We start from the raw sequence: 57671 nt of genomic DNA, 5'->3' as shown, positions 1-57671 counted from the left end.
GAAATTAATGATTATATTTTGAGTCTTAAAAAAAATAAAGACATTAACAAATCTGAGATTATTAAGAATATAAAAGATTATGAGAGAAATAGACCTTTTATTTATTACTTAAATACATATAAACCATATTTGAAGTTTAAGAAAATTATAAAACACTATTTTAAATATAATAAAAAATGATAAAGCCTTTAGTAAGCATAATAATCCCGACATATAATAGGCAATTAACAATTAGAAGAGCAATTGATAGTGTATTATCTCAGTCTTATAGTAATATAGAAATTATTGTTGTAGATGACTGCTCTAATGATAACACCTATTTAATTCTGGAAAACTTTAAAAGTGATGATAGAGTTCAATATATTCGCTTAGATAAAAATGTTGGAGGTGGAGGGGCAAGAAATTTAGGGATAAAAGCTTCAAAGGGTGAATATATTGCTTTTCAGGATAGTGATGATGTTTGGTTAGAAGATAAACTAGAAAAACAAATGAATGCTTTTTTTGAGAATAAAGAATTAGATGTAGTATTCTGTAAAATAAAACGAATTTCATCTAACTCAATAAGCGTTTTTCCATCAAAAGATATTTCTAGAGCTAAAAATTTACACATAGAATTACTTAAAGCAAACTATATAGGAACACCTTCCGCAATCATAAAAAAAAGTTGCTTGTTGTCTATTGGTGGTTTTGATGAATCACTACCAAGGCTACAAGATTGGGATTTATTCATTAGGCTTTCATTTTCATATAATTACTTTATGATAAATGAAGTTTTATGTGATGCATATTTACAAGATAATAGCATAACTAAAAATACTAAGGCATTGATTAAAACTATTAATATTTTTAATATAAAATTTAAGGATCAAATTGGCTCTCTGGCGAGAAAGGATAAGTCAAGTGTTTATGAGAAGTATGGTAGTATGTTGATAAACGAAGATGAGAAAAGTTTGTCTATTAAGTTTTTTAAAAAAGCTATATTACAATATCCTTTTAGGTTAATGCTAATTATTAAGTTTATAATTATAATATTATTTGGTTTGAAAAATTATAAAAAAATTAAAAGGTGAGGAGTTTTAAAAGAGACATTCAACTATATAAAATTGGAAAAAAAACCTCTACTCTTAGGGTTTTTCTTGATATTAATATCTGGATAGTTTTAGTATACAGATTTTCAAATTTTTTTTACAATAAAAACCTTTTTTTTATTTCAAAAATATTTTGGTTGTTTAATCGAATAATTTTTTCCATAGATATTGATCCAGGAGCTTCATTAGGACCTGGTTTAAAATTAGTTCACCCTATAGGTATAGTTATTGGGAGAGATGTATTTTCTGAAGGGGATTTATTTGTCTATCAAAATGTAACAATTGGTGGTAGTGATAATAAGTTGAGGTATTATAATGGGAAAAAAATTGAGCAACCATATTTTCACAAAAATGTAAAGATCTATTCATCCTCTGTCGTTATAGGGCCAATAGTTGTAGGTAACAACTCAGTAATCGCCGCTAATTCAACAATTTTTAAGGATATTTCTGCTAATACTATGGCTTATTCTGTTAATATGTTTAAAGCAATAAAAGAAATTGAGAAATAATCTAGTCATAAAATATAATGATACATTATTATTCTTTTTATTGGGAATATTTTGTTTTGGAGGAGCAATAGGTAGGATATATATGGGGCTGTCTATTTTTGATTTGCTGTTAGGTATAACCTTTCTTAGAAGTTTTTTTAAAAATAAGTTGTCTAATTCAGCACTTTTTTTTTTAATTATTTTATGTTTAGGTATTATATCTACACTTATTGGGATTATATTTACAGAGGTTCGTTATTCTTACTTTTTAACAGAATTTAGGTTCTATTTTTATATACCTATGTATTGCCAAGTGATAAAAAACTCTAAGTTTAATAATGAATTAATAAATAAATATTTTAGGGTTTTATTAATATTGTATTTAATTATATATGTTTTTTTATTAGAACCTGGAGGGTTTGTTTTTCAAGTTTTTAATAGTATAAGGTCAGACTTAGCATTAGATTTTGTCGGTAGAATTTTGGGACCTCAAGTAATTTTTTTATCAATTGTATTCTTTATCACACTAAACTCTAGCAAGAAAATAAACACTTTAAATACTTTTCTATATTCCATATTGATAATTATAATTTATGTAAAAACAGGAGAAAGAACTGTTTTTTTAACAAATATACTTCCGATAGCCTGGATTATTTATGAAAAAAGAAACATTTGGATGCTTTCTGTCATACCAATTCTTACTACTGTTATACCTCTTTATATAAATGAAACACAAATTAAAAGGTTTAAACGTATTTTAAACCCATTAGATGACCCAGCTTTTATATATAGGGTTGAAAACGTTAGGGTTATGATTTTCGAGAATATGAGTCAGTCCATTCATAGTTTTTTTTTGGGTATGGGGTTTGGTAGTGTTTATAGGGCTAAAGTTTTTACGCATCCTGTTGAGAGTTATTTTTTAGACAATTCATTTGTAATGCTTGTATATAAGTTAGGAATTCCTGTAGCTCTATTTTTTTTAATATATCTCTATTCAAGATGTTGGAAATTAAATTTAATTCAAAAGGTATATTTAATAATATTTATTACAATTCCAGCGGTTACTAGTTATCACTTAATTTTACAACCAGCGTATATTTTAAGTTATTTCTTTGCAATTAAAATTTTAAATAAAAAAAAGAATCATAATGAAAGTTATCCATTTGTATCCTAATTTTGATAATATAGGAGGGGCTCAATCAATGATAATTGAATTATACTTAGGTATGAAACAAAGAAACATAGAGGTTAAAATTGCAGGTTTAACAAGTTATAGTCTTATAAATGATCGTTATAAATTAAAAATTGAAAAATCAGATTATATTAAATTGGATTTTTCTTTTTTCTTGAAAAAAAATGATTCAGTTTTGATTTCTCACCATAGAAAACTTACTAGTTTTTTTGTTATGTTGAGTAAGTTTCTCTTTTTTCGTTTATCCATAGTACATGTGTCTCACAATGAGTTTTTTAACTTTAAATTTTTAACTTTTTTCCCAAAAAAAATAATTGCAGTATCAGAAAAAGTGAAATCTAATTTAATGTCTGTGTTTAATGTAGATAAATCTAGAATAAGTGTAATTTATAATGGACTTGAGTCTAAGAAAGGCGATTGTTCAAAAAGAGATTTTATAAAAAATGATATTATAAAATTATTATATCCAGCTAGGATTACTTCTGTAAAACAACAATTAGAATTAGTAAAGGAAATTAAAAAATCAAAGATTCAAAATATTAAAATAGTTTTTTGTGGAGATGGTGTAAATTATAATGATTTAGTTCAATTGGTTGGAAAAGATACTAGATTTGTAGTGAAAGGACTTGTTGAAAATATGGATGAAGAGTATCTTAATTGTGATTTTGTTTTGCTTTTTTCAAAAAAAGAGGGACTTCCAGTTTCCTTAATAGAAGCATGTAATTTTTCTAAACCTATTATTTGTAATGATGTAGGAGGGAATCTAGAAATTGTTGAAGATAATGTTAACGGTTTTGTGGTTAATTCATATTCATCATTGATTAAGCGCATAGAGGAATTAAAGAAAATAACAAAAGTTGACTATGAATTTTTATCTGAAAATAGCAAAGTAGTTTTTGAGAAAAAGTTTAAGAAAGCAATAATGTTAAACAAATATACTCAGTATGTCAAATAAAAAAATAGGTCTCTATTTAGTTTTACTAACGTGTTTTTTACTCCCATTTGATAAAGTTTTTGGAAGTATTGCTATTGGGTTAACATTTTTATTTTCTATTTTTAGAATAGTAAGAGAAAAAAGATATAACGAAATTTTAAGTGTAACTTTCTTTTCATGCGTTACACTATATCTTGTATATATAGTTGGTATGTTTTACACAACTAATGTTAAATACGGTTTTTCGTTTTTGTCATCAAAGGTTTCATTTCTTTTATTTCCTATTATTTTTTTGGGAATAAAAACCTCAAAAAGGGAAATAATTCAAATATTTATTGTTTTTGTTTTTTCTTATAGTTGTAGATGTATCTATTTTTTAAGCAGTTTTTTACCTAAAATTATTGGAGATGGATTTGAAAAAAAATGGTCTTTTCAAGAAGTTTATGCTAATGGAGGGTTTCATCCAACGTATATGAGTTTATATTCTATAATATCAATTATTATACTTATATATTTTATTAGAAATTCTTTAAAGAAAAAAATAAGTTTATTTTTAATTTTATTTCATGTATGTGTAATTTATTTGTTGGCTTCGCGAATTGCTATCATAACTCTTTTAGTGGTAGTAATCATTTTTTCAATTTTTCTAGCGTTAAAAAGAAGAAAACTTAGGAAACAAATTATTATAACGGGTGTAATTTCTATTTTAATACTGCCACTAGGTGTATTAATTAACAAGGATTTTAAGTACAAGTTTTTACAACTAAAAAGTATTAATAATTTTGAATACAATAAATATGATGCCAGTAGCATTTCAACTAGAATTGCTAAGTGGCAATCAGCAATAGAAATTAGTAAGGAGAATATTTTATTAGGTTCAGGAACTGGAGATTTACCCGATGAATTAATTAAGCAATTTAAAAAAATAGATTGTCTTCAATGTAAAGTTAAGAAATATAATAACCCACATAACCAATATTTAGATTCATTATCACGTAATGGAGTTTTAGGATTATTAGCACTGATATTTTTATTGGGTTACCCTTTAGTAGTCGCAATAAAAAGGAAAAACATATATATGTTACTAATTAGTGTAACATTTTGTATTATGTTAATTCCAGAGTGTATCTTAAATGTAGAAAAAGGAGTTGAAATATTTTGTTTTTTTAATTCCCTTTTTCTATTTAATTTAATTAAAAATGACTGACATATATATACTCAATACCCATATTCATAATTTAAGTATGGAAGAGACATTAGAAATTATAGATTCTACAATCTCTAAAGGGGAACAATTACACCATGTAGTTGTTAATGCAGGAAAGATAGTAGCAATGCAGACAGATTTGCAATTGCGTCAAAGTGTTAATAAAAGTGATTTAATTAATGCAGATGGCCAGGCTGTAGTATGGGCATCTAGAATTTTAAAAAAACCATTAAAAGAACGTGTTTCGGGTATAGACCTTATGGTTAACCTTGTTGCGTTGGCTGCTAAAAAGAAATATAAAGTATTTTTCTTTGGAGCAAAAGAAGGAGTGGTTAAAGAAGTTGTAAATAAATATTCAAATCAGTATTCTTCAGATATAGTGGCTGGTTTTAGAAATGGCTATTTTAAAAAAGAACAAGAGCAGGAGATAGCAAGAGAAATAGCTGATAGTGGAGCAAACATTTTATTTGTCGCAATAAGTTCACCTACCAAAGAAAACTTTTTATACGAAAATAAGGAGCTTTTAAAAAAGGTGAACTTTATTATGGGAGTTGGTGGTAGTTTCGATGTTGTTTCAGGCAAGGTAAAGCGTGCTCCTTTGTGGATGCAAAATTATGGTTTGGAATGGTTTTATAGGTTTGCTCAAGAGCCTAAGCGTATGTGGAAACGTTATTTAGTGGGTAATTCTAAATTTATGTACTTAGTTTTAAAAGAAAGGTTAAAAAGTTAATATCTTTGACTTTTCACATCTATAATACTAAATGTTATCTAACCAACACAGATTTTCTTCCTTATTAGTGCCATTATCATATGGGCTAGATTTACTTATAATAAATCTATTTGCCTATTATATGCCTATTAATTTTGAGAATGCATTAGTGTTTCATTGTTACCTATCTTGTGCTTGGGTTATACTATCACTAAAAAGTAATTTTTATGAAGTTTATAGGTATAGTAAGGCAACTAGAATACTAATATTACTTTTTACACAGTTTGTGTTTTTCTTTTTAATACTCTATGCTTTTATTGGCTTTTTTAAGCAGCCCAATATAAGTAGACTAGAGTTGGGTAAATACTTTTTGTATGTAGGTCTAATAATATCTATAGTTAAGTTTGCTAATTACTATATTTTAATGAGCTATAGAAAGCGAATTAAAGGTAACCTAAGAAATGTTGTTGTTATTGGTAAAAATAAAAAAGCAGATCAACTTGTAAATGTTTTTCAAGAGCGAGTAGAGTATGGATACCAGTTTCTAAAGCAGTTTTCAACAAAGGATGATAATTTTAAATTGGAAAATAGTTTCGATTACATATCAAAGAATAATATTGATGAAATATATTGTTCTGTTACAGAACTTTCAAACAAGCAAATTATTAGTCTTATCAATTTTGCAGATAACAATTTAAAGACACTAAAATTTATACCTGACAATAAAAACATTTTTTCAAAGAAGCTAAAGTTTGAATATTATGATTATATACCTGTCCTTTCTTTACGTGAAATTCCGTTACATGAAGGTATAAACGCATTTGTTAAACGATTGTTTGATGTTGTTTTTTCCTTAGTGGTTATTGTTTTTCTATTATCATGGCTTATACCTTTAATGGCTATTATAATAACTTTAGAGTCTAAAGGACCTGTCTTCTTTAGACAAAAAAGAAACGGTATAGATAATGAAGAGTTTTATTGTTATAAATTTAGATCTATGGCTCCTAACAAGGATGCAGATAATTATATGGCAACTAAAAACGATATGCGTATTACCAAAGTAGGAAAGTTTATACGTAAAACCAGTATAGATGAGTTACCGCAGTTTTACAATGTATTATTTGGTTCTATGTCTGTTGTTGGTCCAAGACCACATATGGTTAAGCATACCAGTGAGTATGCTAATAAAGTAAATAAATATATGGTAAGACATTTTGTTAAGCCTGGTATTACTGGTTTAGCACAGGTAAGAGGCTATAGAGGAGAAATAGAAAAAGATGAAGACATTTTAAATAGAACAAAGTTTGATATTTTTTATATTGAAAACTGGTCTTTATTTTTAGATTTAAAAATAATAGTACAAACCGTACTTAACGCTGTTTCTGGAGAAGAAAAGGCATATTAATATATAGAATGAAAAAAGTACTTATTACTGGAGCAGCGGGGTTTTTAGGATCTCATTTATGTGACAGGTTTATTAAAGAGGGTTTCTACGTAATTGCAATGGATAACTTAATTACGGGCGACTTAAAAAATATTGAGCACCTTTTTCCTTTAGAAAATTTTGAGTTTCAACATCATGATGTGTCTAAGTTTATTCATATTCCTGGTAAATTAGATTACATACTTCATTTTGCATCACCAGCAAGCCCTATAGATTATTTAAAAATTCCAATTGAGACATTAAAAGTTGGTGCTTTAGGTACACATAATTTGCTTGGAGTAGCAAAAGAAAAAAACGCTACTATTTTGGTTGCTTCTACTTCTGAGGTATACGGAGATCCGTTAGTACACCCGCAAAACGAAGAATATTACGGTAATGTGAGTCCGGTTGGACCACGTGGCGTGTATGATGAGGCCAAACGTTTTATGGAGTCTATTACAATGGCGTACCACCGTTTTCATGGACTAGACACGCGTATTGTTAGAATTTTTAATACTTACGGACCAAGAATGCGACTAAACGATGGTCGTGTTGTGCCAGCATTTATGGGTCAGGCTTTACGAGGAGAAGATTTAACGGTCTTTGGCGATGGAAAGCAAACAAGGTCTTTCTGCTATATAGATGATCAAGTAGAAGGCATTTATAGGCTTCTAATGAGCAATTATAGCTATCCTGTTAACATTGGTAATCCGCATGAAACCACTATAGGCGAATTTGCAGAAGAAATTATTAAACTTACCGGTACAGAGCAAAAGGTAATTTACAAGCCTTTACCAACAGATGACCCAATGCAAAGACAACCAGATATTACAAAAGCAAAAGAATTATTAGACTGGGAGCCTAAGGTCTCTAGAGAAGAAGGACTAAAAATTGTTTTTGACTACTTTAAGTCGTTATCCCCTGAAGAATTACAAGATAAAGAACACAGGGATTTTTCTAAATAAAGAGTCAAAAAAACAGAAAATAGAGTAGAGAAAATAGATAAAAGAGATTTTGATCTTGGATCTTGAATCTAATTTCTCGTAACAGTAGTCTATATTCTTTATTCTAACACCGTAGCAATCTATACTCTCACTTCTTTTTTTCTTTTTTTTAAAGGATATTAATTTGCCTTACTGTATTTTTGAGCAAACTTTTACATTATGAATATTCTTATCCTTGGATCTGGTGGTAGAGAACATACTATTGCCTGGAAACTAAATCAAAGTAAAAAGCTAAGCAAACTATTTGTAGCGCCTGGTAATGCTGGTACTGCAGCAATAGCAAAAAATATACCAATTGGTGTTAATGATTTTCAAGCTATAAAAGAAGTTGTTATTACAGAGCAAATACATATGGTTGTAGTTGGTCCAGAAGACCCTTTGGTTAATGGTGTACATGACTTTTTCTTAAACGACATCGATCTAAAAAATATTCCTGTAATTGGTCCGCAAAAAGCAGCTGCAACTTTAGAAGGCAGTAAAGATTTTGCCAAGGAATTTATGATGCGTCATAACATTCCTACTGCAGCATATAAAAGTTTTATAGCAGATACGTTGGCAGAAGGACAAGCGTTTTTAGAAACCTTAAAAGCTCCTTATGTTTTAAAAGCAGATGGTTTAGCAGCAGGTAAAGGTGTTTTAATTTTACAAGATTTAGAGGAAGCTAAAAAAGAACTTGCTTCTATGTTGGTAGATTCTAAATTTGGTGATGCTAGTACAACTGTTGTAATAGAGGAGTTTTTAGACGGTATAGAGCTAAGTGTTTTTGTACTTACAGATGGTAAAAACTTTAAAGTATTGCCAACAGCAAAAGACTACAAACGTATTGGCGAAGGAGATACTGGTTTAAATACAGGTGGTATGGGCGCTATTTCTCCTGTTCCTTTTGCTAGTGATGAGTTTATGAGCAAAATACACAACCAAATTGTAAAACCAACGGTAGAAGGACTTGCTAAAGATAATTTACCATACAAAGGTTTTATTTTTATTGGATTAATTAAGGTTGATAATGAGCCAAAGGTAATTGAATACAATGTGCGTTTGGGAGATCCAGAAACGGAAGTTGTTTTACCGCGTTTGCAAAACGATTTAGTTGAGGTTTTTGAAGCTGTTGGTAACCAAACATTAGATGCTATTGATATTAAAATTGATGAGCGTACGGCAACTACAGTGATGACAGTTTCTGGTGGTTACCCTGAGGCATATGAAAAAGGAAAAGAAATAACGGGCTTAGATGCCGTAGATGGTTCTATTGTATTTCATGCAGGTACTAAGTTAGATGGTAATAAAGTGGTTACTAACGGTGGTCGTGTAATGGCAGTAACATCGTTTGGTGCTAATTTTAAAGAGGCTTTGGCACAATCGTATAAAAACGTAGAAAAGCTTCATTTTGATAAAATAAACTACAGAAAAGATCTAGGTTTTGATTTATAAGAGTTAAAACCTAACACAAATAAAAACCCAACTAGTAACTACATAAGTAGCTAGTTGGGTTTTTTTGTATATGAGTAAATCTAAATTTAGCCGGTACAGCTAAAATAAGATATTTTTAGATCTTAATAAATGAGTGTGCGTTAGTGCTTTTGTCTTCCTCGCCGTTAGCAGCGTGCTCTTTAAGTTGTAACATCCAATATACCATTGCTATTGCACCAATAATCATAAAAATCCAGTTAAGCGTATTTGCAGCCCACCAGTTTTCTAATTCTAATGCTCTTAAAAAATCTAAAGGAGCAAAAAGTACATCAACAAATAAATCCTCTATTGCTTTAAAAAATGTTTTCATCTTATATGTATATTTACCGTGCAAAAATATAAAAACTCTAGATGATTTCAAGCTTTTTTAGCAAAACAAAACCTATAAATTACATAATTGTACTTACTTTATTGTTGGTGTTTTATTGTGTAGCTCGTTTTTTTGGACAAAACGTCTTGTTTACACTGGGTTTAGTAGGTACTAACATTGGCATAGTTGCATTACTTTTTTTTACCATATTTCTTGTAAATTTTATTGTAAAACGTAATAAAATTACCCAAACAAACTCTTTTACGGTACTTTTTTATGTTTTATTGTGTCTTTTTTTTCCTGCTTCATTAATAGATACTAATGGTATTTTTTGCAGTTTTTTTATTGTTTTGGCTACCAGAAAAATTTTAAGTCTTAAGTCTTTAAAGGAAATTAAATATAAAATTTTTGATGCTTCAATGTGGATTATCATTGCCAGTTTGTTTTATGACTGGGCTTTGCTGTACCTAATTTGGGTATTTATAGCTATTTATATTTACGAGCCAAAAAACATAAGAAACTGGTTTTTACCTTTATCAGCTTTTGTTACTGTAGCACTAATAACTTCTGCAGTTTTAGCAATTTTTGGAAGGCTAAATTTTATATTAGACCATTATGTTTTTACACTAAAATTAGATGCAGATATGTTTAAAGAGTGGAGCAAGAGTTCTGCAACCATAGTGTACTTAATAGTAGTAATTATAGTAGGTGTTATTAGCAGTGTAAAGCTTGGTAAAAGTGGCGTTGGTCGTTTGGCAAGTATGCGCCTTGTAGCTATATCATTTACCATAGGTATTTTTATAACTTTGTTTGAAACCAATTTAGGATACTTTCCAATAATGATTACCTTTTTTCCTGCAGCAGTGTTTCTTACCAATTATATAGAAATTTTACGTAAACCTCGTTTTAAAGAGTTAAACCTTTTTGTTGCTATTTTGGTTCCAATAACGGTATTTATATTTAAGGTTTTACTGAAGTAAAATTGGTATATTTGCTTAAAATTTTCCAGTATGTTTAGTGATTTTGCCTTTAAAATATTTAACGAAAGTATAGATAAATACCACGTTCTAGATAACGTGTACCAAGCTTTTAGTAATCCATATCCAAAGGATGAAATTGCACATTTATTGTACCGTAAAAACTGGATAGATACCGTACAGTGGCATTATGAGGATATAATTAGAGATCCTAACATAGACCCAGTAGATGCGTTAGATTTAAAACGTAAAATAGATGCTAGTAATCAAGATAGGACAGATTTGGTTGAGTATATAGATAGTTATTTTTTAAATAAATACCAGTCGGTACAAGTAAAAGACAATGCAACTATAAATACAGAAAGTCCAGCTTGGGCTATAGACAGATTATCTATCCTTGCGCTAAAAGTTTACCATATGCAAGAAGAAGTAACTAGAACAGATGCATCTGAGGATCATAAACAAAAATGTAGCGATAAACTTGCTGTTTTATTAGAACAGAAAAAAGATTTGTCTACTGCAATAGACCAATTGCTTGCAGATATTGAAGCTGGTAATAAGTACATGAAAGTGTATAAGCAAATGAAAATGTATAATGATGACGAGCTAAACCCTGTGCTTCGTGCAAAATAAGCATCAAGAACACATATTAATAATTCGTTTATCTGCTATGGGAGACGTTGCAATGACGGTTCCTGTTGTAAAAGGACTATTGCAACAAAATCCTACTTTAAAAATTACAGTCTTAACTAGAGCCTTTTTTTCGCCAATGTTTGCACAGTTGCCAAACGTACAAGTGTACCAGGCAGACGTAAAAGGTAAGCACAAAGGTGTAAACGGACTTTATAAATTATTTAAAGAGTTAAAGGCAATGAATGTTACTGCTGTGGCAGATATTCATAACGTTTTACGATCTAACATTCTAAAACAGTTTTTTAAATTATCAGGTATTCCTTTTATACAAATTGATAAAGGCAGAGCCGATAAAAAGGCGTTAACAGCAAATAAAAATAAAGTTTTTAAGCAGCTGAAAACTACGCAGGAACGTTACGTTTCCGTTTTTAGCAAATTAGGATATACAATTAAGCTTGATGATTCTTGTGCTTTGGCAAAAGAAAAATTATCTGATACTGCCATTGCGTTACTGCCAAAAGAACCAAAAAAATGGATAGGAATTGCGCCATTTGCAGCTTTTGAGGGTAAAACGTACCCTTTAGAGCTTATGCAACAAGTAATAAGTAGTTTAAATACCACCAATACTTATACAGTTATCCTTTTTGGAGGAGGAGATAAAGAAAAAGAAGTTTTAGATAAATGGGAACAAACCTATAGTAATTGTGTTTCTGTGGTTAAAAAACTAAGCTTTACAGAAGAACTGTCTTTAATCTCAAACTTAGATGTTATGTTGGCTATGGATAGTGGTAACGCACACTTAAGCGCAATGTTTGCCGTGCCAACCATAACACTTTGGGGAGTTACACACCCATTTGCTGGTTTTTACCCATTTGCGCAACAAAGCACAAATGCATTGTTAGCAAATAGAGACAAATACCCACTTATACCAACATCTGTTTACGGTAATAAATTTCCGCCGGGTTATGAAAAAGCAATGGAAACCATACTGCCAGATGATGTTGTAAAAAAGGTTTTAGAGGTTGTTGGGTAATTCGAAATAGCATAAATGTTTCTAAATTTCTATTTTAAAAACTTAAACATCTTAAAAAACGATAATTTAACCTCTACCGCTTAACAGCAATAGTTTTAAAATAACTGCGCAATTGCTGAATGTATTTGTAACGAAGTAATTTTGCATTACCATTTATCATTAAAACACGTACACCCATATAGGAAGACATCAAAAAGCTAGCAACGGCTTCACTATCTACGTGGCGGTCTATATAGCCATCTGTTTTGCCTTTTTGCAAATTGGTAATAAGATTTACTTCCCATACCTTAAACATCTCTTTAAGTAGATTTACAATGGTTTCGTTTTTGTCACTAAACTCCGTCATAAACTTACTTAGTACAAAACCATTGTCTAATACATTATGTTCTGCAGTTTCTAATGCGTTATCAAAACATTTATCTAGTATTACAGCAGGATTTTCTTGTCCCTCAAAAGGAGCAATTAACTCACTATACACCTTAGGGAAAATAATATTCTGTAGAATACTAATAAAAAATTCCTCTTTAGATTTAAAATGATAATAAAAGGCACCTTTTGATAAGGACAACTCTTTTAAAATATCATCCACACTTGTGTCATAATATCCGTTTTTATAAAATATTTCTAGGCCAACAGACTGCATTCTTTGCATTGTAGCCATACGTTTTAAGTTCTTTTCCATTATAGCTTCTTTTTCTAGTAAAAAGACTGGTTAGTTTGTTACAAGATTGTGCTTAATTATAGCAAAACACATTTTATAGGTTGTAAATGGCAAGGGAAACGATAAACTACTTAATTCAATTAAATAAAATATAGTTTACACAACTATATAAACTAGCTAGTTTGTTTTATTATTGTGTAAAAGTGGCAATAAATCTCAAAATTTGATGATTTTGTGTTGTAATTATAGTATTTATCTTACAAAAAATATTTAATTAGAAAATTCTGTGTTATTTTTATAAAAGAAATTAAGGTTTCTGTTTTTTAACGACCAAGCAACCACAATGAGATTACAGAGGAACAAAACTGTTTTATTAGTTTTTTCCCTTTCCGCTAAAATAGAAGCAGAAAGGAAACCTTTGTTTGGTGCTAAAAAGCAAAAGGTTTCTACACAGTTTTTTGACCTATTAATTAAGAACACATTAGAGGTTGCAAATAAAAGTAATGTAGACGTTGTTTGGTTAGATGAAACTCAGCAAAAAGGAAACACTTTTGCAGAGCGTTATGCTAATGCCTATAAAAGTCTTTATGCGCAAGGGTATACCAATGTAATTTCTATTGGTAATGACACACCAAATTTAACAGCTAATCATATACAACAAGCTGTAGATGCAATGGCTACTAAAAAGGTAGTTTTTGGCCCGTCTAAAGATGGTGGTATATATTTGTTTGGGGTTCATAAAAGTATTTTTAATGAAGATGCTTTTAAAAACTTACCTTGGTTAACTTCTAAATTATCTAAAAAAATACATACTTTGGCTATTGCCAAAAATGTGCCTTTTACGGTTTTAGAAACACTTAAAGATTTAGATACTACTGCTTCAGTAATTTGTTATGCATATGAAAACCCCAATTCGGTTTTAGGTAGTTTTATTCTTTTTCATACAAATATAAAATCTAAAAGCACTTTAAAAACAGGTAACAATTTAGTTGCGTTGTTTTATACTTCTTCGGTTTCTCGTAGAGGACCTCCAAGGTTATAAATTATTTAAATCGGCATTTTTATGAGTAACAGACCAATTAAACTACAGTTGGTGGTGCTTGCTTATAAAATAATTTATCAACCTTATTACACTTAATTATGAAAATAGCTATAATAGCTGTGCTGCAGCTGTTTGTCTTTACTGTATTTGCGCAATCAAATACATATTCGTCTAAAATAGTAGACCAAGATAACCAACCTATACCTTTTGCTACGGTAAAAGAAATAGGCAAAGAAAATTACACAACCACAACCATAGATGGCGACTTTACACTACAAACAAGTACTGTAAATTTTACAATAGAGATTTCATCTATTGGGTACACATCAAAAAAAGTAACTATTACTAATGGTAATTTTCCTGCGAGTATTACTTTAATGACATCTGACGAACAATTAAATGAAATTGTGGTAACCGCTTTGGGCATAGAAAGAGAAAAACAATCTTTGGTTTCTGCAGTAACCAGAGTGTCATCAGATAAACTAACAGAAGTTACATTAACCAATGTGGTTAATAGTTTAGCAGGCCAAGTTGCCGGTGTACAAATTACAAATGGTTCTTCTGGCGTAGGTTCTTCATCTAGAATTGTTATACGTGGAGAAAATTCGTTAAGCGGAAGCAATCAGCCATTATTTGTGGTAGACGGTGTGCCAATTAGTAATGAGCAAATTACGAGCGACTTAGTAAACAACGGTGCTTTGCAAGAAGTAGATTTTGGTAACGGTGGTTCTGAAATTTCTCCAGATGATATTGCATCTATCTCTATATTAAAAGGAGCTGGTTCTGCAGCACTTTATGGGGCAAGAGCTGCAAATGGCGTTGTGGTTATAACTACAAAACGTGGTAAAAATAAAAAAGGGTTTGGTGTTACAACAAGCAATTCACTTACGGTAGAAACGTTATTAACGTTACCAGATTACCAAAATGTGTACGGTGGTGGTTCTAACGGTCAATACTCTTTCCAGAACGGGAAAGGCGCAGGTATTAATGATGGTGGCTTAAGTAGCTACGGACCAAGATTAGATCAAGGTTTATTGGTAAATCAGTTTAATAGTCCTTCTGTAGATATTAACGGAAACCCGGTGCGTGCTGGCGATGTTATTGCGCGTACAAATGCAGATGGTAGTTTTACACCTATAACTGCTACTCCTTGGGTGTCTAACCCTAATAATGTGCGTAATTTTTTTGAAACTGGTGTTACTAAGCAAAACAACATCGCCATTAATTCATCAGGTGAAAACGGTAGCAGTAGATTGTCTTACAGTAATTTAAGAAACGAGGGCATTGTGCCAAACACAGATTTAGATCGTGATGGTATTTCGCTTAGTTTACATCAAAAATTAACAGAACAATTAAATGTAAACGCTTTTGTAAATTATATAAATACACGTAGTGGTAACAGGCCAAACCTTGGTTATGGTTATGAGAATCCGTTGTATGGTTTTAACTGGACAGGCAGACAGGCAGATGTTGCTGCTTTAAAAAATTACTGGCAAGCTGGTCAAGATGGTGTACAGCATTATGATATTAATTACTTATGGCTTACAAACCCATATTTAACAGTGTATGAAAACACCAACAGTTTTAATAAAAATAGAGTTTTAGGTAACGTTTCTGCTGTTTATGATATTACAGATAAATTAAATGTTGTGGTGCGTGCAGGTATAGATACGTATGCAGATAAGCGCGAGTTTAGAAGAGCGGTTAGTACAAATGCAAATCCGCAAGGTTCTTTTAGGGAAGATAATATTGGCTATAGAGAACTAAATACAGATGTCTTGCTGTCTTATAAAGATGCTGTAAATGACGATTTAAAATACACTGTTTCTGTAGGTGCAAACCGTTTTGACCAAGAAATAGAGTACAGCTACGCTGAAGCTTCACAACTAGCTTTGCCAGGCATTTATACTTTAGCAAATTCTAGAACTCCGCTTTTAGGAGATAGTAGACTTTTTGAAAAACGAATTAACAGTGTTTATGGTACAGGTAATTTGTCTTATAAAGATGCGTTGTATTTAGATCTAACCTACCGTAACGACTGGAGTAGTACTTTGCCAACAAATAACAATTCATTTGGGTATTATTCTGCCGGATTAAGTTTTGTGGCTAGTAGCCTTTTTCAATTACCAGAGCCAATATCTTACTTAAATTTTAGATTTAGTGCGGCAAGTGTTGGTAATGATACCAATCCGTATCAAAACACGCAAAACTTTTTATTTAATCAGAATTACGGATCTAATTTTAGAGTAACTAACGAGACGGTTCTAAAAAATGCAAATCTTAAACCAGAACGTCTTAATGCGTTTGAAGCAGGTGTAGAAGCCTGGTTTTTTAATGGTAGGTTACAATTAGATGCTGCAGCGTACCAAAATACAAGTGTAGATCAAATTATATCTAGACCAATATCCGAATCTAGTGGTTTTGGTAGTTTTAACGTAAATGGTGGTAAAGTACAAACCACAGGTTTAGAGCTTTTACTTAGTGGTACAGTAATTAAAAATGCCGATTTTCAATGGCAGAGTTCGGTAAACTTTTCTACGTTTAGGAGTAAGGTTAAGGAGTTGCCAGAAGGTGTAGACCAGTTTGTAACTGGCACGGCAAATATATTTTCTGGCGGTGGCGGATCTAATTCTGTTTTTTACATTGCAAAAAAAGATGGTCGTGTTGGTGATATGTACGGTACAGGTTTTGTTGAGGTAGATGGGCAAATTTTGCACGACTCTAATGGGTTTCCTGTTCAAGATCCTAACCTGCGTTTACTAGGCAATTACAATCCAGATTTTACAATGGGTTTTAACAACAAGTTTTCATACAAAGGATTAGATTTAACCTTTTTGTTCGATTGGCGTAAAGGCGGAACAATTGTTTCTAGAACAAAGGCTTTGGGTAGTACATCTGGAGTTTTAAAAGAGACATTAGAGGGTAGAGAATCTGGTATTATTGGTGCTGGTGTTGTAAATACAGGTACAGCAGATAATCCGCAATACACGCCAAATACAACAGTTGTTGCTGCACAGGCATATAATAATGCATTTTTTGATCGTGGTAACGAGGCTAGTGCGCTTTACAGTGCTTCTTATGTAAAGCTAAGGCAGGTAAGTGTGTACTATAATTTTCCTGCTAAAATTGTAGATGCCATAGGTTTTAATAAAATAAAAATAGGTTTGGTAGGTAGCAATTTGTTGTTGTTTACAGAGAATCCGCATTTTGACCCAGAGCTAAATGCACTACAGGAGCAAAGCATAACTTATGGTGTAGAAGATTTTTCATACCCATCTACCAGAAGCTTTGGAGTGAGTTTAAAAACCGAATTTTAAGAAGTAAAAAAGATGAAAAAATACATACAGCTATTTGTAGCAACAACCGTGGCAAGCATTATTTTTACTGCTTGTACTAACGATTTTGAAGAAAAAAACACAAACCCTAATGCGCCAGAAAGTGTAGATCCACAGTTTTTATTAACTAATGTGGTTTCTGTGTCATCAGACCTTAGCGCATATCAACAAGGGTTTAGGCAGGCCAATTATTTGGCGCAATTTGCTGCTAGTATAGAGTTTGAGCGTATAGACCGTTATGAAATGGGCTCTAACAGTGAGTACTGGAGCGCTATTTTTAGGTTACTTTCAGATATTAAATCGATGAAAGCTTCGCCAGCGGCAAACGATGCTTACGTAGCAGTAGGTGATATTATGCAGAGTTACCTGTTTTCTCAGTTAACAGATCTTTGGAATGATGTGCCTTATACAGAAGCAGTTGCAGCTTTAGACGGTAATTTTGCTCCTAAATATGATACTCAAGAAAGTATTTATACAGACCCAGAAACTGGACTATTAGCTGTGCTTAGCAAAGCAGTTACTACACTAGAAAATACAAACAACGTAATTCAGGGTGATATTATGTTTCAGGGAGATTTAAATAAGTGGGTGCGTTTTGCAAACTCGCTACAAGTGCGTTACTTGTTACGTATTAGTAAAAGAACTACAGACTTTACTGCGCTGCAAAGTTTGGCAGATTCTGGTAAGTTAATGCAGTCTAATGCAGACAATGCTGTAGTACCTTACTTGGCATCGGCACCTAACCAGTTTCCTATGTTTAACGCAGCTTTAGGTTTGTATCAAGAGCATACAATGACAAAAACGGTAGAAACTGTTTTAACTGCTTGGGATGACCCTCGTGTTGCAGTGCTTTACAAACCAACCGAAGCAAGTAAAAACTCTGCCACACCAGAATATAACGGATTGCAAAACGGACAGTCTAGTAGCACCATAAATGCTAATGGTATAGACTTAAACAACATATCTTTATTTGGTAGTATATTTAGAGATGTAGCAGATGGTATAGATGCGCAATATATGCAGTATTCAGAAGTACAATTTGCACTTGCAGAAGCTGTTACCAGAGGGTATATTACAGGAGATGCAAATACGTATTACCAAAATGCTGTTACAGCTAGTTTTGAGTATTACAATACACCAATCCCTGATGATTATTTTACTAGGCCAGCAATTTCTTTAGATGGCTCTGCAAATGATTTAGAAAAAATATTAACTCAAAAGTGGTTAAGTTTAATTAATGTAGGCCACGAGGCTTGGTTTAATGTGCGTAGAACTGGAATACCTAACTTGGTTCCTGGTCCAGATAATTTTAATAACAATAAATATCCCGTTCGGTATTTGTATCCAGAGTCAGAACAGGCAACTAATAGTGCAAACTATAAAGAAGCAGTAGACCGTATTGGAGGAGATAATATAAACAGCAAAGGCTGGTGGGAAAAATAGAATGATGAATATGAAACAAAAAATTAAACTAATTGGTATTTTATTAGTGTTTGTAGTATTTTTGGCTTGTAAGGAGCAAGTTAAAGATGTTAAAACAGAAGTAAAACAAGAACCAAAAAAAGAAGCTACTGAAAAGGCAAAGCCAAACGGAATTGTAAACGGAGTAAAACAAGTTTGGATAGATGCAGACTTAGCTGTTGGCAAAAAAAACATAGGAAAACCTGGCTATTCTGATGTAGATGATGGCTATGCAGTTTTACAATTGTTACAAGCCGATAATGTGAAAATTAACGGACTTAGTACTGTTTTTGGTAATAATAGTGTTGACAATGCTTTTGCTATTGGTAACTATATAAGTAAGGAATTTGCAGCGCAAAAAATTGAGGTTTATAAAGGGGCTGCTACCCCAATTAATTTAGATAGCGTGGTAACTAATGATGCTGTAGAGGCAATGGCTGCTGCATTAAAAAAGCAACCACTTACCATTTTAGCAATAGGACCCGCAACTAATGTTGGTTTATTGTTATTAAAGTACCCAGAGTTGCAGTCTCAAATTGTTGAGGTTGTTTTAGTTGCTGGCCGCAGAACTTCTAAAGACTATTTTAAAATAGGGAACAAAGGTGTTTTGGCTAAAGATTTAAATTTTGATTTAGATAATACGGCTTTTCGTGTATTATTAGAGCACAAAGTATCCTTGGTTTTTTGTCCGTATGAAATATCTAGTAAGGTTTGGATAAAACAAGAAGATCTAGAGGCACTAAAAAATACTACTCCAGGTATGAAATGGTTGGCAACAGCATCACAACCTTGGATAGAACAGTGGAAAAATCAAGGAGCAGACGGTTTTAATCCGTTTGATGTTATGGCGAGTCATTACATTATTGCTCCGCAAGACATAATATCAGAGCCTTTACAAGCGCGTTTAGAGATTAATTTAGACGATACTGTAAAAGATAACAATAATGAGGTTTATAAATCTTATTTATTGTGTACAGAAGAGAACGGAGCACCAGTAACTTATTGTTATGATGTAGTACCGGGATATCATCAAAAATTAATGGAAACATTTAAAAAATAGTGTCGTGATTAAATTAAATAACAACATAGAAGACTTAACCACTTATTTAAAAAGTAAAGGCTGGTTAGGTGATAATGAGTCTATTGCTACAGTAGAAAAGCCAGGTGAAGGTAATATGAACTTTACACTCCGTATTACAACAGAAACCAGATCGTTTATTGTAAAACAGAGTCGTGAGTACGTAGAGAAATACCCGCAAGTAGCAGCACCAGCAGAACGTGTGCTTACAGAAGCTAAGTTTTATGAAGTTACTGAAACTGTGCCTAGTTTAAAAGCTATGATGCCAACTTTGGTTGGTTTAGATAAAGAAAACAATGTAATGGTGATGAACGACCTAGGTAATGGGTCCGATTTTACATATTTGTATCAATTAGGAAAAAAAATTTTAGAGGAAGATCTTTTTTCTGTGGTAGATTTTGCAGCTACATTGCACACTAGCATAACTACAGATAAGCAAGACAGTAGAATTTCAAATACTAAAATGAGAGCGCTTAATCATGAGCATATTTTTAATTACCCTTATGCGGTTGATAACGGCATTAATTTAGATGATATATTACCTGGTTTACAAAAGGAAGCGAACCGTTTAAAGGCAGATAATGTACTAATAGCTGAGGTAAAAAAACTAGGAGATTTGTATTTAGAGGATGGTGATATTCTATTACATGGCGATTATTTTCCGGGTAGTTGGCTGGCAACCGTTGGTGGCTTAAAAATTATAGATCCTGAGTTTTGTTTTTTTGGTAAGGCTGAGTTTGAAATTGGTGTTATGCTAGCGCATTTAAAAATGGCAAATCAATCTGCTAATATTATTGAAAAAGCTATAGATAGATACAAATCTTTGGCAGAATTAGACACCAGTTTGTGTTACAAGTTTATGGGAATAGAATTGATACGTAGAATTATTGGTTTAGCGCAATTGCCATTAGAAATTAGTTTAGAAAAAAGAGTAAGCTTATTAAACGAGGCACGAGAATTAATAGTGAATTAAGGCTGTTTTATTTTTCTTGCTCAAAATTACATAAACCAACTATTTAGTTGGTTTATTTTTTTTATAAAATCATCAAACAAGAAAAAATGTCTATAACTGTTGGTTTTTTTGGGTTGATTGAACTAATGTAAAAGAAATAAGACTGTAAATATTCTGGAACAAACCAATCAGTTTAAAAAAAGAAGTACTTTGTAATAGCATTTTATAGTAAATTTGAAGAAAAATAGGCAAAATGAACGCTAAAATTACTACATCAAAATCTATTGGTCTTGTGCTTTCTGGAGGAGGTGTGCGTGGTATGGCGCACATTGGGTTAATAAAGGCAATGAACGAGTTTGGTATACAGGCCAAAGCGGTGTCTGGGAGTAGTGTTGGGGCTTTAGTTGGTGCGTTGTATGCCAATGGCAATTCTATAGACGATATGCTTAAGTTTTTTAAAGAAACCCCTCTTTTTAATTACCACTACTTAACTATTGCTAAGGCTGGTTTTTTAGATACAGAAAAGTATGTGGCTTTGTTTGCAAAGTATTTTCCAGAGAATGCTTTTTCGGCCTTAAAAAAAGAATTACATATTGTAGCTACAAACCTTCAAGATGGTAATGAAGAGTTTTTTTCTGATGGAGAGTTAATTAGACCAATGTTAGCTTCTGCTGCTTTACCTCCTGTTTTTTCGCCCATAGAAATTAATGGTAATTTATATGCAGATGGTGGTATAATGAATAATTTTCCGTTAGAACCATTGCTAAATACGTGCGATTATATTGTTGGGAGCAATGTATCTATTGTAGCAAGGTTAGATAAAAAAGATCTAAAAAATTCCTTGCAACTTACAGGTAGAGTAACCGGTTTAATGATTTATGCTTCTGCAAAGAAAAAACTTAGTGCTTGTAATATGTTATTAGAGTCTAAAGAAGTAGATAAAATAGGTTTGCTAGACCGTAAAGGCATAGAAAAAGCATTTGCTATTGGTTATGATGCAGCCTGTAGAGCTTTAGAGGCACAATTAAAGGAATAAAAAAAGTCGTTCTATAGAGAACGACTTGGTATTTTTTTAGAAGCTGTTTTTAAACATCATCAAAATCTACTTTTAATGTAGGTGTTGTTGCGTGCGCTTGGCACGTTAAAATTAATCCGTCTTCAATTTCGCCATCAGTTAAAATCTGATTTTTAACCATTTCTGCTTTGCCTTCTGTTACACGAGCAATACAACTACTGCAAACACCACCTTGGCAAGAGTATGGTGCATCTATATTTTCTTTTAAAACAGCATCTAATACAATAGTACTTTTATCCATCTCAAACGTAAAATCTTCATCATCTACAGTAACTGTAACAGCTGTTTTTCCACCCTCTTTTACAGGCATTTCATCTTTAATTTCTGTAGTTGTAAAAAGCTCAAAATGTATTTTGTCTTCACTAACTTCATTCTCTTTTAAAGTGTCAGAAACCGTATTAATCATAGCCTCTGGACCGCAAAGATAAAAATCGTCAAAGGCAATATCTTTGTGCTTGTTTTTGGTAATGTAGTTTACTGTAGATCTTTCTATCCTTCCAAAAATAGAGTTTTCATCTTGTTCTTGGCTATAAATAAAGTATACAAAAAACCTATTGTTGTATTCTAGCTGAAGCTTGGCTAAATCTGTATGAAACATTGTTTCTTCAAAAGATTTGTTACCGTATGCTAAAACAAATTTGTTTTCTGGGTTGCTGTCTAAAACAGATCTTGCAATGCTAATAATAGGTGTAATACCACTACCAGCCGCAAAAGCAGCAACATTTTTAACGGCATCTGTAGGTTTAAAAACAAATCTACCTTCTGGAGCCATAACATCTAAAACATCACCTTCTTTAAGTTTAGAATGTGCAAAGTCAGAGAAACCGCCATTATCTACTTTTTTAACACCAATGGTAATACAATCTTTTTTAGGAGAAGAGCTAATAGAATACGCTCTACGCAATTCTTTACCTTTAATTTCTTTTTTAATAGTGATGTATTGACCAGATATAAACTTAAAAGTCTGAATTAAGTCTTTAGGAATAGCAAAAGTAATTGCTACAGAACTAGGTGTTAAAGCCTTTATATGTTGTACCGTTAACGGATGAAAATGATTCATAAAAAAATATTTTCTACAAAAATACACATTGCCCTTTTGATAAAAAACCTAGTTCACTAAAATTTAATACATAGAATTCTTATGCATAAGAAAATTATGTATATATTCGTAATAGTAATTTTAGTGCTAAATATTGCTATATAAATGGGTGATGTTTGTTTTAAGAGCAAAATAAGAGAATAGAAAAAATGGGAAATTCTAAATTATACAAGGGTAGTTTAAATACTATTATTTTAAAGTTGCTTGAAGAAAAAGGCAAGATGTATGGGTATGAGATTACGCAAAAAGTAAAAGAGTTAACCAAAGGAGAACTTAAAATTACTGAAGGTGCTTTATACCCTGCTTTACATAAACTAGAAGCAGAAGGACTATTAGATGTTGAGGTTGCAAAAGTAGATAACCGCTTGCGTAAATATTATAAATTAACAGAAGCCGGAGAAAAAGAAACAATAAACAGATTAGCAGAGCTAGAAGAGTTTATACGTAGTATGCAAAATTTAGTAAACCCTAAATGGAGTATAGAGTAGCGATATGGAATTAACCAAAGAAAACATAAAATTTATAGATACCTATCTTAAAAATTCTGATATTATGTTTACAGATGTCAGAACAGAAATGGTAGACCATGTTGCTACAGCGGTATTAGAAAAAATGGAAGAAGAAAACCTTACGTTTTATGACGCTTTTAAGGCGTATATGGTAATACATAAAAAAGAGTTATTACAATATAATAAGCAGTTTAAAAAAACTACAGATAAAATAGTACTTAAATCGCTTTTTAAAAAGTTTATAGCGCCATTAAATATCTGTGTTATGGTAGCCAGCTTTTTCCTTTTAATACAGTTTTTTCCTCTAGGAGAAAAGAAGTTTCTAAAATTTGTACCATTTGGTTTTTTAATAATTGCTATACTAATATATTACATTGTAGCGCTTAAAAAGCGCAAGCAACGTTTCTCTGGCATAGAGAGGGCTGGACTTATACTCACTTTAAGTTTTCAGTTATATAACGCTTTTCAAAATCCTTTTTTTAATGAAAATTCTGTAATTACAAACGATTACTATTTTACCTTAGTTTTTGTTTTATTGCTGGGGCTATCTACTGCTTTTATTGCGGTAATTCTAGAGCTTTATAAAAAATATACCAATCATTATACTATTACTTAATATGAAACTTGCAGCAAAGGAAATACAGCATATAGATGAGATTCTAACAGAGCGCGGATTAGACTACATTGATTTAAAATATGAAATTTTGGACCATATGGCTAATGGTATTGAAGTGTTAATGGTAAATGAAGATCTTTCATTTGAAGAAGCTTCTTCTAAAGAGCTAAAAAATTGGGAACAGGAGTTTAAGCCTTATTCTCATTTTCTTTTTGGTTATGCACAAGTTGGTCCAAAAATAGTGATAAAAAGATGTGTAAACTTGATAAAGCAAATGTATTTAAAGTCAATTATTGGAGGGATGCTAATTGCATTTGGTTTGCTTTGTTTTTTTAAATTAATACCAACCGGATTAAATGCTGATGGTGTTAATTTTATTGCTGGTTTTGTGTATACCGTGTCTACTTTGGTGGCACTATATTTTTTATATTTAGCTACAAAATTTCAAACAAAAAGTACCTGTCAGTATTTTTTAAAAGTAAACGGAAGAACACACTGGATTGCATTATTTCTTTTTAATCCTTTTTGGGAGTGGTCTGTTAAATTTGATGTCGTTAATAGTAGCTTTCTCGATCTCTTTTGGCCAAGTACAATAATTATTATGAATTTCTTTATGATTAAAACTTTTTTTGATCACAAGAAAACTACTAATTATCAAATTGTTTAAAAATGAAATTAAGTAAAGAACAAATAGAATTTATAGATGATTATCTTATTAAAAATAAGGTGAAATATTGGGATGTTCGTATGGAGCTTATAGACCATATTAGTAATGAGGTAGAAGCTCTAATGAAAGTAGGATCTAGTTTTACCAATGCAATGCAAGCAGTTCACATTAAATTTGGTAATGACTTAACTATAAAAAGGCTTAACAAGGAAAATACCGGTTGGGATACTTTTCCTAGTTTGTATGCAGATTCGTCTGGGTATAAGAAGTTAATTGAAGAAAAAAAACAAGGGTTAACTAAGGGCTTTGCGAAACTTCAACGAAAAGCGTTAAAGCTGTTTTTTACTAGAGTCAAGTCACTAATGCTATACGCTTGCGTGCTTATTACATTTTTATATACCAAAGAGTTTTTTAGTGCTAAGGCTATGCATAAAACTGTGTTGTTGTTATTAATGGTTATGTCATTAACCCCGTGTTTAATTGCATTATTTAATCTTAAAAATACGCTGAAGTCATTAACTATTAATATTTCTTTATTATCTAGTATTTCTGGTGTAAGTTTTATAAATGCTTTGTTATTAGGTCCTAAAATATTTTTAGATGAAGGTGAGCAATTGTCATTTACTTATATTTTTATAGTTTTTGCATTGTTGTTTCCTTTTTTCTACACAGCTATTCAATTGTTTGTTAATCAACTTAAAAAATACAATTCAATTCATAAAAAACTCGCATGAAACTAACTAAAGAACAGATAGAGAAGTTGTATGCATTTACTCGCAAGCATTATGTAGTGCATTATGATTTGCAAACAGAACTGGTAGACCATTTAAGTAATGGTATAGAAGAGCAATGGCAACAAAACCCAAAGTTATCTTTTGACGATGCTTTGCAAGTTGAATTTAAAAAATTTGGTGTTTTTGGCTTTATGGATGTTGTAGAAAAACGCCAAAAAGCCATGAACAAACGTTACAGAAAAATACTTTTTAGGTTTGTTAAAGAGTGGTTTCAGTTGCCAAAGCTGTTAACCACTATTGCAATTTTTATAATGTTTTTTTTAGTGCTTCATTTAAAGCAAGCATCATATGTATTAATGGGGTCAATATTAATTTTGATAGCGGTAGATCTTTACCATCAATTTAAAAGAAGAAAAAAAGAGAAAACACAAAAGCAGAAAAAAGAAAAGGTGTTTATGTTAGAAGCTATGATTGGGGATACCAGAAATGGTTTTTCTGTGTTAACATTTACCAATGTTTTTAATATTGTAAATGCTATGCGCTTTAACTTTAGTGAGTTGCATAGTTATTGGTTAGCACTTATTGCCATTGCTGCTACATTACTATGTTTAACTTTCTACATTACGGCTTATGTAATGCCTAGCAAAGCACAAGAATTGTTAGAAGAAACGTACCCTGAATACAATTTAATTTAAAATAGTGTAACAAATTAGCATTTGTTGCCACTAACAAAATATAATTAATCAACCATAAATTATGTTAAAACACTTTTTAAGCCTTCAATGGAAGTCCTTTTTTAGGTCAGCCTCTTTTAAAACCAACTTGGCACTTAAAATATTTATGGGCTTTTTTGCACTTTATTTTATAGTTGCATTTCTATTTATGGGCGTTGGCTCTTATTATCTTATTGAAAAAGCAGAAATAGGGGATCCTTTAGAGGTGGTAAATAAATACATAATATACCTTTTTGTATTAGATTTACTAATAAGGTATATGATACAGAAAATGCCTGTTACCAACATTAAGCCTTTATTGTATTTACCTTTAAAAAAAGCACAAGTTGTAAATTACTCTTTAGGTAAAACAATTGCTTCTTTTTTTAATTGGGGTTATGCATTTTTCTTTTTGCCATTTTCTATTGTATTGCTAATAGAGGGCTATAATCCGCTTGGCGTTGTAGCTTGGCACTTTGGTATTTTTGCACTTATTTATTGTAGTAACTTTATTAATATTTTAGTTAATAATAAAGACAGTGTTTTTTACCCTGTAATAGCTGCTTTTATTGCTCTAGGAGCTTGTCAATACTTTGGTATTTTTGATATTACAAATTACACAGCAACATTTTTTAACGGGCTATATAGTGCGCCTTGGATGGCTATTTTACCTTGGTTAGCCTTAATAGGTTTATACTTTGCAGCATTTAGCTATTTTAAAAAGAATATGTATTTAGATGCCGGCTTAAAAGGCAAACAAACCGTTGCTAAAACTGAAGACTTATCTTTCTTAAACAGATTTGGAAATACGGGAACATTTTTAAAGAATGATATTAAGTTAATAAAAAGAAATAAACGACCTAAAACAGCTGGTTTAATGAGCTTTTTGTTCTTGTTTTACGGACTATTATTTGGTTCTGGTGCAGTAGAAGTTTATGACGGACCAGTTTGGCAAATATTCGGTGGAATATTTGTTTCAGGCGGATTTTTATTCACATTTGGACAGTTTGTGCCAAGTTGGGATAGTGCGTACTATCAGTTAATGATGAGTCAGAATATAAAGTACAGAGACTACATAACCTCTAAATGGTATTTAATAGTAATTGCTACAGTAATTAGTGCTGTATTGGCATCATTTTACTTGTTTTTTGGTGTTAATGCATACTTAGCGGTATTGGTAGGTGCTATTTACAATATTGGTGTAAACTCGCACTTAGTGCTCTTAGGCGGTGCTTTTATAAAAATGCCAATAGACTTAACGTCTAATAAAAAAGCATTTGGAGACAAGCAGGCTTTTAATATGAAAACAATGTTATTGTCGCTTCCTAAATTAATATTGCCAATGGTAATTTTTGCTGCCGGATATTACTTTGTAAATGCAACAACAGGTTACATACTTGTTGCAGCAGCAGGTGTTTTAGGAATGGCATTTAGGAATATAGTTTTTGATAAGATTGAGAAAATCTACAAAAAAGAGAAGTACAAAACTATACACGCATACAAACAAAAAGCATAAATAAGTAGCTCTGTTAAGAGTATAACCATAAAAAATAAAAAACCATGATAAAAGCACAGAACCTAACAAAAACATACGGCACAGCTACGGTTTTAAATATAGAAAATTTAGAAATTCCTAAAGGACAATGTTTTGGTCTTGTAGGTAATAACGGAGCAGGTAAAACAACATTTTTTAGTTTGTTGTTAGACCTTATTCAGCCTTCTACAGGGCAAATAATAAATAACAATGTACAAGTAAATACTAGTGAAGATTGGAAACCTTTTACTTCTGCATTTATAGATGAATCTTTTTTAATTGGCTACCTAACACCAGAAGAATATTTTTATTTTATTGGTGAGTTACGCGGACAAAATAAAGCAGATGTAGATAAACTAGTAAACAGTTTTGAAGACTTTTTCCATGGAGAAATACTAAATCAAAAAAAATATTTAAGAGATTTATCTAAAGGAAACCAGAAAAAAGCAGGTATTGTAGCCTCTTTTATTGGTAGTCCAGAGTTGGTAATTTTAGATGAACCTTTTGCAAATTTAGACCCAACAACACAAATAAGACTAAAAGGTATAATTAAAAATTTAGCTGCAAACCAAAATACAACGGTGCTGGTTTCTAGTCATGATCTAAGTCACGTTACAGAAGTTTGTGAGCGTATAGTTGTGTTAGATAAAGGTGAGCTTATAAAAGATATTAAAACATCTGCAGCTACATTAAAAGAATTAGAGGCTTTCTTTTCTGGAGCAGAGGCGCCAGATGCTGCAGTTGCTGTTTTTGAAGACGAAGAATAAATAGTTGCCGTAATTAAAAGGCGGCTTCATAAAAATAAAAGACCCATAAATTTGTATAAAAATTGATGGGTCTTTTTGGTTCACTAGCTTATCAAACCAAATAAATAAAAATAAATAGTAAATTTATGCACCCTAAACATAATAATACCGCGGTTTTTCTGTTTTGTTTAGGTAAGAATAGATACAATTTTGAAGCTTCAAACTAAAATTATAGGAACAGTAGCACTAGCAGCATTAGTCTTTAATGCCTGTTCTACTAAAAAGAACGCCTTTGTTAACAGAGAGTGGCACGCATTAAATACTAAATTTAATGTACTCTACAACGGTAATATTGCTTTTGAAAAAGGCAGAGAAGAATTAAATGCCAACTACAAAGATAATTATTGGGATTTATTACCAATAGAGCGTTTAGAAGTTACAGATGAAGTAAAATTAGATTCAGAAAATAACAACCCAAACTTTATTATTGCAGAGGAAAAAGCGACTAAAGCCATACAAAAACACAGTATGGTTATTAAAGATAGGGAGCGTAACCCGCAAACAGACGAGGCTTTTTTACTTTTAGGAAAAGCACGTTATTTTGATCAGCGTTTTATTCCTGCTCAAGAGGCTTTTAACTATGTGCTTAAAAATTACATACAGAGTGATAAGTTTAACGAGGCGCGTATTTGGAGAGAAAAAACCAATGTGCGTTTAGAGAATGAAGAACTTGCCATTAAAAACTTAAAAAAACTTTTTAAGTACGACGATTTGTCGGACCAGGAATACGCAGATGCAAGAGCGGTAATGGCACAAGCATATATTAATTTAAATGCTCCAGATACTGCAATTCAGCAATTAAAAAGAGCGTCAGTCTACACAAAAAAACAAGAAGAAAAAGGAAGGTATTATTTTATAATTGGGCAGTTGTACAATCAGCTTAACAAAAAAGATAGTGCCAATTATGCCTTTGATAAAATTATAGATTTAAACAGAAAATCTCCTCGTGTTTATTTTATTAATGCACACCTGCAAAAAATAATGAACACAACTGTTACTGCAGACAACAAAGAAGAAATGTTTGAGTATTTAACAGACTTAGAAGAAAATAGAGAAAACAGGCCGTTTTTAGATAAAATATACAGACAAAAAGCACAGTTTTTTTTAAATCAAGAACAAGATAGTTTGGCCTTAGTTTATTTTGATAAGTCTCTACGTGCTACCACAAACGATAATAAATTAAACGCACTTAATTATGAGAATTTAGGTGAGTATTATTTTGATAAAAACAAGTACAAGCAAGCAGGTGCCTATTTTGATAGTACACTTACAAATTTGGTAGAAACAAGTAAAAAACACCGTTTAATAAAAAAGAAATTAGACAATTTAGAAGATGTTGTAAAGTATGAAGATATTGTACAATATACAGATAGCGTTGTAACGCTTTACAATTTACCAAAAGAAAAGCAAGTGGCTTATTTTGAAAAATTTATTGAAGAAAAGAAAGCAAAAGAAGAAGCTGCAGCCAAAAAAGAAAAAGAGCGTCAAAACGCAGGTATAGCAGCTTTTGCTAATACCAAAGCAGGAAAGCAAAATAAAGGTAAATTCTATTTTTATAACATTACAAGTCTAGGTTACGGTAAAACCGATTTTAAAACTGCTTGGGGAACTCGTAAGTTAGAGGACAACTGGCGTTGGTCTAATAAAAATGTAGTGTTACAAACAAGTGATACAGATAGTGGTATTGCTGGTGCAGCAACTAATACTATTACCGAAGAGGGGCAAGAGTATAAGGTAAGTTATTATATGGATAAGTTGCCAACAAATATTGCTGTAATAGATAGTTTAAAAAAAGAGCGCAATTTTGCCAATTATCAATTAGGGTTAATTTATAAAGAAAAATTTAAAGAAAACCTTTTGGCAGCCGGCAAATTAGAATCGGTTTTAAAGTCTAACCCAGAGGAGCGTTTAATATTACCATCTAAGTATAATTTATATAAGATATATGAAGAGTCTGGTAGTAATTTAGCAGCAGCAATGAAACAAGATATTATTGCAAACCACCAAGGTTCTAGGTACGCAGAGGTGTTGTTAAACCCTCAGGCAATTTTAGAAGGTGGTGCAGATACGCCAAACGCCAGATATACAAAGTTGTATAAAATGTTTCAAAATCAGCAATATTTAGAGGTTATTACTGGTGCAGAAGAAAATATTAACAGATATACAGGAGACGAAATTGCGCCAAAGTTTGAGATGTTAAAGGCAATGGCAACCGGAAGAATAGAAGGTTTTGAAGCTTTTAAAGAAGCCTTAAATTATGTAGCGTTAAATTACCCAAACAACCCAGAGGGTAAAAGAGCTCAGGAAATGATTAAATATCAGATTCCACAATTAGAGAAATCAGATTTTGTAGATCAGTCAACTAATGCAAAAGGTACTTGGAAAGTGGTTTTCCCTTTTAGTAGAAACAATGATACAGCGGCAAATGAGTTGTATAAACTACTAAATAAATCTGTGGAAGATTTAAAATATAAAAATAAAGTATCTAAAGATATATACAATTTAGAGCAGCAATTTGTGGTGGTACACGGGTTTGCATCAGAAGAATTTGCTTTAGGATATGCAGAATTATTAAAAAATAATAAAGATTACAAGGTTGGTCATCAGAATTTTGTAATTTTATCCAACAACTACAAAGTTGTGCAAGTACACAAAAAATTAAACGAGTATAAAAAAACACTATTAATCCCAAAACCGTAATAAGAGTATGTTTTCAGACAAGAATAAACCTAGAGATGTTGTAGATATGGGCGGCCAGCCTAACAGAATTGGAAAAAACACCAAAATTAAAGGTGATATAGTTTCAGAAGCCGATTTTAGAATTGACGGTAAGTTAGATGGTAACGTAAAAACATCTGGTAAGGTAGTTATTGGCAAAGATGGCTACATTCACGGAAAGGTAGAGTGTGTAAATGCAGACATAGAAGGCGGTTTTAACGGTGAGTTATTAGTATCTGATTTGTTATCATTAAAATCTTCAGCAGTAATAGAAGGTACAGTTTCTGTTTCTAAGCTTGCTGTAGAGCCAGGTGCTACTTTTAATGCATCATGTGTTATGGGAGGTAAAAATGGAGCCTTATCTGGCGCTAAACAAGCTTCAGCTGGTGGAACTTCCAAAGCTTCCTAATAACAATAAGCCAAACCACTTAAAAAATGCCGCAATACTATCTGGTATTGCTTTTCAAATGGGAGCTATAATATACTTAGCTCATAAAGGAGGTGTGTGGTTGGATGGCTATTATAACATCAAAAACGAAATTTTTACTATAATTGCTACACTTTCTGGTGTAGCAATTTCTATTTTTGCGGTAGTTACACAATTAAAAAAAATTAAATTCTAATGGCAAACCATAAGTTGCTTATCTATTTTTTTATCACAATTCTTATTTCTTTAGCGGTAGCTTTTGGTGTTCATCTGTTGGTGCTAGATGATATGCAAAAACCTTTATTTGATAATAAAATTGTGCTTTCTTATGTTATTAATTTTGTGCTGGTAACTGCTATATTCACAATTATTTACCTGTTAAGAAATCAGTTTAAAACACAATTAGGTATATTTTTTATAGTAGGTAGTGCTATAAAATTTCTTTTCTTTTTTATGCTTTTTTACCCATCTTTTAATGCAGATGACAATATTAACTTAACAGAATTTGCTTCATTTTTTGTCCCGTACAGTATATGTTTGCTGATAGAGACGTTTTTTATTGCTAAAGTGCTCAAAAACTTAGATTAACGTTTTAAAATGATGCGGTTTTTGGTTGGTGTTAAAATAATCAAAAAAAGGTTTTTTTCTTTTTGACAGAAAAGCGTACATTTGCACCGATTTTTAGAGACCGATATTTTTTGAGCAATATGCGAAATACATTTTTTAGTAAAATTATTTTAGTCACGGCACTTGTGTTTAGTTTGGGTTCTTTTGCGAACGACAACAATGAGCCACAAGAAAATGATTCACAAGTAAATAGTAGCGAAGAGATTCAGGCTTACATTAGCCATCACTTAGCAGATTCACACGACTTCACTTTGTATTCGTATACAAACGATGCGGGAGAGCGTAAACATATTGGTTTTCCGTTGCCAGTTATTGTTTGGACAAGTCAAGGTCTTAAGACGTTTATGTCTTCAGAATTTCACCATAATGATGACGGTCATGTTATTGTTGATAAGGATGGTGTTAAGTTAACCAAAATTCACAGTAAAATATATGAGTTAGAAGAAGGTGCTACAGCAGTTTCTTTTGACGAGGAGCACCATGCTACAAATGCACATAAAGTTTGGGATTTTTCAATTACCAAAACAGTTGTGGGTATTTTGTTGGCAGGTTTATTAATGCTTTGGGGCTTTAGCTCATTAGCTAGAGGATATAAAAAGAGCCCAATCCCAACAGGTTTTGGTCGTGTTTTAGAGCCACTAGTATTATATGTAAGAGATGAAATTGCAAGACCAAATATTGGTGAAAAGCACTACCGTAAGTTTATGGGCTTTTTATTAACGGTATTCTTTTTTATCTGGATATTAAACTTGTTAGGTTTAACTCCAATAGGTTTTAATGTTACAGGACAAATAGCGGTAACAGTTTGTTTGGCTTTATTTACATTTTTTATTGTACAATTTAACGGTAATAAAGATTACTGGAAACATATTTTCTGGATGCCTGGTGTTCCAGTTTTAATGAAAATAGCTTTAATTCCAATAGAGGTGTTGGGTATGTTAACAAAGCCATTTTCTTTATTAATTCGTTTATTTGCTAACATTACTGCTGGTCACGCCGTAGTTATGGGCTTAGTAGCTGTAACATTTACAGCAAGAGAAGCTTTAGGTGTTGGTGGTAGTTTAGGTGTATCATTCTTTTTAACGTTATTCATTTCTTTAATAGAAATTTTAGTAGCGTTTTTACAGGCCTTTATTTTTACAATGTTGTCTTCATTGTTTATTGGTATGGCTGTAGAAGAGCATGATCACCATTAATTTTAGTTTGAAATAAGAGTTTGTTTAATTTAATATAAATCAATTACTATGTACAATTTAATTGGAGCAGGATTAATCGTTATCGGAGGTGGTATCGGTTTAGGTCAAATCGGTGGTAAAGCAATGGAAGGTATTGCTCGTCAACCTGAGGCAGCTGGAAAAATCCAAACAGCAATGATTATTATCGGAGCATTATTAGAAGGTTTAGCTTTCGGTGCTTTGATCTTAGGAAAAGCTTAAGGACAAAAACAACAATCGCATTCCTGTAACGGTTGGTTACAGGATGTGTTTGTAATTAAACAAAAAACAAAAAGAATATAATTTATATTTTATAATGGATCAGTTATTAAACGATTTTTCGCCTGGGTTGTTTTTCATGTTACTAATAATTTTATTAGTACTTATCTTCTTAATGGTTAAGTTTGCATGGAAACCAATAATGAACGCTTTAAATGAAAGAGAAGACGGTATTAAAAGCGCTTTAGAAGAGGCAGAAAATGCACGTAAAGAAATGCAAAATTTGCAAGCAGATAACGAAAGGTTATTGCAAGAAGCACGTGCAGAACGTGATGCTATGTTAAAAGAAGCTCGCGAAATAAAAGAAAAAATTGTTGCAGATGCAAAAGAGCAGTCTATTATAGAAGGCGATAAAATAATTGCACAGGCACAAGCTACTATAGAAAGTGAAAAGAACGCAGCAGTAGCAGATATTAAAAACCAAGTAGCTAACTTATCTGTGCAAATAGCAGAGAAAGTTATTAAGGAGCAATTGTCTAACAATGACAAGCAACTTAAATTGGTTGAAGATATGGTAGGCGATATTAAGCTAAACTAATAAGAGAAAATGAACGAGTCTAGAGCAGCTATTAGATACGCAAAAGCCATTTTAAACCAAGCGGTTGAAAGTAAGGCTACAGATGCAGTTGAAAAAGATATGCATTCTGTTGTACAAACAATTTCTGACAGCAAGGAACTTCAAGACGTATTGGCTAGTCCAATAATTAAAGGAGATGTAAAAAAGAATGCTTTGCTAGCTGTTTTTACAGGAAGTCATAGTATTTCAGAAGGACTTATTTCTTTGCTTGTAGATAATAAAAGAGTATCACTTTTAAAAGATGTTGCTCAGCACTATATTGTTTTAAACGAAAAGCTTAAAGGAGAAGAAACAGCGGTAGTAACAACTGCAGTTGCCTTAACTAAAGATTTAGAAGCAAAAGTTTTAGAGCAGTTAACAAAATTAACCGGTAAAAAAGTGTCAATAACAAATGTTATAGATGAAAGCATTATTGGTGGTTTTGTATTAAGAATTGGCGATTTGCAATACAATGCAAGTGTAGCTAATAAATTAAATAGTTTAAAAAGAGAATTTTCAAACAGTCTATAGTCTTTGGTTTACACTACGGACTTTGTAAATATTAATTAAAACAACATGGCAGGAGTAAAAGCCGCTGAAGTATCAGCAATTTTAAAGCAACAGTTATCAGGATTTGACGCTAGCGCATCTTTAGATGAAGTAGGGTCAGTATTACAAGTAGGTGATGGTATTGTACGCGCTTACGGATTAGCTAACGCTCAATACGGAGAGTTAGTAGAATTTGAAGGTGGTTTAGAAGGTATAGTACTTAACTTAGAAGAAGATAACGTTGGTATTGTATTATTAGGTGGTTCTAAAGGAGTTAAAGAAGGCTCTACTGTAAAACGTACAAACCGTATTGCATCTGTAAAAGTAGGTGAAGGTATTGTTGGTCGTGTTGTAGATACTTTAGGTAACCCAATAGATGGTAAAGGACCAATTGCTGGAGAAACTTATGAAATGCCATTAGAGCGTAAAGCTCCAGGTGTTGTATATCGTGAGCCAGTTACAGAGCCATTACAAACAGGTATTAAAGCAATTGATGCTATGATTCCAGTTGGTAGAGGTCAGCGTGAGTTGGTAATTGGAGATAGACAAACTGGTAAAACTACTGTTTGTATTGATGCTATATTAAATCAAAAAGAATTTTACGATGCAGGTAATCCTGTATATTGTATATATGTTGCTGTAGGTCAAAAGGCTTCTACAGTAGCTTTAATTGCTAAAACATTAGAAGAAAAAGGTGCTTTAGCTTACACAACAATAGTAGCTGCAAATGCATCAGATCCTGCTGCAATGCAAGTTTATGCTCCTTTTACAGGTGCTTCTATTGGTGAGTACTTTAGAGATACTGGTAGACCAGCTTTAATTGTTTTTGATGATTTATCTAAACAAGCAGTTGCTTACCGTGAGGTGTCTTTATTATTACGTCGTCCTCCAGGACGTGAGGCGTACCCTGGTGATGTATTCTACCTACACTCTAGATTGTTAGAGCGTTCTGCAAGAGTTATTAATGATGATAGCATTGCTAAGGATATGAATGATTTACCAGAGTCTTTAAAGCCAATGGTAAAAGGTGGTGGTTCTTTAACTGCATTACCAATTATTGAAACTCAGGCTGGTGACGTTTCTGCATATATCCCAACAAACGTAATTTCTATTACAGACGGACAAATTTTCTTAGATGGAGATTTATTTAACTCTGGTGTACGTCCGGCAATTAACGTAGGTATCTCTGTATCTCGTGTTGGTGGTTCTGCACAAATTAAGTCTATGAAAAAAGTATCTGGTACTTTAAAACTAGATCAGGCTCAGTATCGTGAGTTAGAAGCGTTTGCTAAGTTTGGTTCAGATTTAGATGCATCTACATTAAACGTTATTGAAAAAGGTAAGCGTAACGTTGAGATCTTAAAGCAAGCTCAAAACGATCCTTACACTGTAGAAGATCAAGTAGCTGTTATTTATGCAGGTTCTAAAAACTTATTAAAAGACGTACCAGTAGAAAAGGTTAAAGAATTTGAAGCGGAATATGTAGAGTTTTTAAATGCTAAACACAGAGACGTTTTAGATACCTTAAAAGCAGGTAAATTAACTGACGAGGTTACAGATACTTTAGTAGCTGTATGTAAAGACCTTTCGGCAAAATATAAAGCATAATCCCCTTCTTAATTTCTTGTCAAGAGACAATAAAAAAAGGGAATTTTAATTAGACTAATCAATCCCTCTCCTTTTGGAGAGGTTAGGAGAGGAAAAAATGGCAAACTTAAAAGAAATACGTAATAGAATAGCATCAGTATCTTCAACTATGCAGATTACCAGCGCAATGAAAATGGTATCTGCAGCAAAGTTAAAGAAGGCACAAGATGCAATTACTGCAATGAGGCCTTATTCTGATAAATTAACTGAGCTTTTACAAAGTTTAAGTGCTAATTTAGATGCGGATTCTGGTAGTAAGTTTTCTGAAGAAAGAGAAATTAATAAAGTTTTAATAGTTTCCATAACTTCTAATCGTGGTTTATGTGGTGCTTTTAACTCTAACATTCTTAAGCAAAGTGTTTCTTTAGCAGAAAACACATATGCAGGTAAAGAAGTAGAATTTCTTGCAATAGGGAAAAAATCTAACGATTTTCTTTCTAAAAACTATAATGTAATTGCTAACCATAGTGCGGTTTATGACGATTTAACTTTTGATAATATAGCTGCAATTGCAGAAGATTTAATGGAGTTATTTGTTAACGGTACTTATGATAAGATTGATGTTGTTTACAACAAGTTTAAAAATGCAGCAACGCAAATTGTAATGACAGAGCAGTTTTTACCAATTGTAGCAGCTGTATCAGAAAACGAAACTAGTAACAACAACAATACAGATTATATTTATGATCCTTCTGAAAAAGAAATTGTTGAGCAACTAATTCCTAAGTCTTTAAAAACACAATTATATAAAGGTGTTAGAGATTCTTTTGCTAGTGAGCACGGTGCACGTATGACGGCTATGCACAAAGCAACAGATAATGCAACAGAGCTTAGAGATCAGTTAAAATTAACGTATAACAAAGCAAGACAAGCAGCTATTACTAATGAAATATTAGAAATTGTTGGTGGTGCAGAAGCGTTAAATAACTAAAAATTAGTTTACTGTAGTCTATATATTAAATAAATTTATGATGTAAGTCTGATTTATTACGTAACTAGACGAATAATATAAATTAAAACCTCACTTCTGGTGAGGTTTTTGTTTTTTTGAAATCTTTTAAAAGAAATACTTGGCATTAAATTTGTCATTGTATCTTTATAAATATCAAAACACCCCCATTATGAAAAATTCAATCTTTAGTATACTTGTAGTTTTAGGAATGTTAACGAGCTGTTCTTCTCAAAAGAATTTAGTTGATTCTGCTCCTTTTGAAATAGGAACCGCATATTGCCAAGATTGGTATGGCGGTAAAGAACAATCTGGTGCTGGTGTAGAATTAAAAATTCCTGTAGCTAACTTAGATGGTTACAGAGTTAACTCTATATATTTTAGAGAACAACAATCTTATGTGAAAATAAAAGATGAAGATGGGCAAAAATTTGTTGTAGCAACAATGGTAGCTAAAAAAGCTATGCCGCCTAAAGATATGGTTGTGCATGCAGACCCAAAAAAGGAAGTAGGTAATAAACCAGTAACAAAACAATTGCAAAAAGACTTTCCGTTTGAGTTGGCTTATGACGAAGCTGTTTTAAGCTATTATAGAGGCGATGTAATAAACTATGTTAAAATAACTGGTATAAAGCATAAGCAGGCTATAATTTATCCTTCTAGGTCTAAAGAGTGAGACTTTGTTTACTAGGGTATAAATAACTACTTTTAAACTCTAATTAAACGCTATTGAATCCTTTTAAAAAACTTTTTAAGCAAACCTTTGTGTATGGCTTGGCAACGGTGTTGCCAAGAATGCTGTCTTTTCTTTTGGTGCGTGTGTATACAGACGTAATGGATCCAGATCTTTATGGTCAGGTTTCTGTTATTTTTGCTTGGTTTGCAATTTTTAACGTGTTTTTGGCTTATGGTATGGAGACAGCCTTTTTTAGGTTCTACCATAAATCTGAGGATAAAGAAAAGGTAATTTCTACATCACTTATTTCCATAGCTGTTTCTACCTTAACTTTTTTTGTAGTTGCATTAATATTAAAAAATCCTTTAGCTAGTTTTGCAGGTATACGGGAAGAGTTTATTTCTTATGCAATTTTTATACTAGTTTTAGATGCTTTAGTAATTATTCCTTTTGCATGGCTTAGAGCCACAGAAAAGCCAATGAAATATGCAGTTATTAAAATTGTAAATATTTGTATCAATCTTGGTTTAAATCTCTTTTTCTTATTGTTGTTACCAAAGCTAGTTGTTGGTAATGCAGGTTCTGTTTTTGCATCAATCTATAAAGAAGACTTTCAAATTTCATATATATTTATATCAAATTTAATTGCTAGCGGAGTCACATTAGTTTTAATGTTGGGTTTATACCTTAAAAGCAAATATGTTTTTGATAAAGTACTATGGCGCTCTATGATGAAATATGCTGGACCTGTTTTATTAGCTGGTATAGCGTTTACAATTAATGAGGTTTTTGATAAGATTTTATTAGAATGGCTTTTGCCGGCAAACATAGCCGAATCTGAGGTTGGTAAATATGCTGCTTGTTACAAATTGGCTTTGTTTATGACTCTCTTTGCTACAGCATTTAGAATGGGAATAGAACCCTTCTTTTTTAGTCACTCTAATGCTAAAAACCCTCAAAAAGCATATGCCCAAATTACCAATTATTTTGTAATATTAGGTAGTGTAATTTTATTGGGTGTAGTAGTTTTTGCTGATGTGCTAAAATTATTGTTTGTAGATAACTCCGAGTATTGGGAGGCTATGAAAATAGTGCCCTTAATTGTATTAGCAAACTTCTTTTTAGGAATTTACCATAATCTATCTGTTTGGTATAAGGTTACAGATAAAACACGTTACGGTGCTTTTATATCTGTAATTGGAGCCGTTGTAACTATAGTTGTTAATGTGGCACTTATACCTACATTAAGTTATATGGCTTCTGCTATTGCAACAGTTTTAGCTTATGGTACTATGATGGGGCTTTCTTATTGGTATGGTAAAAAAAATTATCCTATACCCTACAATATGCGTAAAATAGTTTTTTACTTTAGCTTATCTGTGGTATTGTCAATTTTGTCTTTTTACGTTTTTGACAGAAACCTATGGGTGGGTTGTGCATTACTACTCTTATTTGTAGGCTTAGTGTATAAAATGGAAAATGAAGTATTAAGAAAAATAATAAAGAAAAAATGACAATTAAAATAATTAATAAATCGGCACACGAAACTCCTAGTTATGAAACTTTGGCTTCAGCAGGAATGGACTTAAGAGCCAATATTTTAGAGTCTATTACGTTAAAACCTCTAGAAAGAGCTATTATAAAAACCGGACTTTTTATAGAGTTGCCTGTTGGTTATGAGGCTCAAGTTCGCCCAAGAAGTGGTCTGGCAGCTAAAAAAGGTGTTACTGTTTTAAATGCGCCAGGTACAATAGACGCAGATTACAGAGGAGAAATAGGTGTAATTTTAGTAAACCTGTCTAATGAGGATTTTAAAATTGAAAACGGTGAACGTATTGCGCAATTAGTTATTGCAAAGCACGAGAGAGCAGAGTGGATAGAGGTAAATGAGTTGTCTGAAACAGAAAGAGGCGAAGGCGGCTTTGGTAGTACCGGCACTAAGTAAAAAATAATATAAACATAAACCATTATTAATATGAGCACATTAATTTGTGCTTAGATTTAAAAAAAAGAAAAAAATGAAAATTATAGTTCCAATGGCGGGCAGAGGTTCTCGTCTTAGACCACATACATTAACAGTTCCTAAGCCATTAATACCAATAGCAGGTAAACCAATTGTGCATCGCCTGGTTAGTGATATTGCTAAAGTTTTAGATGAACCAATTGAAGAGGTAGCCTTCATTTTAGGAGACCCGGCTTTTTTTGGTGATGATGTTATTGCTAGTTTAAAAGAATTAGCAGAGAGTTTAGGAGCAAAAGCATCTATTTACAGGCAAGACCAACCTTTAGGTACAGGACACGCTATAATGTGTGCTAAAGACTCTTTAAGTGGGCCAGCTGTAATTGCTTATGCAGATACACTAATTAGAGCAGATTTTGATTTAGATAAAACTGCTGATAGTGTTATTTGGGTAAAACAGGTAGAAAAGCCTGAAGCTTTTGGTGTTGTTAAACTAAATGATAAAAACGAAATTACAGAGCTAGTTGAAAAACCAGAGCAATTTGTGTCTGACCTAGCTGTAATTGGTATTTATTACTTTAAGGATGTTGCCGTTCTAAAAGATGAATTGCAGCACGTTTTAGACAATAACATTATTAATGGTGGAGAATACCAAATTAATGATGGTATTAAGCAGATGATGCAGAAAGGTAAAAAGTTTGTTTCTGGTAAGGTTGATGAATGGATGGACTGTGGAAATAAAAATGTTACCGTAGAAACCAATATGCGTATGCTAGGTTTTTTAGAAAAAGATGGTGAGGCATTAGTTTCTAAATCTGTTACATTAGAAAATGCTAATATTATAGAGCCTTGCTACATAGGAGAAAACGTAGTGCTTAAAAACACCACTGTTGGTCCTTATGTATCTGTAGGGGATAATACAGTTATAGAAAACTCAACAATAAAAAATAGCTTAATACAAACCAATAGCAAAATTGAAAATGCAAATTTAGATAATGCAATGGTTGGTAACCACGTAAAATACAATGGCAATTATGAGACAATTAGCATTGGAGATTACTCGGTTTTAGAATAAAAACAATTATAAAACTGCATTTTAACCCCGTAAAATTACCTTTTATGGGGTTTTTTTATGTTTTTTACACCTCTAAAATGTTATAATTCACCTACAAAACTCCTGTTTTTCACAACAATACAGCGTTCAAATTGTTACATACCAGCTATTTATGTGTTAATTTGCATATGAACATCAAATCATAAATGTTTAATTATGCACACTAACCCCCAAATAAAACCTACTTACAAACATATTATTTACTTAATTTTATGTTTTTCATTATTACAATTAAATGCGCAAAACTTAGTTAAAAACCCAAGTTTTGAGTCTTCTAAAAAGTGTAGTAAAAAACCAGGAAACTTTGAAAAAGATGTCTTGGAATGGCGTACGCCATCTGATGGTAGTACAGACTATTATAGTGACTGTAGCCCAGAAATGAGCACAAATCATAACTTTATAGGCAGACAGCAAGTTTATCATGGTAAGGCTTTTGCTGGTTTTTATATGCTAGGCCCAGATAATTACAGAGAGTACATTACTGGTGTTTTAACGCAAACACTTGTAAAAGGCAAAAGATATAAAGTGTCTTTTATGGTAAGCTTGGCAGATAAAGCTGGTTTAGCTGTAGATGAATTTCAAATTTTATTTACCGAAAAATCTCCTAAATGGAGTACTAAAAAAAGTATTGCTATAGACTATGTAAATAACTCAGAAGAAATTAGGTTGTTAAAAGTTAGGTCTGCTGCTGGTTTTTCTAACAAAAGAACTTGGACAAACGTCTCTACAACTTTTGTAGCCAACGGTACAGAAACTTTTGTTACACTTGGTAATTTTAAAAGAGATAAAAGAACCAGAACTAAGGTTACTAATGACAGGCTTCGTAAAGCATCATACTACTACATAGATCAGGTATCTGTTGTAGAAGATGAGGGTATTAACTTAGATGAAATATATGTTATTAAAGACTTGCTATTTACATCTGATAGTTATGTGATTAATAAAGAAGCTAAAGGGCAATTAAGGGAGTTGGTAAGGTATTTAAAAAGAAATCCAAGACTTAATGTTACCATTTATGGGCATTCTGACAACGAAGGAGATGCTAAATACAACAAACTATTGTCTTTAAACAGAGCAAAATCTGTAGGTGAATTTTTATTGGATAATGGTTTAACTTTTGACCGTATTAAATGGCAAGGATATGGAGATGAAATTCCTTTGGCAACTAATAACAGTGAAACAGGAAGATTAAAAAACAGAAGGGTTGAGTTTGTGGTTTCAGAAAGTAAGTACAATACTTACGCAAACAATGGTTTTGAAGAAGATAAAGAGTAAAAAATGCTAATTATACTATAAAAAAACCTCTTCTTAACAAGAAGAGGTTTTTACTATTAAAACAAATTGTAATGCTATTTTGCTTGCATTAATTCTTCAATTTCATCTGCTTCTATAGGAATGTTGGCCATTAAGTTAAACGGCTCTCCATTTTCTTGTATTACAACATCATCCTCTAACCTAATACCTAAGTTTTCATTAGGTATGTAAATACCAGGCTCTACTGTAAATACCATATTTGCTTTCATTGGAGTTTTTAATTCTCCGTAATCATGTGTATTTAAACCAATGTGGTGGCTAGTACCGTGCATAAAGTATTTTTTGTATGCAGGCCAGTTTTTATCTTCATTTTGTACATCTGCTTTGTCTAATAAACCAAGGCCTAATAACTCACTGGTCATTAATTTACCAACTTCCTTATGGTATTCTGCCCAAAGTGTTCCAGGAACAAGCATTTTTGTAGCATCATTTTTAACACGTAAAACCGCGTTATAAACCTCTTTTTGTCTTTTTGTAAACTTACCGCTTACAGGTATACTTCTACTTAAGTCACTAGAGTAGTTTGCGTATTCTGCAGCAACATCCATAAGTATAACATCACCATCTTTACATTGTTGGTTGTTTTCTATGTAGTGTAATACGTTTGCATTGGCGCCAGAAGCAATAATTGGTGTATAAGCAAAACCTTTAGAGCGGTTACGTATAAACTCGTGCAGTAATTCTGCTTCAATTTCATACTCCCAAACACCAGGTTTAACAAAGCTTAATAAACGTCTAAAGCCTTTTTCTGTGATATTACAAGCTTCTTGCATCAATGCCAATTCTTCAGGCTCTTTTACGCCTCTAATATTTTGCATTATGGTAAAGCTTTTTGCCCATTGGTGTGCAGGGTAATCTGCTTTGCATTTTTTTATAAATCGGTCTTCCCTTGTTTCTGTTTCTACAGCTTGTCTATAGTGCTCGTTAGTGTCAAAGTAAACAGTTTCTGCCTCGGTCATTACATCAAAGAAAACTTTGTCAAAATCAGACAACCAATATACAGTTTCTATTCCAGAAACTTCTGTTGCACGTTCTTTGGTAAGTTTTTCCCCTTCCCAAACAGCAATATGTTCATTGGTTTCGCGTACAAATAAAATTTCTTTGTGTTTAGGATCTAGTGCATCAGGAAAAAGAATCAAAATAGTTTCTTCTTGGTCTGCACCCGATAGGTAAAAAATATTTCTATTTTGCTCAAAAGGCATTGTGCTATCTGCGCCAATAGGGTATATGTCATTAGAATTAAAAACAGCAACACTCTTAGGCTTCATTTGAGCCATAAACTTTTTGCGGTTTTTTACGAATAATTTAGAATCGATTTGATTGTACTTCATTTCTTAATTTTTCAGTTGTTATAATGAAATTTCAGAGGCAAAATCGCATAAAATTTCAAGATGTAACCAAAAGTAATGAATATCTATTTTGATGCATAAGAAAACATATCTTTTAGTCTCTTTTTAACGTATTTGGGGCATCAAATAACAAACAAATAAATGTGTTTATACATGTGGTAAAAAATTATTTTGGCATAACACCCTTTATTTATAACTTCCGTAAGTTAAATTAACAGACTAATTAAGAGAACAAAACCTAACGAACTAAAACCTAAAAAATGAAAAAAATTTTATTCATGTGCCTTATGTTTTCTGGTACATTAAGCTTTGCTCAGCCAGCAGCAACCCCCAAAAACGTTGTGCAAAATGCACTTGTACAAAAAAAACAAATGGAAGAATCTTCTGTTGTAAAAAATATAGTATTCACTAATATTGGGCCAACAGTAATGAGTGGCCGTATTGTAGATGTTGCTGTTAACCCTAAGCAACCTACGGAGTTTTATGCTGCTTATGCATCTGGAGGATTGTGGTATACAAATAATAATGGCACAACTTTTACTCCGGTGATGGACAATGCAAGCACGCAAAATATAGGAGATATTGCTGTAGACTGGCAATCTGGAACTATATGGGTTGGTACAGGAGAAAATAATTCGTCTAGATCTTCTTATGCTGGTGTGGGATTATTAAAATCTACAGATAAAGGAGAAACCTGGCAGAATATGGGTTTGGTAGATGCGCACCATATTGGCCGTATTTTAATTAATCCAGAAAATACGAATGAGGTTGTTGTAGGTGCAACAGGGCATTTATACTCTGCTAATGAGGAGCGTGGTATTTATAAAACTACAGATGGTGGTAAAACTTGGAAAAAAACACTTTTTGTAAATGATGTTACTGGTATTATAGACGTTGCTATGGTGCCAACTAACTTTAATGTACAATATGCAGCTGCTTGGGAAAAAGACCGTAAAGCTTGGAATTTTTCTGGTAACGGATCTAACTCTGCTATATATAAAAGTATTGATGGTGGTAGTAATTGGACAAAAATTACAACTAAGGAAAGTGGTTTTCCTACTGGAGAAGGTGTTGGTAGAATTGGTTTAGCCGTTTTTGATGAAAACACTGTTTACGCTGTTCATGATAGTCAGTTTAGAAGACCTGCAGAAGCTAAAAAGAAAAAAGCATCTAATGATTTGGTTAAAGATGATTTTAAAACAATGTCTACTAAAGAGTTTTTGGCTTTGTCTGACTCTAAGCTTAATAATTTTTTAAAAACAAACGGTTTTCATGAAAAGCATAGAGCGCCAAATGTTAAGCAAATGGTACGTGTTGGTACTGTTAAACCAATAGATATTGCTAAGTATTTAGAAGATGCCAACTCTATGTTGTTTGATACGCCTGTTGTTGGAGCAGAAGTATATAGGAGTGATGATGCAGGGAAGACTTGGAAAAAAACAAACCAAGAACATATAGATAATTTGTTTTATAGTTATGGCTATTACTTTGCGCAAATAAGAGTACACCCTAAAAATAAAGATGAAATTTACTTAGCTGGTGTGCCGCTAATAAAATCTAATGATGGCGGTAAAACTTTTGATAATATAGATGGTCCAAATGTACACTCAGACCATCACGCACTATGGATTAATCCGGATTTAAAAGGACATTTAATTAATGGTAATGATGGCGGAATTAATATATCATACGATGATGGTAAAAATTGGATAAAAAATAATTCACCAGCTGTTGGTCAGTTTTATGCTATTAATGTAGATGATGAAAAACCATATAATGTCTATGGTGGTTTGCAAGATAACGGAGTTTGGGTTGGTGCCAATAATGCTAGAGAAAGTGTAAGGTGGCACCAAACAGGACAGTATCCTTGGGAAAGCTTAATGGGTGGTGATGGTATGCAAGTGCAGATAGATAGTAGAAATGCTAACATTGTTTATACAGGTTTTCAGTTTGGAAACTATTTTAGAATAGACAGGGAAAACGATTCTCAAAAATACATTCAGCCTAAACATAATTTAGGGGAGAGTCCTTATCGCTTTAATTGGCAAACACCAATTTTATTGTCTCCTCACAACCAAGATATTTTATACTTAGGAGGTAATAAATTGCACCGTTCTTTTAATAAAGGAGATAATTGGGAAACTATTTCTGGCGATTTAACAAATGGAGGCAAAAAAGGAAATGTGGCTTATGGTACATTAACTACAATATCAGAATCTCCTTTTGCATTTGGATTGCTGTACACAGGTAGTGATGACGGAGCCATACAACTTACTAAAAATGGTGGTGCTTCATGGGAAAAAATAAGTGATAACCTTAAAAACGATGAGCTTTGGGTGTCTAGAGTTGTTGCGTCTGCGCATAAAAAAGAACGTGTTTATGTAACTTTAAATGGTTACAGATGGGATGATTATACGCCATACGTATATGTAAGTGATGATTACGGTAAAAGCTGGAAAAATATTGGTGGTAACATACCTGCTTCTCCAGTAAATGTTATTATTGAAGATCCTGAAAATGAAAATTTATTATTTGTTGGTACAGATAATGGTTTGTATGTGTCTTTTAATATGGGAAATACCTGGAATTTATTTACTAACGGTATACCTGCTGTAGCTGTACATGACTTGGTAATACAACCTACGGCAAAAGATTTATTGGTTGGTACGCATGGTAGAAGCATTTATAAAACTAATATTGCCAAGCTTCAGGAAATGACACCTAAAATGTTGGCTAAAAAATTACACTTGTTTAAACCAGAAAACATTAAACATTCTAGCAGGTGGGGTAATGCTCAATCAACAAGGTTTAGGCCAAACACACCAGGAGTAGATATCAATTTTTATGCAGATAAAAAAGGGAGTTTTACTGCTCGTATTTTAACTATGAATAATACAGAGGTTAGCTCTGTTGTTGTAGATGGTGAAAAAGGGTTTAATGTGTTGTCTTATGATGTTGCTTTTTCTAAAACAGGAAAATCTAACTTTCTAAAAAAGAATAAAGTAAAGTTACAGCAAGCTAAAGATGGCAAAACATATTTGCCTAAGGGAGTGTATAAAATAGAATTGTTTGGTAATGGGGCTAAAACAGCTACAAAATTTGAAATAAAATAAATATACCTATTGTTATATTTTTATAAGCCAAGATTAGTTTCTTGGCTTTTTTTATGTTAAAAAACCCATAAATACTAAAGTCTAATTTTTTAAAGCCTTAGTTTTGCATTCTCTTTATTTTTATTAATTTTTTATAATACTAAATGCGTATATTTTATATACTGTTCTTTATTTTAAGCGCAGCAGCATCTGCTTACGGACAAGAGAATTTAACTTTAAGTACAGATTCTAAAAAAGGCAAATTATACTTTTATTGGGGTTGGAATACCGCTCAGTACTCTTCATCTGATATTGAATTTAAAGGGGAGGACCATAATTTTGTATTAAAGAATGTAAAATCTCATGACCATGATTTAAGATGGAAGGTTAGTGAGCATTTAAATCCTGGCCGTTTAACTATACCTCAATTTAATTTTAGAGTGGGTTATTTTTTAAATGATCACTGGGATATTTCTATTGGTACTGACCATATGAAATATGTAGTAAATGATTTGCAAACGGTAAAAATTTCTGGTTATATAGAGGGTACAGGTACTGTTTATGATGGTGTTTATGATAATGATGATATTGTAATTGATCAAGAAAGCTTTTTAGAGTTTGAGCATACAGATGGATTAAACTATGTAAATGTAGGTCTTAGAAGAAATGATAAACTAGCTAGCTTAACTAGTTTTGCAGACCTTAATTTGTTGGTTGGTGTAAATGCAGGCGTGTTAATTCCTAAAACAAACTCAGATTTACTTAATAAAGGTAAAAATGATGAGTTTCATTTAGCAGGTTATGGTGTAGGCGCTACAGGAGGCTTAAACTTAACGTTATTTAAGGTCTTTTTTATTCAGACCGAATTGAAAAGTGGTTATATAAATTTGCCAAGTATTATTACAACACCTTTAGATACAGATAGAGGAAAACAAGATTTTCTGTTCTCTCAATGGAATGTAGTCTTTGGGGGTTACATAAACCTTAATAAAAAACATAAAGCCAAAAACAAAAGATAGTTTTTGGCTTTATTGCTTATTTTTCACCAGCAACAGTATTATCTGTAAGGGTATGCATAAAAGCTACTAGGTTTTTTTGTTCTTTATCTGTTAGCTTAAGCTCATCAAAAGGTAGTGTTTGGTGGTCTAAATTAAAGCCTAAACCAGCTCCACCTCCTAGGTTGTAAAAATTAACAACTTCTTCTAAAGTGTTGTAAATGCCATTGTGCATATAAGGAGCTGTTAGTGTGCTATTTCTAACTGTGGGTGTTTTAAACATTTTATCATGTATATCTTCTTCAAAAACCCAATAAAAACCTCTGTCGTTGTCTAGAACTTTGTTTTTACTTGTTTTTGGTACGCCAATAACCTCTTTCTCTGTTTCTTTATAAAAAGGCGGTACTGTGCCGTTTGTTAAGGGTATAAAATGGCAGGTTGCACAAAGTGCTTTGCCCATAAATAAATTAAAACCGTTTTTTTCTTCAGCGGTAAAACTGCTAGTTTCACCTCGCAAGTCCTTATCAAATTTAGAATTAAATCCAATTAATGTAGATACATAAACAGATATAGCTCTAACGGTTTCTCTATTGCTATTAGGTACAACGCCAAAAGCATTTTTAAATAATGTTATATAGGTGGTGTCTTTTAAAATATTTCCTGAAAAACGATGTACATCTGTATTAAACTCTTTATCGTTTTTAAAAACAGCACTTATTTGGTCGTCTATAGTATTTGCTCTTCCGTCCCAAAAAAATGCTTTTTGGTAAATGCTATTTAGTAGTGTGGGTGTGTTTCTTTGTAGTAGAGCTTTGTTGTTGTCTTTGCCAAGTCTTAATCCATCTGTATATCCTTTATTTGGTAAATGGCAGGTAGCACATGACATTGCGCCATCACTAGATAGTTTTTTATCAAAAAATAACTTTTTCCCTAAAGCAATTTTCTCTTCAGAAGGGTTTCTATCGTTTACATCTAAAAAGTAATTTGCATTAAAACTATCTTCTTCAAAAAAAGTAGGAGCATTAAAATTAAAAGGATATGCATTGGTTTTTCCATCCCAAAGTTGAGATGTTTGTCTTATTTCTACCCAGTTTTTTGTAATTGGGTTTAGGTAATCTCTTATAAAAGTATATCTATCAAATAAAATAAAGTCGGTATTCTTTTTAATGTAGCTAATTGCTTCACTTATATTTTTACTAAAATCAGTGTCTAGCTTCTTGTTTTTTCCTACAATTAATGGTTGTAAAGTTAATTTATAAACTTGGTGTAAACTGCTTAGTGATATCGCTGTTTCTTCTATACTTTTGCCTGTTACAGGAGTGTCAAAACCAGCCATTGCTAAACTTGCAATACGTATTAATTGTTGGTGTGTACCAATAAAAAAGCGTTTAGGTGTTAATTCTCTTTTTTTTATATTTTCTTTTAAGTTGTTTACAAATCCTTTTTGGTAGTAAAGTTCTCTTAAAAAGTCTTTTTGGTTTCCGTCTTCAGTAAATAATGTTTCTTCTATTTTTTGTAAGCCAACAGGCGAAACTATTCTGCCGCTATCATCATTATATGTGGGTAAAGCGGGTCCGTTTGCTTTATGGGTTACAGAAGGGTTTAAAGCGCCTGCAAAAGGTTCTGCTTTTTTAAAAGCAATGCGTAATTTAAAAAAAAGAGTTTTAGCTAAACTGTCATTATACTTAACTGTGTTTAGCGTGTCTATTAATTCTGCTGCTTGCGTTATGTGTTTTGCGTAATAATCTTGAGCAGCTTTCCAGTTGACTTCTTGTGAAGTAGTGGTTTTGGTATAGTCTTGTTTTTCTTTGCAGGCAGAAGCAAGTAATACCAAAAAAAATAAAATTTTAAAACTGTGTTTAAGCATTTGTTGTAGTTTTTATATAGTAAAAAGTCCCTGCACCATATGATACAGGGATCTTTTTAATAAAATATGTGTTGTTTTTATCTAGGTAAACCTTTGATTATTACAATTTGAGATCCTTCTAGGTAAGGAGAGTCTCCTAACCAAGGGTGTTGTAAAGATTGTGTACCACCATCTACACCGGCAAACTCATTACTTTTCCAGTAGTGTGGTTGTAAAGCCAACATAAAAGTATCTGGCTCTCCTATTTTGTCAGATATATCTATTAATGAACCAAACTCTCCGCTTAAGCCAGTAGTTTTGTCTAAGGCTAAATCGTTTCTAACAACAAGCTCTAAAACTTTTCTAGAGTTGTTACCTTCTAGGTCAGACTGATAAATGTATGCTGCATGACCTCTATTAAAAGAGTTAGGATCTTCTTGTGTGTATATGTAGTTTTCGGTTACACAAATGTTATCTGGACTCTGTAACATTGCAAGGTTACCATCCATATTATTTGTATCTGTATTTCCACTAATAACCTGTGTTAGCTTTCCTTCTAAAGGGTTTGTAGCGTCTAGTTCTAATTTATAAACTGTTCCCCAGTCGTTATAAGTACCTCTTCCTGGGCCACGACCTGTAACTGCAAAGTAAACATTTCTAGCGTTTGCGTCTCCACCTTTTTGGTAATCTACGTCTTCTACTCTCATAAATTGAGATGCAAAAACGTCATTACAAGCTGTTTCCATTTCATCTACGGTTAAGCTAGATCCATTTACAATTTCAACAAATTCTACATCGTAAGTTGTCTGAAAATCTAAGTTTCCTTCGTTGTATTGTGTGTCTGCAGCTACTGCCATTACTGCACCAGCACCGTCAGATACTTGCTTTAGGCGTAATACGTAAATTTTTCCGCCAGTTAAATCAGCATCGCCAGCTGTAGAGTGGTACATAATAACTTGTCCTTCAGAACCAGAAGAATCATCATCACCACCAAGTATTACTGTTTGTCCTGCATAAGTTCCTTGTGGTAACGGAGTAGCGTTTTCCCAAGCAAACTCACCCAATGCATCTAAACCAAAATCTGCAGTTGGTGTTGGTGTTTCTACTAAGGGATCTATTCCTTTTACATCAAAATTAAATGCTTCAGATGCAGATAAAAATAAATCTTTATCACCACCGTGAATTTCCTTTTCCCACATAGTTCCAGAACATTGGCGTGCATAGTCTGCAACACTAGAGTTTAATAAATATGTTGCATCTGTTATATTAAATTTATTGTCTAATGATAACCTTGCTACAGCAAAATGATCTTCAAAATTTACTACATATTCATAACCTTCTCCGTTTTTAATTAGTCCGGCACCATCTGCACCACCACCAATTCTAAAGTCGCTACCGCCAAAGTTTAGTACATCGCTAGAGCTAACTAAAGAGTAAGCCTCTACAAAGTTAAACTGCCCATCTATAGCAACTAAAGGTTTCATATTAGATTTATTTTCAAAAATAGAAGCTGGTGGTGTGTAGTCTTCACCGTCTTGACCATTAATTCCGTCAATACCGTCTTTTCCGTCTGTGCCATCCATTCCGTCTTCAGGATTACAACCTATAATACTTGCTCCTATTAAGGAGAATACTAAAGCCTTGGCTAATAATTTTTTATTCATTTTTTAGTGTTGTTGGTTATTATTTCTCGCACAGCAAAAATAATTTTCAACATCGCCAATATTGTTAACTCATTATGGTGTTTGTATTAAGTAAGCTTTGTGTTTATGTTACTAGTTTAATTTAAGGTTATTAATTGTAATTGTTCTTAATAGCAAATGCAAATAACATACTAAGCGGTTTGTTTTAGTTATTAAAAAAAAGTGTATGTTTAGCTTAAACTAAGGTGTACACTAATAATTACCGATAAAATGCATACTTGTTTATTTGTAGCAAGGAATAAAGAGCGCCTACAAACTGGTTAGTTTGTAAATTGAAGTTTAAATTTTTAGGGTTTTGTATTTTAATTTGAAAAATTAACTTTTATTTGGCCAATTCTCCAATGTGAAAAAGTGCTTCTCCCTGATTAACTACAGCCTGATGATTGATACAAAAAACACAGCCATTAAAAGGAGCTTTAATTTCTTTATTTCGTTTAGAAAAGGCATCAGTTACAATACCAATAACAGCGCCTTTTTTAATATCGCTTCCATTTTTAATTTTAGGTAAAAACATACCAGCAGTAGGAGCGCGTAACCATTTTCTGTTGGTTAAATATACTGTTTCTTCTTTTTCAGGAAGTAAGGCTTCAGTTTTATTAATCATTTTAAAATGATGTAGAATGTTTAAAATGCCTTGTACACCTTGTTCAATAGAATATTCATCAAAACGCATGCTTTCGCCAGCTTCATAAACAATAGTGGGTATTCCTTTTGTAAAAGCTGTTTTTCTAAAAGATTTAGGTATAAGGTCTGATGAAAAAGTAAATGGAGCATTAAAAATAGCCGCAAGCTCTTCACTATTTTTATCTGCTGCCGTATAACGTGTTTGAGGATAATTAGATCTGCTGCCGCCACCAGTGTGTAAATCAACTCCAAAATCTATTTGAGGAAATATTTCTTTTGTAAAGTGATATGCTATTCTACTTGCTAATGAGCCAGATTTTGATCCAGGAAAACTTCTATTAACATCTTTACCATCTGGTAATTCTCTAGAAAAATGAATAAATCCAAAAATATTTAAAATAGGAACTGCTATTATGCATCCTTTATTAACATTAAAATATTTTTTATCTAACATTCTGCGCACTATTTCTATGCCATTTATTTCATCGCCATGTAGCCCTGCTTGCACTAGTAAGGTAGGGCCAGGGTTTTTGGCGTTAAATACATAAATAGGAATATCTATAATAGTGCCTGTTGGTAACCTGTCTATTTTTATGCTTACCAGTTTTTCTTGTCCTGGTTTTACACTTTCAGTACCAATGGTTATGGTTTTATTTTCGTCTTTTAAAAGCATTTTTTTCTACGTATTCAATAATTTTTTTGGCAACATTAACGCCTGTTGCACTTTCTATGCCTTCTAACCCTGGAGATGCATTAACCTCAATAAGTAAAGGGCCGTTTTTAGATCGTATTAAATCTACACCAGCAACACCAAGGTCTAGTTGTTTTACTGCTCTAAGTGCTATTTTACATTCATATGCGGTTGGTTCTATTGCTTGTACAGTGGCACCTCTGTGAACATTAGACCTAAATTCGCCCGCTTCACTGGTTCTTTTCATACTAGCTACAATTTTATTGCCAACTATAAAAATTCTTATGTCTTCTCCGTTAGATTCTTTAATAAATTTCTGAATTAAGATACTTGTATCCATCTTGTAAAAAGTATCTATAATAGATTTTGCAGATTTTTTGGTTTCTGCTAAAATTACACCAAGTCCCTGTGTGCCTTCTTGCAACTTAATAATTACAGGTGTGCCACCAAGCAGTGCTATTTGAGACTCTATGTTATTAGGATTAATAGAAAATAATGTTTCTGGGACAGGTACGCCACACCTAGTCATTATTTGCAATGTTTTTACTTTGTTTCGTGCCTTTATTATGCTTAATGATTTTACTGTGGTAAAAACGCCATTTAACTCAAACTCCCTAACCACAGCCGCACCGTGCCTAGTTACTTTATTTCCTATTCTAGGAATAATAGCATCAAACTCATTGGTGATATCTTCTTCGTTTAAATATATTTTAGGAGTAGTTGCTCCTAATTTTACAGAGCATTTGGTGTGGTCTACGAGCTCTATATAATGCCCGCGCTTTTCTGCTTCTTGTGCAATTCTTCGTGTAGAGTACACGCCCATACTAACAGAAAGTAAGCCAATGTCCATTTTTTACTCTTAAATTTTCTATGAATATCGGTCAAAAATAGTAATTAACAGAATTGTTAATCAAAGTTTCTTTAAAATAATTCTAAATACGTTACATATTTTAAGCAAAGTTTGTTGATAACTTAATTGAGTCGTAAATTTGTAAAACAAAACTAACAACAAATGAGCGGATTTTTTAAATCTTCAATTGGTAGAAAGTATGCGATGGCGCTTTCTGCTTTATTTTTAATGTTTTTTCTACTTCAGCATTTTGCTATTAATATTTTATCGGTGTTTAGTCCAAACGCATTTAATGAGGCTTCTCATTTTATGGGTACTTTTTGGGCTGTGCAGTATTTATTACAACCGATTTTAATTTTTGGAGTAATGTACCATTTTATAATGGGCTTTATTCTTGAATTTAAAAATAGACAAGCAAGAGTGGTAAAGTATGCAAAAAACAATGGAGCAGCTAATTCTAGCTGGATGAGTAGAAATATGATTTATAGCGGTTTGGCTATATTAGGTTTCTTAGTACTACATTTTATAGATTTCTGGTTGCCAGAAATTAACACTAAATACATCCAAGGCGATATGTCTGGATTATTAGCAGATGGTGAAGGCTTTCGTTATTACGAAGAGCTTACACACAAATTTGTTAACCCATTAAGAGTTGGCGCTTATGTTTTGGCATTTGTGTTTTTATCTTTACACCTTATGCACGGATTTAGTTCTGCGTTTCAATCTTCTGGAGTTAGCTCTATGAGAAAACAAAAGCTTCAGGCTTTTGGTAAGGCTTATGCTATAATAATTCCTTTAGGATTTATTTTTATAGCCCTTTTTCATCATTTTAATCATTAATAATATAGTGTCATATGTCTGTATTAGATTCTAAAGTACCTAAAGGCCCTCTTAAAACTAAGTGGACCGATTATAAAAACCATATAGATTTAGTTAACCCAGCTAACAAGCGTAACATAGATGTTATTGTTGTTGGTACAGGTTTAGCTGGTGGTTCTGCTGCTGCTACTTTAGCAGAGTTGGGTTACAATGTAAAAACATTTTGCTACCAAGATTCTCCGCGTAGAGCACACTCTATTGCGGCACAAGGTGGTATAAATGCAGCAAAAAATTACCAAGGAGATGGAGACTCTACCTACCGTTTGTTTTATGACACGGTTAAAGGTGGTGATTATCGTTCTCGTGAAGCAAACGTTTATCGTTTGGCTGAGGTATCAGCAAATATAATAGACCAGTGTGTTGCTCAAGGGGTTCCTTTTGCACGTGATTATGGCGGATTGTTAGACAACCGTTCTTTTGGTGGTGTATTAGTTTCTAGAACTTTTTATGCTAAAGGACAAACAGGTCAGCAATTGTTGTTAGGTGCATATTCTGCAATGAACAGACAAATTGCGCGTGGTAAAATTACTCCATTCAATCGTCATGAAATGCTAGACGTTGTTAAGGTAGATGGTAAAGCTCGTGGTATTATTGCTCGTAACTTAGTTACTGGTGAAATAGAACGTCATTCTGCTCATGCAGTAGTAATTGCCTCTGGTGGTTATGGTAATGTATATTTCTTATCTACCAATGCAATGGGTTCTAACGCAACAGCTGCTTGGAAAATACACAAAAAGGGAGCGTTTTTCGCAAACCCTTGCTACACGCAAATTCACCCAACTTGTATACCTCGTTCAGGAGACTATCAATCTAAATTAACATTGATGTCTGAGTCTTTACGTAATGATGGTCGTATTTGGGTTCCAAAGCATATTGAAGACGTTAAAGCAATTCGTGAAGGCAAGAAAAAGCCAACCGATTTGTCTGAAGATGAAAGAGATTATTACTTAGAAAGAAGATATCCTGCATTTGGTAACTTAGTACCGCGTGATGTTGCGTCTAGAGCAGCAAAAGAACGTTGTGATGCTGGTTACGGTGTTAACGCAACTGGTGAGGCAGTTTATTTAGATTTTGCTTCTGCAATTGAGCGTTACGGTAAAGAACAGGCTAAAATTCACAATATTACAAATGCATCTAAAGAAAAGATATACGATTTAGGTAAGGCTATTGTTGAGGCTAAATACGGTAACTTGTTCCAGATGTATGAGAAAATTGTAGATCAAGATCCATACAAAACACCAATGATGATTTACCCAGCGGTACATTACACAATGGGTGGTGTTTGGGTAGATTATAACTTAATGACTACTGTAGACGGTTTATACTGTATTGGTGAGGCTAACTTCTCTGATCACGGTGCAAACAGACTAGGAGCTTCTGCTTTAATGCAAGGTTTAGCAGATGGTTATTTTGTGTTGCCTTACACAATTGGAGATTATTTATCGCATGAGATTAGAACGGGTAAAATACCTACTGACACTCCAGAGTTTGATGCTGCTGAAAAAGAGGTTAAAGATAAAATTGACTTCTTTGTAAACAATAACGGTAAACACTCTGTAGATTATTACCATAAGAAATTAGGTAATATTATGTGGGAGAAATGTGGTATGTCTCGTAATGCTGAAGGGTTAAAAGAGGCAATGGTAGAAATTAAAGCACTACGTGAAGATTTCTATAAAAATGTAAGTGTACCTGGTAATGCTAATGAGTTAAATAGCGAATTAGAGAAAGCAGGCCGTGTGGCAGATTTCTTAGAGTTAGGTGAGTTGTTTGCTAAAGATGCACTTGTTAGAGAGGAATCTTGTGGTGGGCACTTTAGAGAAGAATCTGTAGAATTAGACGGCGAACAAAAAGGTGAAGCTAAGCGTAACGATGAAGAGTTTGCTTTTGTTTCTGCTTGGGAATATAAAGGAGAACCTGGTGATGCTGTATTGCATAAAGAGGAGCTAGAGTTCAATGAAATAGAATTAAAACAACGTTCATACAAATAAGATAGACATTATGAATTTAACACTTAAAATTTGGCGTCAAAAAGATGCTCAGTCGAAAGGTAAAATGGTCGATTATAAAGTGACTGAGATCTCAGAACATATGTCTTTCTTAGAAATGATGGATGTTTTAAACGAACAATTAATTAACTCTGGTGAAGAGCCAGTAGCTTTTGATCATGACTGCCGTGAGGGTATTTGTGGTATGTGTTCTATGTATATTAATGGTGAAGCACACGGTCCGGATAGGGGTGTAACTACTTGTCAATTGCATATGCGTATGTTTAAAGACGGTGATACCATTACAATAGAACCTTTTAGAGCAAAAGCTTTTCCTGTTTTAAAAGATTTAGTTGTAGATAGAGGTGCTTTTGATCGTATACAGCACGCAGGTGGTTATATATCTGTAAATACTTCTGGTAATACGCAAGATGCTAATGCTATTCCTATTTCTAAACACGCTGCAGATGAAGCTATGGATGCTGCAACTTGTATTGGTTGTGGTGCTTGTGTAGCAAGTTGTAAAAACTCTTCTGCTATGTTATTTGTTGGTGCTAAAGTATCTCAGTATGCTTTATTACCACAAGGGCAAGTTGAAGCTGTAGACCGTGTTAAAAATATGGTTGCTCAAATGGATTTAGAAGGTTTTGGTAACTGTACAAATACTGGAGCATGTGAAGTAGAGTGTCCTAAAGGAATTTCTTTAGAAAACATTGCACGTATGAATCGTGAGTTTTTATCTGCAAACATTAAAGGATAAGCTAAAATAAGTTACAGTGTAACTATTTTGTATAAAATTAAAAATCCCAAGTTGTGTATACAGCTTGGGATTTTTTATAAATTGTATTTGCTATTCTGCGTAATTAGGAATGTA

The 57671-nt window shown here is 32.5% G+C and carries 55 protein-coding genes (2 of these 55 cut by a window edge); 46 read left to right on the top strand and 9 right to left on the bottom strand.

Annotated elements, in window-relative coordinates; all coding sequences use genetic code 11:
* The 10 genes from KLA_RS04215 to purD all read left to right on the top strand — a co-directional run.
* Positions 1-180 carry the 3' portion of a glycosyltransferase family 4 protein gene (locus tag KLA_RS04215; RefSeq protein WP_034644219.1) on the top strand. It extends 1056 nt beyond the left edge of the window, so the window shows 180 of its 1236 coding nt (coding positions 1057-1236); the start codon falls outside the window, past its left edge; the stop codon is at positions 178-180.
* On the top strand, positions 177-1070 hold the full coding sequence (locus tag KLA_RS04210) for a glycosyltransferase family 2 protein (RefSeq protein ID WP_051456034.1): 894 nt from the start codon (positions 177-179) through the stop codon (positions 1068-1070). The genes KLA_RS04215 and KLA_RS04210 overlap by 4 nt, the downstream gene beginning before the upstream one ends.
* A complete protein-coding gene (locus tag KLA_RS04205) occupies positions 1067-1597 on the top strand; it encodes a serine O-acetyltransferase (RefSeq protein WP_034644216.1) in 531 nt (176 codons plus the stop codon). Before KLA_RS04210 ends, KLA_RS04205 begins: the two co-directional genes overlap by 4 nt.
* Entirely contained in the window at positions 1587-2750 is a 1164-nt protein-coding gene (locus KLA_RS04200) for a hypothetical protein (protein ID WP_034644213.1), read from the top strand. The genes KLA_RS04205 and KLA_RS04200 overlap by 11 nt, the downstream gene beginning before the upstream one ends.
* Positions 2725-3723, top strand: coding sequence for a glycosyltransferase family 4 protein (locus KLA_RS04195; protein ID WP_034644211.1), 999 nt, complete (start codon positions 2725-2727; stop codon positions 3721-3723). Before KLA_RS04200 ends, KLA_RS04195 begins: the two co-directional genes overlap by 26 nt.
* Entirely contained in the window at positions 3713-4909 is a 1197-nt protein-coding gene (locus KLA_RS04190) for an O-antigen ligase family protein (RefSeq protein ID WP_034644210.1), read from the top strand. Before KLA_RS04195 ends, KLA_RS04190 begins: the two co-directional genes overlap by 11 nt.
* On the top strand, positions 4902-5639 hold the full coding sequence (locus tag KLA_RS04185) for a WecB/TagA/CpsF family glycosyltransferase (protein WP_034644207.1): 738 nt from the start codon (positions 4902-4904) through the stop codon (positions 5637-5639). The genes KLA_RS04190 and KLA_RS04185 overlap by 8 nt, the downstream gene beginning before the upstream one ends.
* Positions 5640-5670: 31 nt before the next feature.
* Positions 5671-7023 (top strand): undecaprenyl-phosphate glucose phosphotransferase, encoded by a 1353-nt coding sequence (locus KLA_RS04180; protein WP_034644205.1) that lies wholly within the window; start codon positions 5671-5673, stop codon positions 7021-7023.
* Positions 7024-7031: 8 nt separating this feature from the next.
* Positions 7032-8006, top strand: a complete 975-nt coding sequence (locus KLA_RS04175) for a UDP-glucuronic acid decarboxylase family protein (protein WP_013620935.1) — start codon at positions 7032-7034, stop codon at positions 8004-8006.
* 198 nt (positions 8007-8204) lie between these two features.
* A complete protein-coding gene (purD, locus tag KLA_RS04170) occupies positions 8205-9476 on the top strand; it encodes a phosphoribosylamine--glycine ligase (protein WP_034644202.1) in 1272 nt (423 codons plus the stop codon).
* A 115-nt stretch (positions 9477-9591) separates the two neighbouring features.
* Here purD and KLA_RS04165 read toward each other — a convergent pair whose 3' ends face one another.
* Positions 9592-9825 carry a DUF6341 family protein gene (locus KLA_RS04165; RefSeq protein ID WP_013620937.1) on the bottom strand — a complete coding sequence of 78 codons (234 nt, stop codon included), beginning with the start codon at positions 9823-9825 and terminating at the stop codon, positions 9592-9594.
* Between the two features lie 41 nt (positions 9826-9866).
* Here KLA_RS04165 and KLA_RS04160 point away from each other — a divergent pair, with 41 nt between their 5' ends.
* The 3 genes from KLA_RS04160 to KLA_RS04150 are packed head-to-tail and all read left to right on the top strand — an operon-like array spanning position 9867 to position 12468.
* Complete coding sequence (locus tag KLA_RS04160) at positions 9867-10805, top strand: DUF6427 family protein (RefSeq protein WP_034644200.1); 939 nt, start codon at positions 9867-9869, stop codon at positions 10803-10805.
* A 30-nt stretch (positions 10806-10835) separates the two neighbouring features.
* The gene (locus tag KLA_RS04155) at positions 10836-11435 is read left to right on the top strand and encodes a DUF4254 domain-containing protein (RefSeq protein ID WP_034644197.1); all 600 of its coding nucleotides are present in this window, start codon (positions 10836-10838) and stop codon (positions 11433-11435) included.
* A gap of 37 nt (positions 11436-11472) precedes the next feature.
* Complete coding sequence (locus KLA_RS04150; protein WP_051456038.1) at positions 11473-12468, top strand: glycosyltransferase family 9 protein; 996 nt, start codon at positions 11473-11475, stop codon at positions 12466-12468.
* A gap of 73 nt (positions 12469-12541) precedes the next feature.
* Here the strand turns inward: KLA_RS04150 and KLA_RS04145 are convergent, their stop codons facing one another.
* On the bottom strand, positions 12542-13150 hold the full coding sequence (locus KLA_RS04145) for a TetR/AcrR family transcriptional regulator (protein WP_034644194.1): 609 nt from the start codon (positions 13148-13150) through the stop codon (positions 12542-12544).
* A 322-nt stretch (positions 13151-13472) separates the two neighbouring features.
* Between KLA_RS04145 and KLA_RS04140 the strand changes: the two genes are divergently transcribed.
* The 6 genes from KLA_RS04140 (at position 13473) to KLA_RS04115 (ending at position 22033) form a co-directional block, all read left to right on the top strand.
* Positions 13473-14171 carry a DUF2064 domain-containing protein gene (locus tag KLA_RS04140; RefSeq protein ID WP_034644192.1) on the top strand — a complete coding sequence of 233 codons (699 nt, stop codon included), beginning with the start codon at positions 13473-13475 and terminating at the stop codon, positions 14169-14171.
* A gap of 98 nt (positions 14172-14269) precedes the next feature.
* Entirely contained in the window at positions 14270-17488 is a 3219-nt protein-coding gene (locus KLA_RS04135) for a SusC/RagA family TonB-linked outer membrane protein (RefSeq protein WP_034644190.1), read from the top strand.
* Between the two features lie 12 nt (positions 17489-17500).
* A complete protein-coding gene (locus tag KLA_RS04130) occupies positions 17501-18949 on the top strand; it encodes a SusD/RagB family nutrient-binding outer membrane lipoprotein (protein ID WP_034644188.1) in 1449 nt (482 codons plus the stop codon).
* A gap of 10 nt (positions 18950-18959) precedes the next feature.
* Entirely contained in the window at positions 18960-20027 is a 1068-nt protein-coding gene (locus KLA_RS04125; RefSeq protein WP_235183518.1) for a nucleoside hydrolase, read from the top strand.
* Between the two features lie 4 nt (positions 20028-20031).
* Complete coding sequence (locus KLA_RS04120) at positions 20032-21018, top strand: phosphotransferase (protein ID WP_034644186.1); 987 nt, start codon at positions 20032-20034, stop codon at positions 21016-21018.
* A gap of 232 nt (positions 21019-21250) precedes the next feature.
* Complete coding sequence (locus KLA_RS04115) at positions 21251-22033, top strand: patatin-like phospholipase family protein (protein WP_034644185.1); 783 nt, start codon at positions 21251-21253, stop codon at positions 22031-22033.
* A gap of 49 nt (positions 22034-22082) precedes the next feature.
* Here KLA_RS04115 and KLA_RS04110 read toward each other — a convergent pair whose 3' ends face one another.
* The gene (locus KLA_RS04110) at positions 22083-23132 is read right to left on the bottom strand and encodes a ferredoxin--NADP reductase (protein ID WP_013620948.1); all 1050 of its coding nucleotides are present in this window, start codon (positions 23130-23132) and stop codon (positions 22083-22085) included.
* Positions 23133-23320: 188 nt separating this feature from the next.
* Here KLA_RS04110 and KLA_RS04105 point away from each other — a divergent pair, with 188 nt between their 5' ends.
* The 22 genes from KLA_RS04105 to KLA_RS17485 all read left to right on the top strand — a co-directional run bounded on the left by KLA_RS04105 (position 23321) and on the right by KLA_RS17485 (position 42741).
* Positions 23321-23659, top strand: coding sequence for a PadR family transcriptional regulator (locus tag KLA_RS04105; protein WP_013620949.1), 339 nt, complete (start codon positions 23321-23323; stop codon positions 23657-23659).
* Between the two features lie 4 nt (positions 23660-23663).
* Positions 23664-24296, top strand: a complete 633-nt coding sequence (locus tag KLA_RS04100; protein WP_034644182.1) for a hypothetical protein — start codon at positions 23664-23666, stop codon at positions 24294-24296.
* A 1-nt stretch (position 24297) separates the two neighbouring features.
* The gene (locus KLA_RS04095) at positions 24298-24963 is read left to right on the top strand and encodes a hypothetical protein (protein ID WP_034644180.1); all 666 of its coding nucleotides are present in this window, start codon (positions 24298-24300) and stop codon (positions 24961-24963) included.
* Positions 24964-24965: 2 nt separating this feature from the next.
* Positions 24966-25697: a hypothetical protein gene (locus tag KLA_RS04090; protein ID WP_034644178.1), complete on the top strand. Its 732-nt coding sequence runs from the start codon at positions 24966-24968 to the stop codon at positions 25695-25697.
* Positions 25694-26392, top strand: coding sequence for a hypothetical protein (locus tag KLA_RS04085; protein WP_034644174.1), 699 nt, complete (start codon positions 25694-25696; stop codon positions 26390-26392). The genes KLA_RS04090 and KLA_RS04085 overlap by 4 nt, the downstream gene beginning before the upstream one ends.
* A gap of 61 nt (positions 26393-26453) precedes the next feature.
* Positions 26454-27926, top strand: a complete 1473-nt coding sequence (locus KLA_RS04080) for a DUF5687 family protein (protein WP_034644171.1) — start codon at positions 26454-26456, stop codon at positions 27924-27926.
* 44 nt (positions 27927-27970) lie between these two features.
* Positions 27971-28711, top strand: a complete 741-nt coding sequence (locus KLA_RS04075) for an ABC transporter ATP-binding protein (RefSeq protein WP_013620955.1) — start codon at positions 27971-27973, stop codon at positions 28709-28711.
* Positions 28712-28900: 189 nt separating this feature from the next.
* Complete coding sequence (locus KLA_RS04070; protein WP_034644167.1) at positions 28901-31450, top strand: hypothetical protein; 2550 nt, start codon at positions 28901-28903, stop codon at positions 31448-31450.
* A gap of 7 nt (positions 31451-31457) precedes the next feature.
* Positions 31458-31877: a polymer-forming cytoskeletal protein gene (locus KLA_RS04065; RefSeq protein WP_013620957.1), complete on the top strand. Its 420-nt coding sequence runs from the start codon at positions 31458-31460 to the stop codon at positions 31875-31877.
* Positions 31855-32091, top strand: coding sequence for an AtpZ/AtpI family protein (locus KLA_RS04060; protein WP_232228798.1), 237 nt, complete (start codon positions 31855-31857; stop codon positions 32089-32091). The genes KLA_RS04065 and KLA_RS04060 overlap by 23 nt, the downstream gene beginning before the upstream one ends.
* Positions 32091-32483: a DUF6168 family protein gene (locus tag KLA_RS04055; RefSeq protein WP_013620959.1), complete on the top strand. Its 393-nt coding sequence runs from the start codon at positions 32091-32093 to the stop codon at positions 32481-32483. Before KLA_RS04060 ends, KLA_RS04055 begins: the two co-directional genes overlap by 1 nt.
* Before the next feature lie 119 nt (positions 32484-32602).
* The gene (gene atpB / locus KLA_RS04050; RefSeq protein ID WP_034644164.1) at positions 32603-33718 is read left to right on the top strand and encodes a F0F1 ATP synthase subunit A; all 1116 of its coding nucleotides are present in this window, start codon (positions 32603-32605) and stop codon (positions 33716-33718) included.
* Positions 33719-33766: 48 nt separating this feature from the next.
* Entirely contained in the window at positions 33767-33958 is a 192-nt protein-coding gene (atpE, locus tag KLA_RS04045) for an ATP synthase F0 subunit C (protein WP_013620961.1), read from the top strand.
* Positions 33959-34052: 94 nt separating this feature from the next.
* Positions 34053-34553, top strand: a complete 501-nt coding sequence (locus KLA_RS04040) for a F0F1 ATP synthase subunit B (RefSeq protein ID WP_013620962.1) — start codon at positions 34053-34055, stop codon at positions 34551-34553.
* A 9-nt stretch (positions 34554-34562) separates the two neighbouring features.
* Positions 34563-35102: an ATP synthase F1 subunit delta gene (gene atpH, locus KLA_RS04035; RefSeq protein WP_013620963.1), complete on the top strand. Its 540-nt coding sequence runs from the start codon at positions 34563-34565 to the stop codon at positions 35100-35102.
* Positions 35103-35147: 45 nt separating this feature from the next.
* Positions 35148-36728 (top strand): F0F1 ATP synthase subunit alpha, encoded by a 1581-nt coding sequence (atpA, locus tag KLA_RS04030; RefSeq protein ID WP_034644161.1) that lies wholly within the window; start codon positions 35148-35150, stop codon positions 36726-36728.
* 97 nt (positions 36729-36825) lie between these two features.
* Positions 36826-37698, top strand: a complete 873-nt coding sequence (atpG, locus tag KLA_RS04025; protein WP_034644331.1) for an ATP synthase F1 subunit gamma — start codon at positions 36826-36828, stop codon at positions 37696-37698.
* Between the two features lie 190 nt (positions 37699-37888).
* Positions 37889-38392: a hypothetical protein gene (locus KLA_RS04020; RefSeq protein WP_013620966.1), complete on the top strand. Its 504-nt coding sequence runs from the start codon at positions 37889-37891 to the stop codon at positions 38390-38392.
* A gap of 53 nt (positions 38393-38445) precedes the next feature.
* Entirely contained in the window at positions 38446-39906 is a 1461-nt protein-coding gene (locus tag KLA_RS04015) for an oligosaccharide flippase family protein (RefSeq protein ID WP_034644157.1), read from the top strand.
* The gene (gene dut / locus KLA_RS04010) at positions 39903-40337 is read left to right on the top strand and encodes a dUTP diphosphatase (RefSeq protein ID WP_034644155.1); all 435 of its coding nucleotides are present in this window, start codon (positions 39903-39905) and stop codon (positions 40335-40337) included. The genes KLA_RS04015 and dut overlap by 4 nt, the downstream gene beginning before the upstream one ends.
* A gap of 73 nt (positions 40338-40410) precedes the next feature.
* Positions 40411-41427, top strand: a complete 1017-nt coding sequence (locus KLA_RS04005; protein WP_034644152.1) for a sugar phosphate nucleotidyltransferase — start codon at positions 40411-40413, stop codon at positions 41425-41427.
* Positions 41428-41622: 195 nt separating this feature from the next.
* A complete protein-coding gene (locus tag KLA_RS17485) occupies positions 41623-42741 on the top strand; it encodes an OmpA family protein (protein WP_051456033.1) in 1119 nt (372 codons plus the stop codon).
* A gap of 74 nt (positions 42742-42815) precedes the next feature.
* Here the strand turns inward: KLA_RS17485 and KLA_RS03995 are convergent, their stop codons facing one another.
* A complete protein-coding gene (locus KLA_RS03995; RefSeq protein WP_013620971.1) occupies positions 42816-44111 on the bottom strand; it encodes an aminopeptidase P family protein in 1296 nt (431 codons plus the stop codon).
* 278 nt (positions 44112-44389) lie between these two features.
* Between KLA_RS03995 and KLA_RS03990 the strand changes: the two genes are divergently transcribed.
* Both KLA_RS03990 and KLA_RS03985 read left to right on the top strand, forming a co-directional pair.
* Positions 44390-47242 (top strand): sialidase family protein, encoded by a 2853-nt coding sequence (locus KLA_RS03990; RefSeq protein ID WP_034644149.1) that lies wholly within the window; start codon positions 44390-44392, stop codon positions 47240-47242.
* Between the two features lie 143 nt (positions 47243-47385).
* The gene (locus KLA_RS03985) at positions 47386-48240 is read left to right on the top strand and encodes a hypothetical protein (RefSeq protein WP_034644146.1); all 855 of its coding nucleotides are present in this window, start codon (positions 47386-47388) and stop codon (positions 48238-48240) included.
* Positions 48241-48256: 16 nt separating this feature from the next.
* Here KLA_RS03985 and KLA_RS03980 read toward each other — a convergent pair whose 3' ends face one another.
* The 4 genes from KLA_RS03980 to KLA_RS03965 all read right to left on the bottom strand — a co-directional run bounded on the left by KLA_RS03980 (position 48257) and on the right by KLA_RS03965 (position 53930).
* Positions 48257-50083 (bottom strand): cytochrome-c peroxidase, encoded by a 1827-nt coding sequence (locus KLA_RS03980; protein WP_034644143.1) that lies wholly within the window; start codon positions 50081-50083, stop codon positions 48257-48259.
* Between the two features lie 77 nt (positions 50084-50160).
* Positions 50161-51726 carry a hypothetical protein gene (locus KLA_RS03975; RefSeq protein WP_034644140.1) on the bottom strand — a complete coding sequence of 522 codons (1566 nt, stop codon included), beginning with the start codon at positions 51724-51726 and terminating at the stop codon, positions 50161-50163.
* Positions 51727-52087: 361 nt separating this feature from the next.
* Entirely contained in the window at positions 52088-53062 is a 975-nt protein-coding gene (locus KLA_RS03970) for a succinylglutamate desuccinylase/aspartoacylase family protein (protein WP_034644138.1), read from the bottom strand.
* Positions 53040-53930: a RimK family alpha-L-glutamate ligase gene (locus KLA_RS03965; protein WP_013620977.1), complete on the bottom strand. Its 891-nt coding sequence runs from the start codon at positions 53928-53930 to the stop codon at positions 53040-53042. The genes KLA_RS03970 and KLA_RS03965 overlap by 23 nt, the downstream gene beginning before the upstream one ends.
* A gap of 162 nt (positions 53931-54092) precedes the next feature.
* On the opposite strand from KLA_RS03965, the gene KLA_RS03960 reads away from it, so the two are divergent.
* Genes KLA_RS03960 through KLA_RS03950 form a run of 3 tightly spaced genes read left to right on the top strand, consistent with a single transcriptional unit; the run spans position 54093 to position 57557 of the window.
* Positions 54093-54770 (top strand): succinate dehydrogenase cytochrome b subunit, encoded by a 678-nt coding sequence (locus KLA_RS03960; protein ID WP_013620978.1) that lies wholly within the window; start codon positions 54093-54095, stop codon positions 54768-54770.
* Positions 54771-54784: 14 nt separating this feature from the next.
* Positions 54785-56800 carry a fumarate reductase/succinate dehydrogenase flavoprotein subunit gene (locus KLA_RS03955; RefSeq protein WP_013620979.1) on the top strand — a complete coding sequence of 672 codons (2016 nt, stop codon included), beginning with the start codon at positions 54785-54787 and terminating at the stop codon, positions 56798-56800.
* A gap of 10 nt (positions 56801-56810) precedes the next feature.
* Positions 56811-57557: a succinate dehydrogenase/fumarate reductase iron-sulfur subunit gene (locus KLA_RS03950; protein ID WP_013620980.1), complete on the top strand. Its 747-nt coding sequence runs from the start codon at positions 56811-56813 to the stop codon at positions 57555-57557.
* 90 nt (positions 57558-57647) lie between these two features.
* Here KLA_RS03950 and KLA_RS03945 read toward each other — a convergent pair whose 3' ends face one another.
* Positions 57648-57671, bottom strand: the final stretch of a protein-coding gene (locus tag KLA_RS03945) for a thioredoxin family protein (RefSeq protein ID WP_013620981.1). The gene runs 519 nt beyond the window's last position; 24 of the gene's 543 nt are visible here — the last part of the coding sequence; its start codon lies beyond the right edge, outside the window; it ends in the stop codon at positions 57648-57650.

Origin of the sequence: Cellulophaga geojensis KL-A (genome assembly GCF_000568425.1) — a bacterium.
Lineage (GTDB): Bacteria > Bacteroidota > Bacteroidia > Flavobacteriales > Flavobacteriaceae > Cellulophaga > Cellulophaga lytica.
Note: the sequence above shows the minus strand (reverse complement) of the source record. Positions and strands in the feature narration are given on the sequence as shown.

Excerpts from the sequence above, each read along its gene's own strand:
- KLA_RS04125 (WP_235183518.1), top strand. The coding sequence starts at position 18,960 with ATGAAACAAAAAATTAAACTAATTGGTATTTTATTAGTGTTTGTAGTA.
- KLA_RS04190 (WP_034644210.1), top strand. The coding sequence starts at position 3,713 with ATGTCAAATAAAAAAATAGGTCTCTATTTAGTTTTACTAACGTGTTTT.
- KLA_RS03995 (WP_013620971.1), bottom strand. The coding sequence starts at position 44,111 with ATGAAGTACAATCAAATCGATTCTAAATTATTCGTAAAAAACCGCAAA.
- KLA_RS04080 (WP_034644171.1), top strand. The coding sequence starts at position 26,454 with ATGTTAAAACACTTTTTAAGCCTTCAATGGAAGTCCTTTTTTAGGTCA.
- atpG (WP_034644331.1), top strand. The coding sequence starts at position 36,826 with ATGGCAAACTTAAAAGAAATACGTAATAGAATAGCATCAGTATCTTCA.
- KLA_RS04090 (WP_034644178.1), top strand. The coding sequence starts at position 24,966 with ATGAAATTAAGTAAAGAACAAATAGAATTTATAGATGATTATCTTATT.
- KLA_RS04115 (WP_034644185.1), top strand. The coding sequence starts at position 21,251 with ATGAACGCTAAAATTACTACATCAAAATCTATTGGTCTTGTGCTTTCT.
- KLA_RS03975 (WP_034644140.1), bottom strand. The coding sequence starts at position 51,726 with ATGAATAAAAAATTATTAGCCAAGGCTTTAGTATTCTCCTTAATAGGA.
- KLA_RS03955 (WP_013620979.1), top strand. The coding sequence starts at position 54,785 with ATGTCTGTATTAGATTCTAAAGTACCTAAAGGCCCTCTTAAAACTAAG.
- KLA_RS04195 (WP_034644211.1), top strand. The coding sequence starts at position 2,725 with ATGAAAGTTATCCATTTGTATCCTAATTTTGATAATATAGGAGGGGCT.
- KLA_RS04150 (WP_051456038.1), top strand. The coding sequence starts at position 11,473 with ATGGGAGACGTTGCAATGACGGTTCCTGTTGTAAAAGGACTATTGCAA.
- KLA_RS03985 (WP_034644146.1), top strand. The coding sequence starts at position 47,386 with ATGCGTATATTTTATATACTGTTCTTTATTTTAAGCGCAGCAGCATCT.
- KLA_RS04055 (WP_013620959.1), top strand. The coding sequence starts at position 32,091 with ATGGCAAACCATAAGTTGCTTATCTATTTTTTTATCACAATTCTTATT.
- KLA_RS03980 (WP_034644143.1), bottom strand. The coding sequence starts at position 50,083 with ATGCTTAAACACAGTTTTAAAATTTTATTTTTTTTGGTATTACTTGCT.
- purD (WP_034644202.1), top strand. The coding sequence starts at position 8,205 with ATGAATATTCTTATCCTTGGATCTGGTGGTAGAGAACATACTATTGCC.
- atpE (WP_013620961.1), top strand. The coding sequence starts at position 33,767 with ATGTACAATTTAATTGGAGCAGGATTAATCGTTATCGGAGGTGGTATC.
- KLA_RS04065 (WP_013620957.1), top strand. The coding sequence starts at position 31,458 with ATGTTTTCAGACAAGAATAAACCTAGAGATGTTGTAGATATGGGCGGC.
- KLA_RS04180 (WP_034644205.1), top strand. The coding sequence starts at position 5,671 with ATGTTATCTAACCAACACAGATTTTCTTCCTTATTAGTGCCATTATCA.
- KLA_RS04130 (WP_034644188.1), top strand. The coding sequence starts at position 17,501 with ATGAAAAAATACATACAGCTATTTGTAGCAACAACCGTGGCAAGCATT.
- KLA_RS04110 (WP_013620948.1), bottom strand. The coding sequence starts at position 23,132 with ATGAATCATTTTCATCCGTTAACGGTACAACATATAAAGGCTTTAACA.
- KLA_RS04210 (WP_051456034.1), top strand. The coding sequence starts at position 177 with ATGATAAAGCCTTTAGTAAGCATAATAATCCCGACATATAATAGGCAA.
- KLA_RS03965 (WP_013620977.1), bottom strand. The coding sequence starts at position 53,930 with ATGGACATTGGCTTACTTTCTGTTAGTATGGGCGTGTACTCTACACGA.
- atpA (WP_034644161.1), top strand. The coding sequence starts at position 35,148 with ATGGCAGGAGTAAAAGCCGCTGAAGTATCAGCAATTTTAAAGCAACAG.
- KLA_RS04145 (WP_034644194.1), bottom strand. The coding sequence starts at position 13,150 with ATGGAAAAGAACTTAAAACGTATGGCTACAATGCAAAGAATGCAGTCT.
- atpB (WP_034644164.1), top strand. The coding sequence starts at position 32,603 with ATGCGAAATACATTTTTTAGTAAAATTATTTTAGTCACGGCACTTGTG.
- KLA_RS03970 (WP_034644138.1), bottom strand. The coding sequence starts at position 53,062 with ATGCTTTTAAAAGACGAAAATAAAACCATAACCATTGGTACTGAAAGT.
- KLA_RS04040 (WP_013620962.1), top strand. The coding sequence starts at position 34,053 with ATGGATCAGTTATTAAACGATTTTTCGCCTGGGTTGTTTTTCATGTTA.
- KLA_RS04105 (WP_013620949.1), top strand. The coding sequence starts at position 23,321 with ATGGGAAATTCTAAATTATACAAGGGTAGTTTAAATACTATTATTTTA.
- dut (WP_034644155.1), top strand. The coding sequence starts at position 39,903 with ATGACAATTAAAATAATTAATAAATCGGCACACGAAACTCCTAGTTAT.
- KLA_RS04075 (WP_013620955.1), top strand. The coding sequence starts at position 27,971 with ATGATAAAAGCACAGAACCTAACAAAAACATACGGCACAGCTACGGTT.
- KLA_RS04135 (WP_034644190.1), top strand. The coding sequence starts at position 14,270 with ATGAAAATAGCTATAATAGCTGTGCTGCAGCTGTTTGTCTTTACTGTA.
- KLA_RS04100 (WP_034644182.1), top strand. The coding sequence starts at position 23,664 with ATGGAATTAACCAAAGAAAACATAAAATTTATAGATACCTATCTTAAA.
- KLA_RS04085 (WP_034644174.1), top strand. The coding sequence starts at position 25,694 with ATGAAACTAACTAAAGAACAGATAGAGAAGTTGTATGCATTTACTCGC.
- KLA_RS03990 (WP_034644149.1), top strand. The coding sequence starts at position 44,390 with ATGAAAAAAATTTTATTCATGTGCCTTATGTTTTCTGGTACATTAAGC.
- KLA_RS03950 (WP_013620980.1), top strand. The coding sequence starts at position 56,811 with ATGAATTTAACACTTAAAATTTGGCGTCAAAAAGATGCTCAGTCGAAA.
- atpH (WP_013620963.1), top strand. The coding sequence starts at position 34,563 with ATGAACGAGTCTAGAGCAGCTATTAGATACGCAAAAGCCATTTTAAAC.
- KLA_RS04140 (WP_034644192.1), top strand. The coding sequence starts at position 13,473 with ATGAGATTACAGAGGAACAAAACTGTTTTATTAGTTTTTTCCCTTTCC.
- KLA_RS04020 (WP_013620966.1), top strand. The coding sequence starts at position 37,889 with ATGAAAAATTCAATCTTTAGTATACTTGTAGTTTTAGGAATGTTAACG.
- KLA_RS04155 (WP_034644197.1), top strand. The coding sequence starts at position 10,836 with ATGTTTAGTGATTTTGCCTTTAAAATATTTAACGAAAGTATAGATAAA.
- KLA_RS03960 (WP_013620978.1), top strand. The coding sequence starts at position 54,093 with ATGAGCGGATTTTTTAAATCTTCAATTGGTAGAAAGTATGCGATGGCG.
- KLA_RS04160 (WP_034644200.1), top strand. The coding sequence starts at position 9,867 with ATGATTTCAAGCTTTTTTAGCAAAACAAAACCTATAAATTACATAATT.
- KLA_RS17485 (WP_051456033.1), top strand. The coding sequence starts at position 41,623 with ATGCACACTAACCCCCAAATAAAACCTACTTACAAACATATTATTTAC.
- KLA_RS04175 (WP_013620935.1), top strand. The coding sequence starts at position 7,032 with ATGAAAAAAGTACTTATTACTGGAGCAGCGGGGTTTTTAGGATCTCAT.
- KLA_RS04005 (WP_034644152.1), top strand. The coding sequence starts at position 40,411 with ATGAAAATTATAGTTCCAATGGCGGGCAGAGGTTCTCGTCTTAGACCA.
- KLA_RS04165 (WP_013620937.1), bottom strand. The coding sequence starts at position 9,825 with ATGAAAACATTTTTTAAAGCAATAGAGGATTTATTTGTTGATGTACTT.
- KLA_RS04185 (WP_034644207.1), top strand. The coding sequence starts at position 4,902 with ATGACTGACATATATATACTCAATACCCATATTCATAATTTAAGTATG.
- KLA_RS04095 (WP_034644180.1), top strand. The coding sequence starts at position 24,298 with ATGAAACTTGCAGCAAAGGAAATACAGCATATAGATGAGATTCTAACA.